This is a genomic window from Vibrio neptunius, from assembly GCF_000967495.1.
In the GTDB taxonomy this organism is placed as follows: domain Bacteria; phylum Pseudomonadota; class Gammaproteobacteria; order Enterobacterales; family Vibrionaceae; genus Vibrio; species Vibrio neptunius.
Map to the genome: position 1 here is coordinate 1 of NZ_JXXU01000088.1, position 57,671 is coordinate 57,671.

Consider the following 57,671-nt stretch of genomic DNA (forward strand, 5'->3'; position numbering starts at 1 on the left):
ATTTTAGGACGAGACAGTTACGGTCATCCTCAAGAGTGAGGTACGAGCGAGTTGGGGATCTATTTGAGCTAGGAGGGAACTTTTAGAGATTCCCTACTCCTTCCTTCGTCAGTCTAGGGAATGACAGATAACTGGATAACTAACGTTGATCCATTTTTCTTATGGGATCAAATCTAGCTTTCCCGCAGCAAAGCGAACCATAGAGCGCAGCTCGTTCCCGAAGGACGAAGTCCGTTCCTATTTCTAAGGGCGTAACCCTTTTCTAAACCTACCCCAATCAAACACCAACCCCGGATCGGTTTTCCGCAGTGGCGCAATGTACTGGTGGCCAGTAATGCGCGGTAAGGTGATTTTCGGGTAGCTGACTTGAATCTGCTTGGTGAGCTCCGTTAAAGCTTGGTATTGCTCATCTGTGTAGGTAATAAAGTCACTGCCCTCTAACTCAATGCCGATCGAATAGTCATTGCACTTTTCTCGCCCCGCAAAACTTGAAGCGCCAGCATGCCATGCCCTCGCTGTGAATGGTACAAACTGCACCACTTCACCATCACGCCTTATCAGACAGTGCGCAGAAACGCCCATCTCATGAATCACTTTAAAAAACGGATGCTCTTCAGCGTTGAGTTGCCCAGTAAAGAACTGCTCGATGTATGGTCCGCCAAATTGGCCCGGTGGCAAGCTGATATTATGCACCACCAGCAAGGAGATGTCTGTTGCATCAGTTCGCTGATCGAAAAAGGGAGACGGGACATGTCTGGCACCTTGATACCAACCACTTTTATCAATCATATTTGTCTCCTTTTGCTTACTAAGCTCTTGATTTTAGACTTTCAACAGTGAAATACCAGAATAATGGCTGAATTTCCTTCACAGTCATCGTATCATGCGCACCTTATGTTCAACTGCCTATTAGATTTGCAATGAAAGAAACCCACAATAGCCAAGAACGTCTTGAATATTTGAAACAGCATTTGCCTCTGGAAATCTCTCGCTCCGTGACCGAAACCATAAAAGAAGATCTCGGTGGTACCTTAGATCCAAGCGCTGATATTACCGCAAGTCTAATCCCTGCTGATGCCCACAACGAAGCCACCATCATTACCCGTGAGCATGGCGTATTTTGTGGTCAAGCATGGGCTGATGAAGTCTTCAAGCAACTGGGTGGTGAAGTAAAGATTACATGGCATGTCCAAGATGGTGATGTCGTTGAGCCTAATCAGATACTTTGTCACCTATCAGGCCCTTCACGCGCGCTGTTGACCGGTGAACGTAATGCGATGAACTTTATCCAAACACTATCAGGTTGCGCCACGATGACTGCCGAGTACGCAAAGCATCTCGAAGGCACAGATTGTAGACTGTTAGATACCCGTAAAACCATCCCTGGCCTACGCAGCGCGCTAAAATATGCCGTAGCGTGTGGCGGTGGTTTTAATCACCGTATCGGTGTTTTCGATGCCTATCTAATTAAAGAGAATCACATTATTGCCAACGGCGGCATCGCTCAAACGATTCAGAATGCTAAACAGTTGAATCCGGGTAAACCTGTTGAAGTTGAAACAGAGAGCTTAGAAGAACTGACTGAGGCGATAGAAGCTGGTGCTGACATCATCATGCTTGATAACTTCACAACCGAGATGATGCGTCAAGCCGTGAAGATTAACGCTGGCCGAGCTGCGCTAGAAAACTCAGGTAATGTCACTCTCGAAACCCTACGCGAGTACGCGGAAACGGGTGTCGACTACATTTCTGTTGGCGCTCTAACCAAGCACGTCAAAGCCATGGATTTGTCAATGCGCTTTAAATAAACCCAACCGATATACAGATACAGAAAGGGGGCACTGCCTCTCTTTCTGCATTTTAAATGCCCCACCATACCACACAATAAATACCAATTCATACAGCACAGATGTGTAATTCTAATGTCTGATTTGGATTAAGCGAATCTATTCCTCTCGAGTATATTATCCTGTCTGATAGCCAGACCAGCACTCGCTAACCTAACCTTCAGCAAAATCCCTTAAACAGGCTGGAGAATCAGCACCATGATGATGTCGTACACCAATACATCACGAGGCTTTACACTGATAGAGCTGATGATCGTCGTGGCGATCATTGGTATTTTGTCTGCCTTCGCCATTCCTGCTTATCAAAACTACACTCAACGTGCTCACGCCAGCGATCTACTTAGCGCAACATCAGCAATGAAAACAGCAGTAAGCCTTTGCCTTACAAATCATAGCTCAGCAGCTAGCTGTACCTCTGGTAACAATGGCGTGCCACTACAGCAGAACTTCAACGGCTTTTACGTTAAAGCGCAAACCAGTGGAGCCGCGAGTGTGATTGTCGCAGCCCTATCAGGAGTGAAAGGCTCCTTGCCGAGCAATGCCAGTGTGACTCTAACGTCAGACTTTTCGACCAGCGGAATTTCATGGGCAATCAGTTGTAGCGGTACCGAGAGCCAAAATTGGTGTCCAAGTCGCTAATGACGAGTCAGTTACCCCTGCTGCTGCAAAAAGCAAATAAAATAAACCAAGAGCAAGCTTTGCATGTACTTAAGACGATGAGCGAGCGTAAAACTGATGCTTACACAGCTCTCCTCTCACTTGAACAACTATCACCCAAAAAGCTGACGACGATACTAAGCGAGTTATTTAACCTTCCCATTATCAAATTGGACTCATACGATTACTTTCTGTGCTGCCAACATCTTGGGCTTGGTGACCTAGTGCGTCGTCATTCAGCGTTGCCTATTACTATCGACAACGAACAGTTGACTTTGGCAGTTATCGACCCATCCATTGCAGAACCAGAGCAAGACTTTCGCTTCGCCACAGGTATGAAAATCAATCTTGTTCTGTGTGATGCACGTACTATCACCCATGCAATACACAACTTGTACGGAGATACAGAATCGGAAAAATGGAACGACTTTAAAGAGCTCACTCCCCAACAACTGGAACAACTGGTCGAGCTCCCAGCAGAAGAAACCGTCGATCATGAAGCTCTTTATCAAGATACTTCGCCAATCAGTCGCTACATACATCAAGTGCTGTTAGATGCCGTACGAAAGCGCGCTTCAGATATTCACTTTGAACCTTATAAAGGCTGGTTCCGCATTCGGTTCAGATGCGATGGTTTACTGATTGAGATTCAGCAGCCTCCTAATCATCTGTCTCATCGTTTAATTGCCAGACTGAAAATACTCGCCAAACTCGATGTTTCAGAGCGTCGCCTTCCACAAGATGGGCGTATCACATTAGCAGTATCACCATCAAAAAATATCGATATACGAGTCTCAACCTTACCAACAATTTGGGGTGAGAAAGCTGTGCTACGATTACTCGACAAACGAATCACTAGCTTACAGTTGGACCACTTAGGCTACAACCCATCCCAAAGTGCATGTTATCGTCATGCACTAGCCAAACCTCAGGGGATGATCCTCATCACAGGCCCCACGGGTTGTGGTAAGACGCTTTCTTTGTACAGTGGTCTCAATATCCTCAATCAAGAGGATATCAATATTGCCACAGCAGAGGACCCCGTCGAAATACACTTATCTGGAATCAATCAAGTTCAGATCCAACCCAAAATTGGATTTGGTTTCGCTCAGGCTCTACGCGCTTTTCTCCGCCAGGACCCTGATGTGGTTATGGTCGGTGAGATACGCGATTCTGAAACAGCCGACATCGCTACTAAAGCTTCACAGACAGGGCATTTAGTGCTTTCCACTCTCCACACTAACTCAGCATCAGAAGCCGTTCTTCGCATGCAGAACATGGGCGTAAAGCCTTTCAATATCGCGGCTGCTCTGAGCCTTGTCATTGCTCAAAGATTGGTTAGGCGCCTTTGTCCTAAATGCAAACGAGCATCTTTGACTTCAATTGCTTCACAAGATCAGGTGTTTGAAGCTAATCCTGAAGGCTGCCACTACTGTAATCAAGGCTACGCTGGACGAATAGGTGTGTTTGAAATACTCCCCGTCACACCCCAAATGGCAGAAATGATAGCGGCGGGTGCTACACCCCATCAAATTGAGAAACTAGCAACGAAGCAAGGGATGCAGACTCTACAACAGTCTGGGTTAGAAAAACTGACACAGGGGCTGACTAGTCAAGCTGAGCTACAACGGGTGCTACCAGAGCTTTCACTATGAGCAAAGAATCCCCCCGTACTTTTTCCAAACTGGAGTCGTACTACTGGCAAGGTGTAAACCAAAAAGGTTGGCGGTTAAAAGGAACAATATTAGCGGTCAGCGACATACAAGTGATGGAACAACTCAACGAGCGCAATATTGATGTACGCTTTATTCGTCGGAAGCCACTCGCCTGCGATTGGCGGTTCAAACACAGCATTAGCAGCAAAGATCTCACCCATATCACACGCCAGTGGGCGACAATGCTCACTGCTGGCTTACCGATTACCACCTCACTTAAAATCATCATGCAAAACCAAAAACGCCCTGAGATAAGAGCAACATTATGGATGACAAGACATCAACTCCAAGCAGGTCACTCGGTCACAGATGCTCTCAGGCAATCATCCCGATGTTTTGACTCACTATATCTCGATCTTATAAATGTGGGCGAAAAAACTGGGGGTTTAGCGGCTTCATTGGAGCGCATAGCTGAACATAGAGAGAGAACTGAACAGCTAACGCATCGAATTCAATGTGCTGCTATCTATCCCAGTCTGGTACTGTTCACAGCCTTAGCAGTAACTGTTTTGATGTTAACCAAAGTTATTCCAGAGTTTGAAGCCCTATTTAGCGGATACCAATCTGAACTTCCATGGTTCACACAACAAGTTCTCTGGCTATCACATACTGTGCAGCGGTATAGCTTAAGCATTGTTGCTTTCACTATTCTGATACCAATCGCCATTACATTTTTATATAGAGGTTCGGCTCAATTCCAACACGGGGTTAGTCGCGCTAAGTTACGCCTGCCTGTAATAGGAAGTTTGTTCATCAAAAGTTGTCTGGCGCGTTTCAGCCATACACTGTCGACATGCATAGCATCGGGTTTACCCATCCTTATCAGCTTGGAAACAGCGGCACGAACAACGAGAAATACTCACTATAAAAAAGCGATTGAACACATTGTCCAACAAGCTAGTTCAGGCGTCTCGTTGCACTCCGCTATGCGTCAATCAGGGCATTTTCCTGAACTCATGGTGCAAATGATTATGATAGGAGAAGAGTCTGGGCAACTTGATAAAATGCTGGAAAGAGTCGTGACGCAGTTAGAAGACGAAATTAACACTACTATTGAAAGCCTTGAAAAAATACTCGAGCCGATTTTAATTTTAGTGCTAGGCGGTTTGGTAGGAAGTTTGGTAATTGCTATGTATCTACCTATCTTTAACTTAATGAACATAATGGGATAGTATATCTGCCTCGACTCAAGACGACATAAGCACTAACTGAATTTTTATGGAACTCTTTAACTATTATCCGTGGTTGTTTCCAACTCTAGCGACTCTTTTTGGCCTTATCATAGGCAGCTTTCTCAACGTCGTCATTCATCGCTTACCTAAAATGATGGAAAGAGAGTGGCGCCAAGAGTGTTCTGAAAGCTTCCCTGAGTATGGCATTCAACCGCCACAAGGCACTTATAACCTCAGCATCCCCAGATCAACGTGCCCAAACTGCGACACTCAAATACGCAATATTGACAACATACCGTTACTGAGTTGGTTGGCTTTACGAGGGAAATGTCGTTTTTGCCAACATGTTATCAACCCACGCTATCCTATCGTTGAACTGGTTTCAGGGTTAATGAGTTTTGCGATCGCTTACCAATTCGAACTCAGCGTATTTACTGTCGCTCTGTTATTCTTTACCTTCGCTTTAATCGCTGCAACATTTATCGACCTCGACACCATGCTATTGCCTGACCAATTAACTTTACCACTGATTTGGTCTGGAATAGCCCTGTCATTGTTGGGCTTTAGCCCAGTCTCTTTACAAGACTCAGTGATTGGAGCAATGGTAGGCTACTTATGCCTGTGGTCCGTATACTGGGGGTTCAAACTTCTTACGGGTAAAGAGGGGATGGGTTATGGTGATTTCAAGCTGCTTGCTGCTCTCGGCGCGTGGTTAGGTTGGCAGTATTTACCTGTTATTGTTCTTCTCTCTTCATTAGTTGGCCTAATGTTCGGTCTCATTCAATTGCGACTCAGAAACCAAGGCATCGACAAAGCGTTCCCATTTGGTCCTTATCTTGCTATTGCGGGGTGGATCAGTGTGATGTGGGGAGAAAACATCGTACATTGGTACTTCACACAAGTTTTGGGGATCTGATATGCCTTTTGTTATCGGCCTAACAGGCGGTATTGCTAGCGGGAAAACGACTGTAGCCAACCTTTTTCATGATCTTTATGGTATTGAAATCGTCGATGCAGATATCGTTGCTCGAGAAGTGGTGGAGCCAGGTGGTGAGGGACTGAAAGCTATCGAAGAACGATACGGTTCTAACATTTTACTGGCAGACGGGACTCTAAACCGAGCTAAACTTAGAGAATACATTTTTACCAGTGATGAGGAAAAAACATGGCTCAACCAGCTGCTGCATCCCATGATTCGTCGAAAAATGCGTGCTGATATTACCAAAGTCTCGTCTCCTTACGCTTTACTGGTTATCCCGTTAATGGTCGAAAATAACCTGCAAAGCCTAACAAATCGAGTGTTAGTTGTTGATGTAGATGAGCAAACGCAGCGCCAAAGAACAATGGATAGAGATCAGGTTCCTGTTGAACAGGTTGACTCAATCTTAGCGGCTCAAGCCAGCCGTTCGCAACGACTGGCTATCGCAGACGATGTGATTAAAAATAACGCAACAAACGAAGAACTTTTGCCTCAAATCACAGAATTGCACCAAAAGTACCTAGAAATGTGTAGTGAAAATCGGTGAGAATAAAGAAAGAAGAACCTAAGGCCGCATGTAATGACAACGCACTTTTTTGAACATCCGTTAAATGAGAAAACTCGCATATATTTACGCGTTGAAGCGTTATTGAATCAGTTAAGCGTTTCTTCTCAATTTAACGATGACATGCAGCATCTCTTGTTTTTCCGTTCTTTGTTTGATCTTCTGGAGATATTCGAACAGATACAACTTAAAAGTGAGCTTGCTAAAGACATAGAGAAGCAGCGCCTAACTTACCGCTCTTGGTTGGATGTTGACGGTGTAGACCAACAAATGCTCAGCGGTGTTCTTAACGAAGTTGACCATGTTCACAGTGCCTTGATGACGGCTGAACGTTTTGGTCAAAGTCTTAAAGAAGATCGCTTTCTCAGTGCTATTCGCCAACGATTCAACTTGCCTGGTGGATCATGCTGCTTTGACTTACCAGCTCTTCACCACTGGCTGCACTTACCGGTAGAGCAAAAAACCAAAGACACCAATCTATGGCTAGATACACTTCAACCTCTAACAGACGCACTCAAGCTTTGGTTGCGCTTAACCCGTGAAACTGGCCACTTCCAACCACAAGAAGCTACGGCAGGCTTTTACCAAAGTGATGCAGAAGATGCCAATATTCTGCGCCTCGAAATCCCAATGCAATACGGTGTTTTCCCAATGATTTCCGGCCATAAAAACCGTTTTGCAATTAAGTTTATCAACTTTACTTCGGGACAAGCTTCCGTCGATAATATTCACTTCCGTCTGGCAGTTTGTAGCTAGCTTAAATGGCACTATACTCGCTCAACGTTCAACATTTTCAGAGATAATCCCATGTCTAAAATTACCACCGTTCCCTGCCCAAAATGCAGTACAGACGTCGAGTGGGGAGAGCAAAGCCCTTTTCGTCCATTCTGTAGCAAACAATGCCAAATGATCGACTTTGGTGAATGGGCTGATGAAGAGAACAGCATACCAGGTGCACCGGATATGTCCGACTCTGACGGTTGGTCTGAAGAGCAGTACTGAAAGTAAGGAACGCTTCGCTCGAGAGTCGAGAACGCTGCGCTACGGGATTATAGAAAAGCTGATGTGATTAGAACATCGCCTTTTTTGTTTTTTGGATAACTGGATAAGTGGATAAGTGGATAAGTGGATAAGTGGATAAGTGGATAAGTGGATAACTATTAGAGGGTTGGCACTTAGTATCAATCCTTTTATTTCAATAATTTACCACGCCATCCTCAAGAGTGAGGTACGAACGAGTTGGGGATCTCTTCAAGCTAGTCGCTGACTTATTGAGATTCCCTACTCCTTCCTGCGTCAGTCTAGGGAATGACGGAATACAACTGCGACCTTCCCCTCGCAGGGCGAAGCCCGATCCCGCTTTCCAAAAGCGAAGCGCTCCCGCTCTCCATAGGACGTAGTCCGTTCCAGCTTTCCGAAGCCAAGCGCAGAAAAAGCGGAGACCGATTGGTCTCCGCTAATACTATGAGAACGCTAGTTATAGCATTACTTCTTAGCAAGTTTCTCTTTAATACGAGCTGACTTACCAGAACGCTCACGTAGGTAGTACAGTTTGGCACGACGTACTGCACCGCGGCGTTTAACTTCAATGCTATCAACCATTGGAGAGTGAGTTTGGAACGTACGCTCTACGCCTTCACCGTTAGAAATCTTACGTACAGTGAATGCAGAGTGTAGACCTCGGTTACGAATACCGATTACAACGCCTTCAAAAGCCTGTAGACGCTCACGATCACCTTCTTTTACCTTAACTTGAACAACAACTGTGTCACCAGGTGCAAAGTTAGGCAGGTCTTTTTTCATTTGCTCTTCTTCAAGAGCCTTGATGATGTTACTCATTTTCAATATTCCTAGAATAAACTGATACTAAATTTAATAGGTTACTTCGCTTTACATTCTTTAATGAACTCAGCGAGTAATAGTTCCTGTTCGTCAGTCAGAGCTAGGTTTTCCAGGAGCTCTGGTCTTCTTATCCAGGTGCGGCCTAACGACTGCTTGAGCCGCCAACGACGAATGTCCTTGTGGTTACCGGATTTGAGCACCGCTGGTACTTCTTCTCCGTCTAACACTTCGGGACGCGTATAATGTGGACAATCCAATAAGCCATTGGCAAAAGAATCTTCTTCTGCTGACGCGAAATCACCCAGCACCCCAGGAATAAACCGAGATACCGAGTCGATTAGCGTCATGGCTGGAATCTCTCCACCCGTCATCACGAAATCTCCGATTGACCATTCTTCGTCAACCTCTGATTGGATGATACGCTCATCTACCCCTTCATAGCGGCCGCAAATCAGAAGTAGATTCTCATTTGTTGCCAGCTCTTCCACCCCTTTCTGGTCGAGTTTACGACCTTGAGGTGATAGGTAAATAACTTTCGTCTTACCCGGTGAGGCTTGCTTAGCGGTATGGATAGCATCGCGCAAAGGCTGAACCATCATGAGCATACCTGGGCCACCACCATAAGGCCTATCATCGACAGTTCGATGCTTGTCGTAAGTGAAATCACGAGGATTCCAAGTCTTAATCGACAAGAGACCTTTCTTAACCGCTTGACCTGTTACTCCAAAATCAGTAACAGAACGGAACATTTCAGGAAATAGGCTAATTACGCCAACCCACATGTCTATCTCGCTCTGGTAATTTGGAGTTTAGAATCCAGGATCCCAGTCAACTTCGATCCGTTGAGCTTCACGATCAATCAACTTGATCACTTGCTCTTCAAGGAACGGAATTAATCGTTCCTTTTGCCCAAAAGCATCTTTCAAATTTGCTTTAACAACCAAAACATCGTTGGAACCAGTTTCAAGCATGTCAGAGACCGTGCCCAAGTCATAACCGTTATCAGTTACAACCTGCATTCCAATCAAATCACGCCAGTAGAACTCATCTTCTGGCAATTCTGGCAGTACCGCAGGGTCAATTGCGATTTCAAAGTTAGTCAGTAATTGCGCTTCTTCGCGCACATCCAAACCTTCCAGCTTTACCACCAAACCTTTGTTATGGCGCTTCCAGCTTTCTACTTTTCGCTCAACCCACTCACCTTTCTGGTTGATAAACCAAGGTGCGTAATCAAATATGCTTTCAGTATTGTCTGTGTAGGAAAAAACTTTAAGCCAGCCACGAATGCCGTAAGTAGCACCAAACTTACCTACAACAATCTTCTCGCTGCTCATTGTTTCATTACCTTTCATCGACATAAGCTAATTACTACTTCTTAAATTAAGAATTAAGCCGCTTTTTGAGCGTCTTTAACTAGCTTAGCTACGCGGTCAGATAGAGATGCGCCTTGACCAACCCAGTGGTTAACGCGATCTAGGTCTAGACGTAGACCTTCTTCTTGACCTTTAGCCGTTGGGTTGAAGAAACCAACTTTCTCGATGAAACGGCCAGTTGCAGCATTGCGGCTGTCCGCTACTACGATTTGATAAAATGGACGCTTCTTAGCGCCGTGACGTGCCAAACGAATGGTTACCATGTCGTCCTCTTTGCTTTCTCAAAAATAAAATTAACCCCAGGAACTGCTCAATGAAAAACAGTTTGGGGTCTCGTGCCAAAATAAAGCTCCGGAATTTTACTCTTATTCCGGAGCAATGCAAGGCATTTAGCTACTTTTTCACCACCATAAAATGAGATTAGAGTTTGTGACTCAGCTAACACCTTGAATTTTTTCGTTGCCGGATGAAATTAGCGTCCGAAGGGATTGAAGCCACCGCCTCCACCCATGCCACCCATCATGCCTTGCATGTTGCGCATCATGCCTTTCATTCCACCCTTCTGCATTTTCTTCATCATTTTCTGCATCTGAGTGAATTGCTTGAGTAATCGGTTAACATCCTGAACCTGAGTACCAGAGCCCGCGGCAATACGTTTCTTACGTGAGCCTTTAATCAACTCAGGGCGTTGACGCTCTTTCATGGTCATGGAATTGATAATGGCTTCCATTTGCTTAAACATCTTGTCATCAACTTTATCTTTGACGTTGTCTGGCAAATTGCTCATACCTGGCAGCTTGTCCATCATACCCATCATGCCACCCATATTCTGCATCTGGCCAAGTTGTTCACGAAAGTCTTCAAGGTCGAAACCTTTCTTCTCTTTGAACTTCTTGGCTAGTTTCTCTGCTTTCTCAGTATCCACATTGCGTTGTAGGTCTTCGATAAGCGACAGGACGTCACCCATGCCAAGAATACGTGAAGCAACACGATCTGGGTGGAATGGTTCTAGCGCATCGGTTTTTTCACCAACACCTAAGAACTTAATTGGTTTACCTGTGATATGACGAACCGAAAGTGCAGCACCGCCGCGCGCATCACCATCTACTTTGGTTAAGATAACACCTGTCAGTGGTAACGCGTCGCCAAAGGCTTTAGCCGTGTTTGCGGCATCCTGACCTGTCATCGCATCGACAACAAACAAGGTTTCAACAGGATCAATCGTAGAGTGAAGCTCTTGGATCTCACCCATCATCTGCTCATCGATCGCTAGGCGACCCGCAGTATCGACGAGGAGAACGTCATAAAATTTCTTCTTCGCATGGTCTATCGCCGCGTTGGCAATATCAATCGGCTTTTGATCGGGCGAAGATGGGAAGAAATCGACACCAATGTCTGAAGCAAGCGTTTCTAACTGTTTGATCGCCGCTGGGCGATAAACGTCCGCAGAAACAACCAAGACTTTCTTCTTGTCTCTCTCTTTAAGCAGCTTAGAAAGCTTACCAACCGAGGTAGTTTTACCCGCACCTTGCAAACCTGCCATTAAAATCACAGCTGGCGGCTGTGCTGCAAGATTCAGAGCTTCATTGGACTCCCCCATAACAGCTTCAAGTTCAGATTGAACAATCTTAATGAACTCTTGGCCAGGCGTAAGAGACTTAGAAACCTCTACGCCCACAGCACCTTCTTTTACGCGCTTAACAAAATCACGTACAACCGGAAGAGCGACATCCGCCTCAAGCAATGCCATGCGCACTTCACGTAAAGTGTCTTTAATATTGTCTTCGGTCAAACGACCTTTGCCGCTGATGTTCTTCAGCGTTTTGGATAATCGATCCGTTAAATTATCAAACATCTTAGTCTCTTTACCTGAGCGACCTACAGTGCAGTCGCCCTAAAACGACGACAAATTACTGTGAGTATACCTTAGCCAGTCCCTCCTTTGCACGACTGCAATAACATTTGATCTCTCACTCAACACAAAATCAGGGAGATAAGTCATAGCTCAAGCTGTTGATGCAGGGTATAATTTGCTAAAAATTCACCAGATCTTTAGAGAAGAATGGACAACTTAATTGCCGTTGCTGCTGCCGTGCTTTATTTTTTAGCAATAGCAACCATAGTACCAGGCCTTGTGCACCAAACAGGGATCCGAACCAAAACGGTTTTGATCAGTGCTTTTTTAGCGCTCGTTTTTCATGCCTGGTTATTGAGCGATCTTATTATCGAAGGTTCGGGACAAAATCTTAGCATCCTCAACGTCGCCTCGCTGATTAGCTTTATTATTTCTCTGGTCTTAAGCATAGCAATGCTTAAAACACGTCTTTGGTTCTTACTGCCCGTGGTATATAGTTTTGCGGCAATCAACCTTTCTGCAGCCTCTTTTTTACCCAGTACCTTTATTACGCATCTTGAACAAGATCCTAAACTGCTTATCCACATTTCGTTGGCACTATTCTCATACTCAACATTAACCATAGGTGCCTTGTATGCCCTGCAGCTAGCGTGGTTAGATCATAAGCTTAAGACGAAAAAAGCCTTAGTGATCAACCCCAATTTGCCACCACTTTTAATGGTTGAACGACAGCTGTTTAAAATTATCTTAGTCGGAAACATGCTTCTTACAGGCACACTGATTACTGGTTTTATCTTTGTTCAAGATATGTTTGCCCAAGGTAAAGCGCACAAAGGTATTTTATCTTTCATTGCCTGGGTAGTGTATTCAGTTCTTCTATGGGGCCACTATCAGAAAGGATGGCGTGGCCGCAAAGTTACATGGTTTGCCGTTGCTGGAGCAACTTTATTAACGCTTGCCTACTTCGGTAGTCGCTTTGTTCGCGAGATCATTCTTAACTAATTGATATTCACAGGTGCATATAATGCACCTTTCTTTTACAATACCCTGCCCACTACCTGAGATTGACTTGGCGCTTTAGTTAGGTCATAAATTAATCAAACATCAAAAGGAAAAGATAAGTTTTGGACGACATATCAACGGGTATCTTGTTTGCGCTACTCGCGTGTCTGATTGTTATTTCAGGATATTTCTCAGGTTCAGAGACTGGCATGATGGCTCTGAATCGGTATCGCCTTAAGCACCTTGCGAACAATGGACACAAAGGAGCAAAACGGGTTGAGAAGCTTCTAGATCGCCCTGATCGTTTGATTGGCTTGATTCTGATCGGCAATAACCTAGTCAACATTCTCGCCTCTGCTATCGCAACAATTCTCGGTATGCGTTTATACGGGGACATCGGTGTCGCTATTGCCACTGGTGCGTTAACCATGGTTATTCTTGTCTTTGCCGAAGTCACACCTAAAACACTGGCGGCGCTCTACCCAGAACGGGTATCTTACGCTAGTAGCATTCTTCTCAGTATCCTGATGAAACTCCTGTCACCACTAGTTATGCTAGTTAACTTCATCACCAATGGTTTTATTCGATTACTTGGAATACGAGCGAGTCACGGTGGCGATGACCACCTCAGTTCAGAAGAATTACGCACCGTTGTTAATGAAGCAGGTAGTCTGATCCCAAGGCGACACCAGGATATGCTGATCTCAATCCTTGATCTTGAACATGTGACAGTGAACGACATCATGGTGCCAAGAAATGAGGTTACTGGTATCGATATCAATGACGATTGGAAATCGATTGTTCGCCAGCTGACCCACTCCCCTCACGGCCGAGTTGTTCTCTACCGTGATCAAATTGATGAAGTCGTCGGCATGCTTCGCTTGCGAGAGTCCTATCGTTTGATGCTGGAAAAGAATGAGTTCAATAAAGAAACACTCCTTCGAGCAGCAGATGAAGTTTACTTTATTCCAGAAAGCACACCACTCAATATTCAGTTACTGAAGTTCCAACGCAATAAGGAGCGAATTGGCCTAATCGTTAACGAGTACGGTGATATCATAGGTTTAATTACTCTCGAGGACATTCTGGAAGAAATCGTTGGTGAGTTTACTACCTCTATTGCACCAAGTTTGTCTGAAGAAATCACCCCACAAGGTGATGGCAGCTTCTTAATTGAAGGCAGTGCCAATATTCGCGATATCAACAAAGGTTTAATGTGGAAGCTACCGACTGACGGCCCTCGTACATTGAATGGTTTGATCCTTGAGCATTTAGAGGATATTCCTGAAAGCCACTTGAGTGTTCAAGTGTCAGGGCATCCAATGGAAATCGTCGAGTTAGAAGAGAACCGTATTAAACTCGTCAAAGTATTCCCAAGTAACGCTAATCAAGGAAATTGACAAGTTAGCTTTCGGAACACATGTAAGAGTACACCACGGTACAAATAATAAAGCCTTGGCAATGCCAAGGCTTTGTCATTTATCTGAGGGTGATTTACTCTTCGTTAATACTGAAAAGGTTTTCCATGTTCAGCCCCTGTTTGATCAGTATCTCTCTTAGGCGGCGTAAGCCTTCGACCTGAATTTGACGCACACGCTCACGAGTCAAATTGATTTCGCGGCCTACTTCTTCCAGTGTCGACGGTTCATACCCTAGTAGTCCGAATCAGCGAGCAAGCACTTCTTTTTGCTTCGGATTAAGTTCATCCAACCAATCGATCAATGAGGACTTGATATCATCATCTTGTGTGGATACCTCTGGGTCTGAGTTATTTACATCGGGAATAATGTCTAATAGGGCTTTCTCACCATCCCCACCAATTGGTGTATCGACTGAACTAATACGTTCATTAAGGCGTAGCATCTTACTGACATCATCAACTGGCTTATCAAGCTGTGTTGCAATCTCTTCTGCCGTCGGTTCATGGTCAAGTTTTTGTGATAACTCACGAGCAGTGCGGAGATAAATGTTCAGCTCTTTGACGACATGGATTGGAAGACGAATAGTTCGGGTCTGGTTCATAAGAGCTCGCTCAATGGTTTGACGAATCCACCACGTTGCGTAGGTTGAGAATCTAAAACCTCTTTCAGGATCAAATTTCTCAACAGCTCGTATCAGTCCAAGATTGCCCTCTTCGATCAAATCAAGCAGAGCAAGACCACGGTTACTGTATCGACGGGATATTTTCACCACCAAGCGAAGATTACTCTCAATCATACGTTTGCGCGCGGCTTCATCGCCTCTCAAGGCGCGTCGGGCGTACAAGACTTCTTCTTCTGCAGTGAGTAGTGGAGAAAAACCAATTTCTCCTAAATAAAGTTGAGTGGCATCCAAACTTTTAGTGGAAACATCGAACTCCTCTTTGTTTTCCTCGGCTTGGGTACGGTTGGTGGTAGTCAGTTCAACTGCCTGAACAGATTCCATTGTAGGTTCAAGCTCAAACTCTTCGACTTTCGTTGCTGTATTGCTGATACTCATAGCGCCTCCCCCTGGCGAGCTAGCAAGACATTACTACTTCTAATGTCGCTATATACCTATTAAGTATTATGGTAAGTAGCGTTTTGGATTCACCGACTTACCTTGGTAGCGAATTTCAAAGTGTAGACGAACACTGTTGGTTCCAGAACTGCCCATCGTTGCGATTTTCTGGCCTGCTTTTACACTTTGTCCTTCGTGTACGAGCAACCGTTCATTATGCGCATAAGCACTGAGGTAATTATCGTTATGTTTGATAATCACAAGATTACCATACCCACGCAGCGCGTTACCCGAATAAACGACGGTGCCACTAGCTGTAGACGATATCGACTGACCTCGCTGTCCTGCAATGTCGATGCCTTTATTACCTTGGTCTCCAGCTGAGAAGTTTTTGATTATCCTCCCTTTTGTTGGCCACAACCACTTTGAGATTTTATCATTCTTTGGTTTTGAGCTACTGACTGGTTTGTTAACTTTTTGTTTACTTTTAGAACCAACATACTCCTTTGACTTTGATTGATCAACCTTCTTAACTGGATCTTTTTTAACCACTTTTTGTTTACTTTGTGTACTATCAGCGTTAAGTGATTGATTCGAGTTTTTACTCGAATTTATACTAGGTGCAGAGGCTACAGCGACAACAACAGGGGTAGATACCGCACCTATGCCTGTACTACCGTACGCTGGAGGGGTATAGGCAGGCTGCCAAAGTTTCAGTTTTTGCCCAGGAAAAATGGTGTAAGGAGCTGTTAAGCCATTGTAACGAATGATGTCTTTTACATCTTTATCTGTGACGTACGCAATAAAGTAAAGAGTGTCACCTTTATTGACCTGATAGTAGCTACCTCGGTAGCTACCGCGAGAAATTGAACTGTAGTCTTTGTTGAGACCTGAAACTGGCGCAGGGGAGTGAGCAGCACATCCAATCAGTATGCTACTTAAGGCCACAACAGGAATAAACTTAGACCAACATTTCATAGTTAAGCAAGTTCACCAGCAATCAGGGGAACAAAACGTACATCTTCAATAATTTGGGACAAGAACGCTTCACCTTGGCGAGTGATCTTGAGTAACTGCTGAACATCTTCACCGACAGGAATCACTAGAACCCCTCCTTCAGTCAGTTGCTCAAGCAATACAGGAGGAACAGAAGCGGCTGCCGCAGTGACAATAATAGCGTCAAAAGGTCCTTTTGTTGCCCATCCTTGCCAACCATCCCCGTGCTTGGTCGACACGTTATAAATATCTAACTGTTTGAGCCGACGCTTAGCCTCCCATTGGAGGGATTTTATACGCTCTATGGAATAAACGTGTCCTACCAACTGAGCCAAAACAGCTGTCTGGTAACCGGACCCCGTCCCCACTTCCAGAACTTTACTGTTTTGACTAAGCTCAAGCGCTTCTGTCATCTTGGCTACAATGTAAGGCTGAGAAATGGTTTGTCCCTGACCAATAGGTAACGCATTATTATCATACGCTTGATGTACCATAGCCTGAGAAACAAACCGTTCTCTCGGCAAAGCGTAAATTGCCTCAAGCACTTTTTGATCCTGAATGCCACTGGCGACCAGAAAATCGATCAATCTGCCGGCATGTGGATTCGTCATGATTATTTGTCCTTCAACCAATTGCCCATACTTAACAACGACTCGTGAGCCGTGAGATCCACTTGTAGCGGGGTCAGAGATACATAGCCTTGCTCAATGGCATAAAAATCAGTTCCTTCACCGGCATCTTGCTCTTTGCCTGGAGGCCCTAGCCAATAAATATCATGACCTCGAGGATCTTGCTGCTTGATCATCGCTTCTGCGTGATGACGCGCACCTAAACGAGTAACTCTGATTTCTTTTAAGTCTTCAAGTGGCACGTCCGGAATATTGACGTTCAAAAGTCGATTGGTTGGGATCGGTGACGCTAGGTGCTGTTCGACAAGATGACGAGCAATGTGAGCGGCCGTCGTAAAATGTGTATTCCCAACCAATGAGAAAGCAATCGACTGCACTCCTAGAAAGTGACCTTCCATAGCCGCTGCTACTGTCCCTGAATACAACACATCATCACCTAGGTTGGCACCATGGTTAATACCAGACAGTACTAAATCTGGTAGGTCATCTTTCATTAGTTCGTTTAACGCAAAGTGCACACAATCGGTTGGAGTTCCCTGCACAGAATAGTTACCTGCTGATAACTCATTGACGCGCAGAGGTTGTTCCAACGTCAGTGAGTTTGATGCTCCAGAGCGATTTCGGTCAGGTGCAACAATGGTAATATCGGCAAGATCGCTCAATGCTTCAGCCAAAACACGGATCCCCTCAGCATGTACACCATCATCATTGCTCAAAAGAATTTTAATCGCTTTCTCACTCATTAGTAGCTGCGCTCCACTTCCTGTTCCTGAATAAGCTCACGAATGATTGCGGTGGCGAAGCAGCCAGCATCCAAAGAGAATCGCAATGTTATTGTGTCCTGCTCAACACTCCAGGAAAGATCCTGAGGTTTTAGCGCTACAGGACGACGATCATGACGCATGCGATTTCCGCGAATCAGAGCCATCAAGTCAGGCTCCGCATCCAGATGAGGCTGTTCCAATACTAGAGCCTTCTCTGTAGTGGGCAAAGCATTGTCACCCGCCATCGCTGCCGTGATCTGAGCATCGCCTTGCTTAATGGCCTCGTTAAGTTCTGCCATTGCTTCTGATTCAGCACTAACAATTCCCTCAGATGTCTGAATGCAATCACCTTCTACAGCCAGATTAAACACGTCTTGTTCAATTCGCTGTGACACTATGTTGTTGAAGATCCACGAGCGTGCTGCCGAAAGATACAAACTTCTTTTGTTTTGATTTCGAGTGCGTACATTATCACGTCCCCAACGTCTTGCTTCATTGAGATTATTACCATTGTTCCCGAAACGCTGACTACCAAAATAGTTTGGCACACCGTGTTGACGGATTGAGTCAAGTCGCACAATTACATCTTCGACATCACTTACCTCAGTCAACGTGATGATAAAATCGTTACCGATTAAGTCACCCGGACGTAATTTTTTGTTGTGGCGGCTGGTTTCGACAATCTCAATACTTGGATGTTGACTAAGAAACGCTGTGAAATCAGGAGTATCCCCTTTAGGCAGATGTACACTTAACCACTGCTCAGTCACAGCATGACGATCTTTTAAACCAGCCCAGCTGACATCTTTCGATTTCACGCCACAGGCTTTAGCCAGTTCATTTGCAACGAAGCTGGTGTTCTCTCCCGTCTTACGGATACGCACCATCAGATGCTCTCCTTCACCCGTAAAGGCAAAACCAAGATCCTCGTTAACCTGAAAATGCTGCGGCTGGGCTTTCAACTTCCCCGTTGCTTGAGGTTTTCCATTCAAATAGGCAAGTGAAGATAAAATGTCAGTCATAATGCTACCGTTACCCCTTTCAGCGATAGTCGCTAGGCGTAGTTTTTATTGTTGTTTTATTAGTAATACGACCGCTTCGGTCGCGATACCTTCTTTGCGGCCAGTGAAACCAAGGCGCTCAGTTGTTGTCGCTTTGACATTCACATTGCCAATATCCGTTTCCAGATCTTGCGCAATCACTTCACACATCGCCGTGATATGCGGGGCCATTTTGGGCGCTTGAGCCATAATGGTGACGTCCGCATTACCCAGTATATACCCTTGTTGTTTAACTCTACGGTACACGTCGCGCAGCAAATCTCGGCTGTCAGCCCCTTTCCATTCATCATCAGTGTCAGGAAAGTGGCGACCAATATCACCCGCTGCAATAGCTCCGAGTAACGCATCACATAGTGCATGTAGAGCAACATCACCATCTGAGTGCGCGATCAGCCCCTGTTCATATGGTACAGAAACACCACCTATAATTACCGGGCCTTCACCACCAAACTTGTGAACGTCGAAGCCGTGACCAATACGAATCATGATTCATCCTTTGTTACGATTAAGATAAAACTCTGCGAGCGCTAAATCTTCGGGCTGAGTAATTTTTATATTATCTGCCGCTCCCTGTACTAGGGCTGGAGATTGCCCAGACCACTCCATCGCGGACGCTTCGTCAGTAATCGTAATACCTTTCAAAAGCGCCTCACTCAAAGCCGTGGTCAATTGCTCAGTTTTAAACATTTGTGGAGTCAGTGCGTGCCACAGTGCTTCTCTATCTACAGTATGATCAATATTTTGACCTCTGTTTGCTCTTTTCATTGTGTCTCTGACGGGCGAAGCAAGAATGCCTCCAACCTCATGCTTTAATGACACCTCAATAAGCTTATCTAAATCTTGCTGTTTTACACATGGCCTAGCGGCATCATGCACCATCACCCAATCGGCAAGCTGATGGTCACAAACAAACTTAAGCCCAGACAAGACGGAATCTGCTCGCTCCCGTCCTCCATCCACTTTTACTACTTGCGGGTGTTGGGCAATAGACAGCAGCGGGAAATATGGATCACCTTTGGTAATCGATACGATGACTTTGTCTATCTTTGGGTGTTGCAGTAGTTTCTCGACGGTATGCTCAAGGACGGCTTTATCGTTAATAGAAAGGTACTGCTTTGGGCGGTCTGCCTGCATGCGGCTGCCAACACCAGCCGCAGGGACTATCGCTACAATGGAAGGGGTCACTTGCGTCATGCTCAGTTGTCATCTCCGACAATGCGGTAAAACGTCTCACCTTCTTTTACCATTCCCAGTTCGTGACGAGCGCGCTCTTCGATTGCGTCTAGTCCTTGGCGAAGGTCATCAATTTCAGCGAACATTTCATCGTTTCGGTTCTGCAGGTTGCCATTGACCTGATGCTGAACTTCAATTTCAGCTTTGACCGACTGAAACTCAGAGATGCCATTTTTGCCCAACCACAAGGTGTACTGCAGCCAGCCTAATAACAAGAGTAAAGTTAGGGCAAAAATTCGCATAAAATATTCTAAGAATGAGAGATATAGAAAGACCACATATATATCATAATGTCTCTTTTCAAGCGAGATTGAAGAATGTGGTCTTTACAAAGTTATTGATGACTGTGCCTACTGCATGAGTAAAAATGCAAACAAACCGAAGCCGAGGATCAATCGGTAAATCACGAAAGGTGTCATTCCCATTCTAGAGATCAATTTCAGGAAGAAATGAATACATACGTAGGCGCTGATAAACGAGGTTACGATCCCGGTCAGCAACACACCCAAATGAATAGGGTCGCCACTGCTTACTAGTTTCAGACCTAAATAACCACCAGCCAATAGAATGATAGGAATAGACATTAAGAAGGAAAATCTTGCCGCCGCTTCTCGGGTAAAACCTAGGTACAAGGCTGCCGTGATCGTCGCACCAGAACGCGAAGTGCCAGGAATCATGGCTAGTGCCTGAGCAACACCAATAAACAAGGCTTTTTTCCAATCCGCCTGATATTCATCATCCTCGAGACTCGAATATTTATCGACATACCATAGCAATAAACCAAACACGATCGTGGTGGTCGCTATCACCCAAGCACTGCGCAGATACAATTCTATAAAGTCTTTCATTAGCAAACCAAACACACACGCAGGAATAGTTGCTAGAATGATCATCCACGCCAGTTTTGCTTCTTTACTGCGATCACCTTTAAAAATAGACGCAAAAAAGGCCGACAGTAACGACACAACTTCACTACGAAAATAGATCATGACGGCTGCTAATGTACCAACATGTACGGCCACATCGAACGCTAAACCTTGATCTTCCCAGCCTAACACCGCTGAAGGCAAGATTAAGTGCGCCGAGCTGGAAATAGGCAAGAACTCGGTAAGACCTTGTATTAAGGCCAGAATAAACGCTTCAAAATAACTCATTAGATACTCAATTATGTTTGGTAATCAAACCAGAGGTCGACTTTATTTAAGGTTTCCGGATAAGACGATTCGAGCCAGATTTGGCGTATGGTTCGACCATCACCTGGCACACAAAGTTCAGCACAAAGCTCATTAAGTGGCTCAATCACAAAACCGTATTTGTAGATATCGCTCCGGGGAAGCTCCGGCGAACGCTCAGAGATACTCTGATCAAATAAAATGATATCGAGATCGATAGTCCGCGGCTGAAACTTTTGGGCATCTTCTTCCCTACCCCATTTGAGCTCAATATGACGCAGTTGTCGTGAAAATTCCGTTAAACTTAACGGCGTTTTCATTTCTACGACAAGGTTATAGAAGGTATCCCCTTCAAACCCAACCGCTTCACACTCATAAATCGTGGACAGTCTAAGATTCTGACCCAAAGCAGACAACTCATCAATTGCGGCTTTAATGTGTTTACGCCTTTCTACATTGGATCCTACTCCAATGTATGTGGTGTTCATGCCACGCCTCGTTCAATGATAACTCCAACACCGGAAGCTTGTGGTACAGCACCAGGTTTGGTTAGGCGAATCTTGACCCATGGCACACTGAATTGCGTCATGATCAGTTGCGCCACTTCTTCAGCCACACGCTCAACAAGTAAAAAACGGCCAGATTCAATATGAGATAACACCGCAGAACTGACTTGCGCATAATCCAGCGCATCAGCCACATCATCACTTTTACCTGCTGGTTGATTGTCATGAACCATTTCAATATCCAAAACCAGCTTTTGTTTGATTTCCTGTTCCCAATCGTAAACGCCGATAGTGGTGATCACTTCTAACTGCTCGATAAATACTTTATCCATGCGCTTTGCTTCCTTTAGAGGTCGGATACCCAAATCAGGTAAAAAGTCGTACTATTTTTATCTCAAACGCCACGCAGTTGGTAGTTTGAGTATTCTAAGCGCGATATGATATCAATTACTTGCCTAGCTAACATCTCTTTATAACGAGTAACTTTACTATGACGCCACTAGCACTTGTCATGATCATCCTTGCCTATCTACTGGGCTCGATCTCAAGTGCTGTTTTGATCTGTCGCATACTCAGGTTTCCTGACCCTCGAGGAGTAGGCTCTCACAACCCAGGTGCGACCAACGTGTTAAGAATTGGAGGTAAAAAGGCAGCAGCGGCAGTGCTGCTGTTCGATATGCTCAAAGGGACTATTCCCGTTTGGGGTGGTTACTTCCTGAATATTGATCCAATCATTCTTGGTGTAATTGCCATCGCAGCCTGTTTAGGCCATATGTATCCGATCTTCTTTCATTTTAAAGGTGGTAAAGGTGTTGCGACTGCCTTAGGCGCCATAGCCCCAATAGGACTCGACTTGACAGCAATGATCATTGCAACATGGCTGTTAGTAGTACTGATTTTCCGTTACTCATCTCTGGCTGCCATCGTCACGGTACTATTAGCACCTTTATATACGTGGATGATCAAACCTCAATACACATTACCCGTCGCCATGCTATGTTGTCTGATTGTATTCAGGCACCACCAAAATATCAGACGCTTGTTTGAGGGAACAGAACCTAAAGTCGGCGAGAAAAAGAAAGGAATCAACAAGGCCTCCTGATGAGGCCTTGTTATTGCTAGCTGTATACCTTGGAAAGGAAGTTCTGCAGCATTGCGGTCACAAATTCCGGCTGCTCTAGGTTGGCAATGTGACCAGCTTTTGGTACCTGAATCAGCTCAGAACCGGTAATACAATCGTTCATCAAATACGATTCCAGTACCGGACGAGGAATATCTTCTTGCCCCACAGCGATCAGCACAGGTAACGTGAACTTCTCAATATCTTCGATTTGATCTCGACGACCAAACACCATTCGCCCCATACGTGCGACTTCGGCAGCTTGCTGACCTTTCAGATTAGATAACTTCTCTCGAAACCCAGCTACTAAATAAGGTGAATCTTGCTCTGCATTTCGCGCAAAAAACATCGGGGTCACAATATCAATGATAGGCTCTGGAACCATTTGTGCGGCCGAAATCGTCTCCAACATAGTAAAGTATTTCTTGTGGGTCACTTCCGGCTCTAAACCAACGAACGTATCCATCATAACTAGAGATTTGACACGCTCAGACGCCAGATTTACCACTTCACTGCCCCACATACCACCCACAGAAAGCCCGATAATCGAAAACTGCTCAACTTCTAGATGGTCCATTAACGCTATAATTTGCTGAGCATAATCCACCAGTGAGTGAGTTGAATCTGGGGCAAACTCAGACTGACCATGCGCCCAAAAATCCGGCACTATGCAGCGATAATTTTGACTTAAGACTTCAATTTGAGGCGCCCACATTTTGCTGTCCCACAAATAGCTGTGACCAAAAATGATAACTGGGCCTTGGCCAACATCCTGATACGCCATTTGATGGCCATCTACAGCAAATTTATTCACAGTTTTTTCCATTGATATTATTTATAAAACTTAAGAGTATCATTAATAACAAAATTAACACCTCGGATGTTTTCAGTTTTACGCCAGAAGAAAGAAAAAAGGCCGACTCTCAAGAGCGGCCTTATTGCAGCAGGTCATTTATACGATGGGTTCAAGCTGATCGATAGGCCAACGTGGCGTTGCCTGAACGGATAGATCAGCCAGCTCACCGTTCTTCAAGCGTTGCATACCTGCGTAAGCGATCATCGCACCATTATCAGTACAAAACTCGGTACGAGGGTAATAAACCTCACCACCCACTTTCTTTGCTAGCTGCTCCAAGTCTGAGCGTAAGCGGCGATTAGCACTCACACCACCCGCAATAACAATACGCTTAAAGCCCGTTTGCTCTAGCGCTCGCTTACATTTTATCGTTAATGTAGCACACACCGCTTCTTCAAACGCCAGAGCAATATCAGCACGAGTTTGCTCATCGTCACCATTCGCAGCAATGGTGTTAGCCGTGAATGTTTTCAGCCCAGAAAAACTCATATCTAAGCCCGGTCTATCCGTCATTGGACGAGGAAATTTAAAGCGCCCTAGCGTACCTTTTTCGGCCAACTTAGAAAGCAGTGGGCCGCCTGGGTAATCCAAACCCATCAGCTTAGCTGTTTTATCAAATGCTTCACCAGCGGCATCATCAATCGACTCACCAAGAATCTTATATTCACCAATGCCGTTTACTTCAACCATCATGGAATGCCCACCAGACACCAATACCGCAACGAATGGAAAAGGAGGAGGATTATCTTCCAACATAGGGGCAAGGAGGTGACCTTCCATATGATGGACAGGCACAGCAGGCACACCCCACGCATACGCCAAGCTACGACCGATAGTTGCTCCTACAAGTAACGCCCCAACCAAGCCTGGACCTGCAGTATAAGCAACCCCATCAATATCTTTTGGCGTCAGGTTCGCTTCAGCCATTGCAGCTTTGATTAATGGGATCGTTTTCTTTACATGATCTCGTGAAGCAAGCTCAGGAACCACACCACCATAATCGGCATGGAGCTTAACCTGACTGTATAGCTTATGAGAAAGAAGGCCCTTCTCATCGTCATAAATCGCGATGCCTGTTTCATCACATGAGGTTTCAATACCAATAATGCGCATGGTTTAACCTAGGTGTCTTAATCTCAGATTCAAAATTGACGCAATCTTACCTCGGCTTGGCTTCGCAAACAAATTTTGTATACTGAATAGACGGAAAAGGGCTTTACAAAGCCTATGCGATCGGATTAAAATTCCGCACCATTTTTGATCAAGCTGATTGTAGACCCAGCATTTGAGCTCGGTACTGTGAAGTCAGCATTAACGAATAACCCCTGAGGTGAAAGGCATATGCCAGTAGTTAAAGTACGTGAAAACGAACCGTTCGACGTTGCTCTACGTCGTTTCAAACGCTCTTGCGAAAAAGCAGGTATCCTTTCTGAAGTGCGTCGTCGTGAGCACTACGAAAAGCCAACTACAGTTCGCAAACGCGCTAAAGCAGCGGCTCAAAAGCGTCACGCTAAGAAGCTAGCTCGCGAAAACGCTCGTCGCGTTCGCCTGTACTAATAACTAAGTCCAAAAGGATTATAGTTATGGCTCTGATTGATACTCTCAAAGAAGAGCAAAAATTAGCGATGAAAGCCAAGAACAAGTTGCGTCTTGGTACTATTCGTTTAGCTCTTTCCGCCATTAAACAACGTGAAGTTGACGAACAGATAACTCTGGGCGACGACGATATTCTCGCTGTACTGACGAAAATGGTTAAACAACGTCGTGACTCTGTCGCTCAATTCGAATCAGCAGGTCGTCAAGACCTTGCTGACGCTGAGCAAGCTGAGATTGCTGTACTTGAGGACTTCATGCCCCAACCGCTAACAGATGAAGAAGTGGCTGCACTTGTTGAAAGTGCTATTTCTGATTCAGGTGCTGCGGGCATGCAAGACATGGGTAAAGTAATGGGCGTGCTTAAGCCTCAAATTCAAGGGCGTACAGATATGGGTAAAGTAAGTGGTTTAGTTCGCGCTAAACTTGGTTAATTACCCAACCCAAATTGCAACAAGCCGTGCTATCCTCTGGAACGCACGGCTTGTTTGTATCTAGATTAGTCTTTTCTTTCTTTGTTAGGTTTTATGGCAGGACACATCCCCCGCAGTTTCATTGATGACCTACTAGCTCGACTGGATATCGTCGATATCATTGACGCTCGGGTAAAACTTAAGAAAAAAGGCAAAAACTACGGCGCATGCTGCCCTTTCCACAACGAAAAAACGCCTTCCTTTAGTGTTAGCCAAGAAAAGCAGTTTTATCACTGTTTCGGCTGTGGGGCACACGGCAATGCCATCGACTTCATGATGGAGTACGAACGCCTTGAGTTTCCTGAAGCCATTGAAGAACTCGCTTCCTCTGTTGGTCTTGATGTTCCGAGAGAACAACGTCAAGGTGGACGTTTTCCAGCCAATCAACCTCAAGCAAACACCGAGCAAAAACGTAATCTCTACGATTTAATGGCTGGGATCGCGCAATTCTATCAAAAACAACTCAAACTTTCCGCCAGTAAGGTCGCGATCGATTATCTCAAAGGTCGTGGTTTGTCGGGTGAAATTGTTCAGAAGTTTGGTATTGGCTATGTTGCAGATGAATGGGACCTCATCCGTAAAAACTTTGGCCAGCAGAAACAAGCTCAAGATATGCTTGTTTCAGGTGGTATGCTGATTGAGAATGACAAAGGGAACCGCTATGACCGTTTTCGTGGCCGGGTGATGTTCCCGATCCGCGACCGGCGAGGCCGAGTGATTGGTTTTGGGGGACGAGTCCTCGGGGATGGAACACCAAAATACCTTAACTCACCAGAAACACCGATATTTCATAAGGGTAAAGAGTTATATGGCTTATATGAAGTCATGCAGGCTTACCGTGAACCTCCACAGATATTGGTTGTTGAAGGCTATATGGACGTCGTTGCGCTTGCTCAATATGGTGTTGACTATTCAGTGGCTTCACTGGGTACATCCACCACAGGTGACCATATTCAACTTTTGTTCCGTCAAACCAATACTGTTGTTTGTTGCTACGACGGTGACCGAGCAGGTAAAGAAGCGGCATGGCGAGCACTCGAGAATGCGCTACAATTCCTAAAAACAGGTAACACTCTGAAGTTTTTGTTTCTTCCTGACGGTGAAGATCCCGATAGTTATATTCGAAAGCATGGTAAAGATGCTTTCGAGCAACAAATGAAGCAAGCGATCCCTCTATCACGCTACCTGTTTGAGAACTTGATCGAAATTCATCAGCTCAACTTAGGCAGCAATGAAGGAAAGTCCGCACTGCGTGCACATGCCAGTAACCTGATCAATAAAATCCCAGACCCCTATTTCCAAGAGTTGCTGGAAAAACTTCTTGATGAACGCACTGGGTTTGACAACAGGTTGCGTCAACCACGTAAGAAAGTCAGTGAAACTAAGCCTCAACCGCATAAAGAACTCAAGCGAACTCCCATGCGTGAGGTTATCGCTTTGCTTATTCAGAATCCGAGCTATGCTCAAATGGTACCTGATTTGGCAAGTGTGAGAGACTTACCAGTCCCAGGGATAAGTTTATTCATCGAGGTGCTTGAATATTGTCATCAGCACCCCAATGTAAACACAGGCCAGTTAACTGAACACTGGAGAGATACGAGCCATGAAGCTCTAATGTCTCGTTTAGCCGGATGGGAAATCCCACTCGACGAAGATAATGAACAAGATATATTTTTAGACTCACTGGACAAAATACTTGCTCAGTGTGTCGAAAAACAAATTGAAAATCTGCAGGCCAAAGAAAGAAGTGTCGGTTTATCAACCGAAGAAAGAAGGGAGCTGCTAGCACTAATGCTAGATTTAAAAGCGTAACCCTGTTCGAATAGTCAGCAACAAATTAATTTGTTAATATGTGTGGTTTGCACTCGCATACTAATTCCTTCACCAGATACTAAGTTGGATACCGTCTATGGATCAAAATCCGCAGTCACAGCTAAAACAACTTGTCATTAAAGGCAAGGAACAAGGCTATCTGACCTACGCAGAAGTAAATGACCACCTGCCAGCAGAAATCGTAGATTCCGAGCAGGTCGAAGATATCATTCAGATGATTAACGACATGGGTATTAGAGTAGTAGAAACTGCTCCGGATGCTGATGATCTTGCACTGAACGATGACGATACAATCACCGATGAAGACGCAGCTGAAGCAGCTGCTGCTGCGCTTTCAAGCGTAGAAAATGAAATCGGCCGCACCACTGACCCTGTGCGTATGTACATGCGCGAAATGGGTACCGTAGAACTGCTGACTCGCGAAGGTGAGATCGATATTGCAAAGCGTATTGAAGATGGTATCAACCAAGTTCAAAACGCTGTTGCTGAGTATCCAGGAACTATCCCTTATATTCTTGAGCAGTTTGATAAGGTACAGGCGGAAGAACTTCGCCTAACCGACCTTATCACGGGCTTCGTCGATCCGGACGCAGATGAAACAACGGCACCAACGGCTACGCATATCGGTTCTGAACTTGCAGAAGCAGACCTTGAAGACGAAGATGCCGAGGAAGAAGACGCAGAAGAGTCAGAAGACGATGAAGAAGAGGAAGATACAGGGATCGATCCTGAGCTTGCTCTAGAGAAGTTCACAGCTTTACGTAACACTTTCCAAAACTACCAGCTTGCTTGTAACGAATATGGAAACGAGAGCCCGAAAGCGACACTTGCTCATGAAATGGTCATCGACGTCTTCAAAGAATTCCGTCTAACGCCTAAGCAGTTTGACTACCTTGTTGAAGAGCTGCGCACCTCAATGGAGCGTGTACGTACTCAAGAACGCCTGATCATGAAGGCATCTGTTGAGTATGGCAAGATGCCGAAGAAGTCTTTCATTACTCTTTTCACAGGCAACGAATCAAGCGAAGCGTGGCTGGATGAAATTTTATCTTCCGATAAGCCATATGCAGAAAAGATCCGTCGCAGTGAAGAAGATATTCGTCGTTCGATCTCAAAATTAAAGATCATCGAAGAAGAAACATCACTCACAGTTCAAAACATCAAGGACATCAGCCGTCGTATGTCTATCGGTGAAGCAAAAGCTCGCCGTGCGAAGAAAGAGATGGTTGAAGCAAACTTGCGTCTGGTTATTTCTATCGCGAAGAAATACACCAACCGTGGTCTACAGTTCTTGGACCTGATCCAAGAGGGTAACATCGGCCTAATGAAAGCCGTTGATAAATTTGAGTACAGACGTGGTTACAAGTTCTCGACTTACGCAACTTGGTGGATCCGTCAGGCAATTACTCGTTCGATTGCAGACCAAGCTCGTACTATCCGTATACCAGTGCACATGATCGAGACGATCAACAAGCTCAACCGTATCTCTCGTCAAATGCTTCAGGAGATGGGTCGCGAGCCGTTGCCGGAAGAACTTGCAGAACGCATGCAAATGCCGGAAGACAAAATCCGTAAAGTTCTGAAGATTGCTAAAGAGCCAATCTCAATGGAAACACCAATCGGTGATGACGAAGATTCGCACTTAGGTGATTTCATCGAAGATACAACTCTTGAGCTACCACTAGACTCTGCAACGTCAGGAAGTCTTAAAGTCGCTACTAAAGATGTTCTTGCAGGTTTAACACCTCGTGAAGCGAAAGTACTGCGTATGCGCTTTGGTATCGACATGAACACCGACCACACTCTTGAAGAGGTAGGTAAGCAGTTCGACGTTACTCGCGAGCGTATTCGTCAAATTGAAGCGAAGGCATTGCGTAAGCTACGCCATCCAAGCCGTTCAGAGACTCTACGCAGTTTCTTGGATGAATAACCCATCAATTTGATTAAAAGGCGAGCAAGTGCTCGCCTTTTTTATATCTAAATGATTTAAGTGGATAAAAACTAAGCGCATTTACCCTATTAAGTGTCTAGACAGCCTAATCGGCTTCCCCTATAATTCTTGTCCTAACGGCCCCTTAGCTCAGTGGTTAGAGCAGTCGACTCATAATCGATTGGTCCGCAGTTCAAGTCTGCGAGGGGCCACCACTTTCGTTCGGTAAAGAACAAGAAAGGCCTGAGAGCGATTTCGCTTCTCAGGCCTTTTGCTTTTCTCACGACCGTATAGCAAAACCAAAACAGGTTTATGCTACTAGAATCAAGATTCCTATTTTGAACAACCTAACTTTAACCCAGTAACAGTTAACGCGTTCTAGTGGAGAGGCTGGTTAAAGAGGTAAATGGATCCCTCTTCGTTCAGTGCGCGCCTGTCTACTCTGATAAGCGTCATAGTGTGTGATCTCCATTTGGCTACAAAAACCATAAAAACATCACATGACGATGAGCGTCCCCTTCAGCATGATATTGTTTTCGTTGAGTGGCTGGGCGTTAAACAAACGCCTAGATACTCAGTTTTATGTTCCCTCGGATACCAAATACCCAAGCACTATCTACCTGAGAGTTGAAAGGAAGGCGACTAAGATATTGAGCATTGGGGGCTATCGATACAGGGCCAAAATTCATTTGATAATAAAGTTCAGAGTTGAACGTATCATCAAACGGAGCATTAGGTTGTGCCCAACCGACCGACAAACCAAGTGTTCCGGGGCCTAGCCCGAGATAGCCAGTTCCAGCAACAACAGAGGACTTATAGAGGGCTTCTGGCCCTTTTGCGACTCCGGCTCTAAAGAAAGGCACCCAACTGCCCATTTTGTAAATGGTCGACCAATTAGCCCCATAGTTCTCACTGGACTGCTCCTTAGGCCCGTCACTATGCCAAATCGTCAAGTGAGAGTTCTGCATATAAAATGCATCTTTACTAGGCACCCACCCAATTTCCAGCGACTTAAAATATTGGTTGTCGCGAAAAAAGTTTTCAACCCCATCAAACGGCTCGGTAGAGTCTGCTTTCGCATCAGAGAAGCTTAAATAGCCATAAAAGTTTTCAGACATCATGTGCCGAACAGAAACCCCGAATGTCGATTCATCAGGAATAGCAATAGAACCTGACCCCGTACTAAACTGGATGTTAGAAAAACCGGAATAGGGATTGCCAAGCGCGTAAGTGTCAATGTAGTCCGTACTGTCTAAAAAGCCGGCCATCATTTCTGTATCTTGTGCATTAAATTCATGCTTCCAATATAGATTAGTTAGCCTTGAACCAATATCACTAAAAGCAGGCTGTATTAAACCAAAACCACCGATATTCCCCATAACAAACTGAGACGGAGCATCTTCGGTATAATCATGTTTATGGTCGACCCTCAACCTTAATGAACCTGTATCTAGGTCAGTTTCATCTTGATAAGCCAACCAATCAATGGTTACCCTAGCGATACCAGCGGCCGCAGTACCCTCTTTTCCTGAAAGAGTTTCACTGGAAGTTAACCCAAATGCGTAATAGTCACCCGTCACACTCACTGTTTGTTGTTCAGAAGAATATACTTCACTGGCAGTCATTAATGCAGTTGCGGCTACAAGGGTCATCAGAAACTGCGATTTTGATAATAAATGTTCACTCATTTCAATAGCTTCCTATGCTAGCTACTGAGTTGTACGACTTAGCTCAACCGTATTGTTTGAATAAAAAGGAGGACCGTTTTGCATGTGTGCAAAAGGAGAGAACATTACAATCTCGAGACGCGCATAAGTCCCTTAATTAATACTTATTAATCATTCAGATTCATTAAAGTTTAATCGTGTCCGTGATACGAGCAGGCCAGTGTCCTATAAGAATTTACGAGAGCATATAGTCGATGAAGGCCTCAGGCAGGTCCAATTGTCACATCACTGTTGATTGAACTATAGGAAGTAAAAAAGCCTGATGATAAAACACATCAGGCTATTTATTTGCTCGTCTTAACTAGTTTTAGAAACCTTTGGTTTTTTTGATCAGGTCATAGGCACTTTGGATTTCTTGTGCCTTCTCTTTGGCTACATTCATCATTTCTGGCGGAAGACCTTTAGCCATCAGTTTATCTGGATGATGTTCATTCATCAGTTTACGGTATGCACGTTTAAGTGTTTTCGTATCGGCATTGCTGTCAACACCTAAAAGCTTGTACGCATCACTAAGCTGATCGGCAGTAGTGGCTTGCTGCCCTCGTCCGTATTGATGAGAGTGACCATTATTTGAATGTCCTCCAAAACCGCCTTGCTGAAAGCGGAATGCCGCTTCCTGCATGCGTAAGCGCTGCTCAAGTTGATCGGAAGAGAAACCCAACCCTTTCGCTACTTTATGTAGAACGCTGCGTTCACTAGGGTGAATATCTCCATCTGCGAACGCTGCCGATATCTGCAATTCTAAGAAGAACTGCATCAGATCAAATCGCTCCCCAGCTGAAATTCGAACTCTCTCTAACACAGTTTCCAACGGAAAGTCGGCTTCTTTACCCTCACGAAATGCATTTTGTGCTGCTCGTCGCAGCTCACCATGCAAATTCATCCGTTCCATCATGGTGGTCGCTAACTGAATTTCTTCACGGGTAACTTGCCCTTTAGCTTTCGCTACATGCCCCATCACGGCGAAACCAGCTTTAAAAAATTCTTCTTGACGTTCAGTTTGGCTGGGGCCACCACCGAAGCCAGGGTTGAAACCAGCTTGGCGCAATCTGCGTGCTTTATCGAACTGATGACCTAAAAAAAGGCCGAATATCGCACCAAACGGTCCTCCCATTAGGAAACCAAAAAAAGTGCCAAGTATTTTGCCGAAAATATGCATTATGTGTTCTCAATCTCTGAATTTTTTCTTCATAAAGCGGTCTGATAGTGCCGTAAGCTATAAATTCCTTTATTATAGGGACCGTTTTATTTTACATTCGGTCACCTACTTCACCGGATATATCAAGTTAAACAGGATAGTAAAACTCGATGTCACGTTTTCCTCGCACCTTGTTAGCCACTTCAATTAGTGCCGCTTTTCTTATGCCTCAGGCTCAGGCTGAAGACATCCCTCTGGACACGTCACAAGAAATGCCGTTCATTGGCGAATGCCAAACATTAGACCTTATTGATCAATGCTTGGTCAATGAAGAGGAGCCTGAAAACGCAAAACAACTGCCAATTAACGTTGAAGCCGACAGCTTAGAAGCGATCAATGGTGATAAATCGACCTACAGTGGTAACGTAACCGTTGTACAAGGCAAAAAACGCATGAAAGCGGACAATGTCACTCTTCATCAACAAGATAATATTGTCGTCGCTGAGGGTAACGTGACATTCAGCGATGGCGAGTTAAAAACGATCTCAGACAAAGCCGTAAATCATCTGAATACTGAACAAGTGACATTAGAGAATACCAACTATAAATTCTTGTGTGAGCCTGGTCGCGGTGAAGCTGTCTATGTATCCAAAACAGGCAAAGCTGTCTATGAGATAGAGGATGGCACGATCACTTCTTGTCCAGAAGGTGACAAATCTTGGCGAATGAAGGCTTCGAGCATCGATATCGATCAAAACGAAGAGGAAGCCACCTTCTATAACCCTCGGTTTGAAATACTAAACGTCCCTGTTTTTTACCTACCATTTCTGACCGTCCCCATTGGTGATACGCGTAAAACTGGTTTCTTATATCCAACCGTTTCCTACGGTTCTAGTGATGGCTTTGAAATGCAGGTGCCGATTTACTGGAACTTGGCACCAAACTACGACTTAGAGACCACTCTAAAGTATATGCAGGAGCGAGGCACCCAGCTCAACAGCGAATTTAGATACCTCTCAGACCTCGGCTATAGTACGCTCAAATCTGAGTATTTACCTGATGATCAAAAGTACCCAGAGCAAGGTGACCGTTGGGGATTTCAGTGGCAACACAGCGGTATTTTCCAAGAGAATTGGAAATTTGAAATTGATTACTCGAAAGTCAGTGATATTAGCTATTTTTCCAATATTGACTCAAGCCTAGGCAATCAATCCGATGGTCAGCTTCTACAAGAAGCCAGAGCTACTTATCGTTCTTTAACATGGGATGCCGCCGTTTTAACTAGAGATTTTCAAGTATTAACCACCAGCAGTAACACGCCATACCGACTGTTACCTCAAGTCGAGTTTAACTATTATTCTCCGGAGTTAATGCGCTATCTCGATTTCGATGTGATCAGCCATGTGTCTCAATTTGATACTGATGACCCCGCTAAACCGTCTGCAACGCGAGTGCATGTTGAGCCTGGTATAAAAATACCTGTTGGCACTACTTGGGGAACTTGGACCACAGAAGCTCGAGTTTTAGGGACCTACTATCAGCAAGATTTAGGGGGACTCAACCTGAGTGATTTTAGTAGCCAAGGCTACAACTTAAAAGAGTCAACCTCACGAGTCATTCCAGAGTTTCGGACCCATGCAGGTGTCGTTTTAGAGAGAGATACCGTTCTGTTCGATAGCTACACTCAAACATTGGAACCTCAGATCCAATATTTGTATGTGCCTGAAGAAGATCAAAGTGAAATTTATCTCTATGATACGACGCTCCTTCAAACCGATTACTATGGTTTGTTCCGCAGCCGTAAGTACAGTGGCGTAGACAGAATTGCCGCAGCTAACCAGTTTAGTTATGGCGCTTCCACTCGCTTTTTTGATGAACAATATAAAGAACGCCTGAATATCTCATTCGGACAAATCTTCTACTTGGACAAAGATACTAAAAATTCCAATATCTCCAATCAAGATAACAAATCCGATTACTCTGCATGGGCGGTCGAAATGGACTTCAACTATGACGACTACCTCTTCTATCATGGTGGTATCCAATATGATATCGACACCAGTGAAGTTCAGCTCGGTAATAGCACACTTGAGTATCGATTCTCCGGAGGATTCATTCAAGGTAACTATCGCTACGTTACACGTAGTTATCTTGACAGTACCGTAGGAGACAGCCTGCCTCTAGATAGCCTAACCAAAGATGGCATTTCTCAGGCAGGCTTAATTGCGGGTTACCAGCTAACCAGAAAGTGGTATGCAAGTGCCCAATATTTCTACGACCTAACAACCGAAGAAGATTTGGAATGGCTAACCAACCTAAGTTACAGATCAGATTGCTGGTATATTGGCTTCTCGTACAGTAATCAACTGCGCAGTGGTTTACTGTCTGATCCCGTACAGCCTATATATGAAAACAACTTCAGCTTTAATTTCGGTATTATTGGATTCGGCACTTCTATCGGCTCTGACTCCGGCGTGACAGGATCTGATACGGCTAATAGCTCTTTAGGTTACGGTCGCCCGTTCTTCTTAAACAACTAATTTGAAAGCCTGTGGTCTAAATTCGCAGGCTCATTCTTTTAACAGGAAATTTATGAAACTTTGGAAGCAAACCATATTTGGGCTAATTGCAGCCAGCCAGTTTTCTTTTGTACAAGCAGAGCCTGTCGAACTGGACAAAGTCGCGGTGATTGTAAATGGCGGCGTAGTATTGCAAAGTGATATAGAGACTTCTCTCAAAACTATTCGCGCGAATGCTAAACAAAACCAACAATCGCTACCTGCTGACGCGACTCTGCGTGAACAAGTCACAGAAAAGCTAATAGTAGATACCATCCAGCAGCAGGAAGCGCAACGTATTGGCGTTCTTATCGATGACAACCGCCTAAATGAAGCGATCGAAGAAATTGCAGAGAACAACAATCAGACGCTTGAGCAACTCACTAATTCTATAGCAAAAGAAGGATTGAGCTACGCGCAGTTCCGTGAACAGGTGCGCAAAGAAATTGCTGCTAGTGAAGCTCGAAACGCATTAGTTCGCCGTCGAATTAACATTTTGCCAGCTGAAGTTGATAACCTAGCAAACATGTTGGCTAAAGAAACCAACGCAACAGTGCAATACAAAATTGGCCATATCCAACTTCGTGTGAATGATGGTGATGATAAGGCAGCAATTGAAGAGAAAGCCAATCAAATCGTCAAGGAGCTTAATCAAGGTGCTGATTTCAGCACTTTGGCATATACCTATTCAAAAGGTCCAAAAGCACTACAAGGTGGTGATTGGGGCTGGATGCGCAAAGAAGAAATGCCTACTATCTTTGCAGACCAAATCAACCTAGAGAACAAAGGCAGTGTTATCGGTCCATTTCGCAGCGGTGTCGGTTTCCACATTCTAAAAATCGAGGATGTGAAAGGCCTAGAAACCGTTGCTGTAACAGAGATCAATGCACGACATATTCTGATTAAACCTACAGTAATCCTCAGCGATGAAGGGGTGCAAAAAGAGTTACGCGATATCACGCGCCGTATTCAGTTGGGCGAAGCAACTTTTGGTGAAATGGCTCAGCAATATAGCCAAGACCCGGGCTCAGCAGCACAACAAGGTGAATTGGGTTTCCAAACTTCAGACCTCTACGTTCCTGAATTCAAACATCAAATTGACACTCTTCCCGTTGGCCAAATAAGCGAACCATTTAAAACCGTGCATGGTTGGCATATTGTCGAAGTGATGGAACGCCGTGAGGTTGACCGCACAGATTCAGCGCTCAAGAATAAAGCCTATCGCATTATCTTTAATCGTAAATTTAATGAAGAAGCTAGTGCTTGGCTGCAAGAAATCAGGGCAAGTGCTTTCGTAGAAGTCGTCAAGGAAGGACAAGATGACAATTAAGCGTATTGTGGTCACCGCAGGGGAGCCCGCAGGAATCGGACCTGATTTAGTTTTAGCCCTTTCGAAACAAAGCTGGCCGCATCAAATAGTGGTCAGTGCCGATAAGGATTTGCTTGAGCAACGCGCTAAACAACTCGATATCAACGTACAACTTATTGATTATGATGCTGAGGCGCTTCCTATCCCTCAGCAAGCAGGCTCGTTGATTATCGATCATATTGCGCTTAATGTTCCTGCGATTTCGGGTCAGCTCGATGAGAAAAATGGCCACTATGTATTAGAAACACTAGAAAGAGCCGCTTTGGGCTGTATGAATGGTGAGTTTGATGCTATTGTCACTGGTCCTGTACACAAAGGCGTAATTAATCGAGCTGGCGTCGCGTTTAGTGGCCATACTGAGTTCTTTGCTGATAAATCAAACACACCACTGGTGGTGATGATGCTGGCCACAGAGGGACTCAGAGTTGCCTTGGTGACAACTCATATTCCATTGGCTTACGTTTCTAAAGCGGTAACCGAAGATAGACTGAAGAAAATAGTACGTATTCTCCATCAGGATTTGGTTGAGAAGTTTGCTATTTCATCACCTAAAATATACGTCTGTGGATTGAATCCACATGCAGGAGAGGATGGCTGTCTGGGTAGAGAAGAGATTGACACCATCACACCAACGTTGAACAAGCTGCGCCAGGAAGACGGTATTGACCTTGTCGGTCCATTACCTGCTGATACGATTTTTAACGAAAAGTATCTGAACGAGGCGGATGCCGTACTAGGCATGTACCACGATCAGGTTCTTCCGGTGCTAAAATACAAAGGTTTCGGACGTTCAGTGAACATTACTCTGGGCCTCCCATTTATCAGGACATCCGTGGATCACGGTACGGCATTAGACCTTGCAGGGACAGGTGATGCAGACACAGGAAGTTTTACAACGGCACTCGCTCATGCTATTGAGCTTGTCGACAAGAAAACCAGTTAACTTGAGAACACTATGAGAAATGATGTCCATTTAGGACACAAAGCACGTAAGCGCTTTGGTCAAAACTTCTTGAACGACCCATACATTATTGATGGGATTGTCTCTGCCATCAATCCTAAGCCAGGTCAAAACTTGGTTGAGATCGGTCCTGGTCTAGGCGCGATTACTGAGCCTGTAGGTCGAGAAGTCGATAAGTTTACTGTCATTGAACTTGACCGAGATCTCGCGGAACGTTTAAGGACTCATCCTGAACTTTCAGATAAACTGACCATTCATGAAGGCGACGCCATGCGTTTTGACTTCACACAATTGGTTAAGCCTAACAATAGATTACGCATCTTTGGCAATCTACCATACAACATCTCTACACCTTTGATGTTTCACCTCTTTGAATACCATAAAGATATTCAAGACATGCACTTTATGCTGCAAAAAGAGGTGGTGAATCGTTTAGCCGCAGGTCCTGGCACTAAGGCTTACGGCCGTCTAACGGTAATGGCGCAATACTACTGTAAAGTGGTTCCGGTGCTAGAAGTGCCCCCAACAGCATTCGTTCCACCACCAAAAGTTGATTCAGCCGTTGTTCGCCTCGTCCCATATGAGACTCTGCCATACCCAGCGACCAGCCTGAATTGGTTAGATCGCGTTTGTCGTGAAGGCTTCAACCAAAGACGCAAAACCGTTCGCAACTGTTTTAAGTCTCTGGTCGATGCTGAAACGCTGGAGCAGTTGGGTATTAACCCTGGTATGCGTCCTGAGAATCTGACTTTGGAACAGTTCGTTGATTTAGCTAACTGGTTAGACGCAAATCACAAATAATCTTCATATAATTAGAGTTGTAACCTGTTGGTCTACAACTCTAATTTTTTGACTTGCACGCAGGAGTCTACATGGAAGCTAACCCTTGTATTAAAGTTCAAGTTCATACCAAATACATTTCGGAACAATCTCAACCCGATTCCAAGCGCTACGTCTTTGCCTATATCATAACTATTAAAAATTTAAGCAATCAAACCGTTAAGCTCATCAGTCGTCGATGGTTAATCACAGATGCCAATGGCAAACAAATGACAGTTGAGGGCGATGGTGTCGTAGGTCAGCAGCCTTTTATTCCAGGTAGTGATGAGTATACCTACAGCAGTGGTACCGCTCTAGAAACTCCCGTTGGCGTCATGCAAGGTCAATACATTCTTCTTGATGAGAAAGGCCGAGAGTTTATCACCGAAATTGAGCCGTTTAGACTTGCTCTACCTAATATTCTCAACTGATATCATTTAGGAATTTTTGTGTCCAATTATATTGTTGGTGATATTCAAGGCTGCTTTGATGAGCTGCAACTACTCCTTAAACAAGCTAGTTTCAAACCTCAATCTGATACACTCTGGGTTGCAGGTGATCTGGTTGCACGAGGGCCAAAATCGTTAGAAACACTTCGCTTTATCAAAGATTTAGGCCAAGCAGCTAAAGTGGTTTTAGGTAATCATGACCTGCACTTACTCGCCGTCTCAATAGGTGTACACAAAGTTAAGAGCAAGGATAAGACCGCTCCTATCTTTAATGCTGACGACAAACAAGAGCTACTCAATTGGCTTCGTCAGCAACCCCTTCTCGCGGAGCACGATGAGTTCATTATGTGCCATGCAGGCATTTCACCGCAATGGTCGCTTGATGTCGCTAGAAACAGTGCCAGAGAAGTCGAAGCCATTTTACAGAGTAAAGAATGGCATTGGCTGATCAAAAACATGTACGATAATCAGCCAGATTATTGGTATGATAAACTCAAGGGCATTGAGCGCTACCGATATATCATTAACGCCTTCACAAGAATGCGCTTCTGCTTTTCCGATGGAAGGCTAGATATGGCCTGTAAGCGGCCACCAAAAGATGTCCAAGATAGTCATTTAACGCCATGGTTTAAACTTAACAATCGTATTCCGCTGAATAAGATAGTGTTGTTCGGCCATTGGGCAGCCTTGGAAGGCTATACTGGCAAAGATGTCATTGGATTAGATACAGGTTGTGTGTGGGGTGGTAGCCTGACGATGTTGAGATGGGAAGATAAAACGTTTTTTACCCAAGATGCGCTAGAAAGCTAGAGAGCCAACAACACTCCGCGACTCCCAGCTCACAAACCGTTAGCGAATCTGCTAGCACTGTCGTTCTAAAACAACAAATCGCATATCGTACGCATTTTTTTCATCTGCTACGTAGTTTTCAGAATGGGTTTCTTCAAACATATCTTCCCAATACGGAAATTGGGTATCGCCTTCTATTTGGGCGTCTATATAAGTCACGTAGAGCTTGTCAGCTTGAGGAAGGCAGGCTTTGTAAATCGCACCACCACCGATGATCATCACTTCGTCTACATCACCAGCAGCCTCTAAAGCATGATCAATAGTGATCACTGTTGTGACGCCCTCGATTGCTAAGTTGACATCACGGCTGACCACAATGTTATGACGACCTGGAAGTGGGCGCCCAATCGACTCGTACGTCTTACGCCCCATAATAACAGGCTTGCCCATAGTACAACGTTTGAACCAAGCAAAATCTGCTGGCAGATGCCACGGCATTTGATTGTCTTTACCAATTACACGATCTTTTGCCATGGCGGCGATCATACTGATGATCATTGCTGATGCTCCTTTAAACGTATCAGACTATCGATTTCCGGCGATAGAATAGCAACCCAGGCATGGCTAAGCCAACCGCTAATCCCGCAATTATAAACATTGCTTTGAGGAAGTTTTCCGCTAACATGGCCACCAACTCATGGCTGTATCCTCTATGATTGAGCTCCACTAAGGCTATCATTGCCTTAAAAGCAAATACACCTGGGACCATAGGAATCAACGCGGCTACCGTAAACACTTTAGGATGAGCGAGAAAGCGATGAGACCAATGGATACCAATAATACTAACCAACATCGCGGCAAAAAAAGTAGCCCATTCGATAGTGATGCCAAAATGCATCATCAAGTAGCGTGAACCATGCCCAATTGCTCCGCCGATTGCACAATAAACCAAGGCTTTTTGAGGCACATTAAAAACTAAAGCAAAGCCCACAGCAGGAATAGCGGCAAACAGCATGTCGTTGAGCAAAGCAACCAATAAATCAAACCACATCACAACACCCACCCCCAGACACCAACTAAGCTCATGGCCGCGACGATACCAAGGCAGGTTGCTAAAGTGAGCAGGCTTGCCATCACAAAGCGAGCAATGCCCATATTGATATAGCCTTTGAGCATATCCGCGACAGCATTAATTAGCGGGAACCCTGGCACCAACATCAGTACCGAAGAGGCCATAACCAAAAACGGCGAATTACCTAACCCATAAATTACCGCTTGCGCTGACACAACGGTTGTAACAAACGCTGTCGCGGCAAAGTTCATCAAGGGGTTAAAGTGGCGATGGCCGATTTCCTGCCTGACTATCATCCCGATCGAAGAAGCGATAAATGTCATAGCAAAGACAACCCAATCTCCACCCGCTAGTCGGCTAAATGCAGCACAAGATAAGCCTATCATCACTACGACTAGCCAACGGTTGTAACGTTCGGGATTAATTCTTTCCAGCTTATGCTGAGCCAAGGCATGGTCTATGATGCCTCTTTCAAGCATGATACAAATCCGTTGTATCTGAGTGATGACCCTCATATTGATTCCACGATCAGGGCTGCGGCGTGCAGTGGTAATACAGTGCTCCTGATACACAGTCGTCACTACTAACGAACTGGCAGATAAAGAAACTTCCACCTCATCCATACCACTCGCAAGTCCAATACGTCGGGTAATATCCCCTACCAATGTGCTCTCTGCTCCGTGAGCAAGCAGCATTTGCCCTGCTTGAGCGATAAGGCGAGAAACACTGCGTTGTTTTGAAACCATAAATCAATCCTACTCCTTTAGAAGCCTGTTATTGTGGCGAATCACGCCGACAATTGATTTGATTTAAATACAAAAAAGCCGCAATGCTTTAAACATTGCGGCTTTCAATCAACTCAACGATTATTCGCGGACATAAACGACATGCCCATCGTCTTCTTCATCGTCCCAATCATCCCAGTCATCGTCGTCTTCAGTAATGACGTCTTTGCCTGACATTGCGTCTTTATGGTAATCATCCCACATGAAGTCAACTTTCTCTTCTTCAGAGATCTCTTCTTCTTCACGAGGTAGATTCTCCATAAAGTCAGCCAACTTGTAACAAAGCTCTTTGGTTCCTTGCTTATTCACCGCAGAGATCTTGTAGTAATCCTCTTCCCAACCTAGAGCGTCGAGAATGTTTTGGATCACTTCGTTCGCTTCTTCTTCAGGCATCAAGTCAACTTTGTTGAAGATAAGCCAACGCGGCTTATCTGCTAGCTTCTCACTGTACTGCTCAAGCTCATCAATGATGGTTAACGCATTTTGCACAGGATCACTTTGATCAATCGGCATGATGTCGATCATATGCAGTAGAACTCGACAGCGCTCTAAATGCTTCAAGAATCGAATACCAAGACCAGCACCATCAGCAGCGCCTTCAATCAATCCAGGAATATCAGCGACAACAAAGCTCTTTTCAGGTACGACACTAACTACACCTAAGCTAGGGATCAAAGTCGTAAATGGATAGTCAGCCACTTTTGGCTTAGCGGCTGACACCGAGCGAATAAATGTTGATTTACCTGCATTTGGTAAACCAAGCATACCCACATCAGCAAGCAACAATAGCTCTAAGCGAACTTCACGGATCTCGCCTTTAGTGCCCAAGGTTTTTTGACGTGGTGCGCGGTTGACCGACGACTTAAAACGCGTATTACCTAAACCGTGCCAGCCACCTTTTGCGACCATGATTTTTTTGCCATGCTCTGCGACTTCCGCCACGATTTCATTAGTGTGAACATCCACAGCACGAGTTCCGACAGGTACACGCAGCACCTTATCTTTCCCTCGTTTACCTGTACAATTACCACCGCGCCCATTTTCTCCGCGCTCCGCTTCGTAGAAGCGCTGAAAACGATAGTCAATCAGGGTATTAAGGTTTTCATCAGCTTGGATATAGACGTCGCCACCATCACCACCATCACCACCATCTGGGCCACCTTTCGCAACGAATTTCTCTCTCCAGAAACTCACTACACCGTTGCCGCCATCTCCGGCTTGAACTTTAACTACCGCTTCATCAACGAATTTCATCTCTTACTCCGCCCAATTACTACTTATCGTAGTTGCGTTGCAAATATCATCTCACTGCCCCTGTTTCAGGATGTGAATGATATAAATTCTAGCAGATCCCAATTTCAGATCGATCACCTAAAATCCCAGATCGTTCTGCCACTCAGGAACATATAATGAGGGACTTTTTACAAAGTGCCTTAGTATCGATTCCAGCTTGCTGCAAATAAAAAACCCCGCCGAATCGGCAGGGCTTTTGAATTCAGCTAGAAGCCTAAATTCTTAATCTCAGTGAGAATTACTCAGCTTCGATGCTTACGAATTTACGGTTCTTAGGACCTTTCACTTCGAACTTCACTTTACCTTCAGTAAGAGCGAATAGAGTGTGGTCTTTACCGATACCAACGTTAGTACCAGCGTGGAACTTTGTACCACGTTGACGAACAATGATGTTACCTGCAAGAACAGACTCACCACCGAAACGCTTAACACCTAGACGTTTGCTTTCTGAATCGCGGCCGTTACGAGTAGAACCACCAGCTTTTTTGTGTGCCATTGTTAAACTCTCCTAATAAATTAAGCGTTGATACCAGTGATCTTCACTTCAGTGAACCACTGACGGTGACCCTGTTGCTTACGAGAGTGCTTACGACGACGGAACTTAACGACTTTAACTTTGTCGCCACGACCGTGTTGTACAACTTCAGCAACTACTTTGCCGCCCTCTACTAGAGGAGCGCCAACTTGAACGTCTTCGCCGTTAGCAACAAGAAGAACTTTATCGAATTCTACAGTTGCACCAGTTTCTACGTCTAATTTCTCTAAACGAAGTGTTTGACCTTCGCTTACACGGTGTTGTTTACCACCAGATTGGAAAACAGCGTACATATCTTACTCCGCTTTTTCCGCACAGCCTTATGCTTGTTTATTGAGCATCATGGGTGTGCGCTAAACTAATCATCAATAGGGCGCAGATTCTACAGAAGAGATGTCCCTATGACAAGCCATATTTTGAAAAAATTGGCGAAAAGCTAATCGCCAGATAAAAGTGCCGCAATCATGCCCTTTAGCCATGTATTTATCAACGTTTTTTAGTGTATTATTCAGCAATAAAGTCAGATAAGAAGACCTTACTAGTTCTAACTTCAGCCGGATTTACAATGGATTTTAAAGCTATCCAAGCTCTAACTGCCGACGACATGGCAAAAGTGAATGAAACGATTCACGCTCAACTCAACTCTGACGTATCTTTAATCAACCAATTAGGTTTTTACATCGTTAGTGGTGGTGGTAAACGTATACGTCCTCTTTTAGCCGTATTATCTGCTCGTGCTCTGGGTTATCAGGGCCAAGCACATACGACAGCGGCTGCGTTTATTGAGTTTATTCATACTGCAACATTACTTCATGACGATGTGGTTGATGAGTCACATATGCGCAGGGGCAAAGCTACAGCCAACGCCGCTTTCGGGAATGCTGCCAGCGTTTTGGTTGGTGATTTTATTTACACACGCTCTTTTCAGATGATGACAGAGCTAGGATCAATGAAGATCCTCAAACTAATGAGTGATTCAGTCAACGTTATCGCCGAAGGCGAAGTCCAACAGCTCATGAACTGCAATGATCCAGATACGACTGAAGAAAGTTACATGCAGGTTATTTACTCAAAAACGGCTCGATTGTTTGAAGCAGCAACACAAATAGGGGCTATTCTCAATGAAGCCCCTGCTGATATGGAACTTGCCTTACAGAATTACGGCAAGTACCTAGGGACGGCTTTCCAACTGATTGATGACGTGATGGATTATACCTCTGACGGTGAAGACATGGGTAAAAATGTCGGTGATGACTTAGCTGAAGGTAAACCTACCCTACCGCTACTTTACGCAATGCTTCACGGTTCGCCAGAACAAACCAGCATGATTCGTGAAGCCATTGAGAAGTCGAACGGTATGGAGAAACTTTCAGCCATCATGGAAGCGATGGAACAAACGGGCGCTCTGAAATATACCCGCGAAAAAGCTTATCAAGAAGCGGACAAGGCTATAGCAGAACTGAAGTTACTGCCAGAGTCTCAGTATAAAGAAGCGCTCGTCGCATTAGCCCACATGGCAGTTCACCGGACTAAATAATCGTTTAAAACAAGTTAACGGGAACCCTTGGTTCCCGTTTATTCCAGTGCAGCAAGTCGAAGGTCTATTGGCTCTACTATTACTAACGTTGAGCGAAGTCTTGTGCCGCGCTTTATCAGCAATAAGCCTTTACATACCTATTTCAACCTAGCAGTAGATCACCAACACGGGCAAACATTACCTATGTTTTGCGACCAATCGTTTGATTCGTTCGAGTAAGCTTCCACTGTTACACCTGAAATTAGTAGTTAGCTACCATTTACTCTTTGATCATGAAAGCGTCATAGCTCATTCATAAATCTCTCATTCTTCTGACCTCAAATTGCAATCAAACCGACCTAACCTCGGTTTGCCAATCGTAGAACCGAGGACAGTATGGAAGTTTCGAGCCCTTTTCGTTTACCACGTAAAACACCTTTTGGTTTAGGAGAAAACTTAGCCGAGTGGGCCACTGGTCTGCAAAAGCTTGATCGGTATTACGCACTGCGGCCAACTGACTGTGACAGCAAAGCTTTTCTGCGATTTACTCTAGAGATACTTGGTATTGATTATCAGGTAATTAAAGGCTCTTTGACGCATATTCCTACCCAAGGAGCAACAGTGGTCGTGGCCAATCATCCTCTTGGCTGCGTAGAAGGGGTGATCCTGGCAGAGCTGCTGCTGCATGTCAGAGACGATGTACAGATATTGGCAAACCAGTATTTAAAAACTGTCCCTGAACTCGATAAGCTGTTTATCGGTGTCGACGTATTTGAAGGCCAAAACGCCCACAAAGCGAACCTCAAAGCGCTTCGACAGGCTCACCAACATTTAGATCAAGGTGGGCTATTACTCCTTTTCCCCGCAGGAGAAGTCTCTCAACTGGTTGATCGGAAGACTCAACGTATTGAAGATAAAGAATGGAGCCGCTCGGTGAGCAGCTTAGTACGTAAGGCCAGAGCGAGTACCATACCAATGTTTATCGATGGTCAAAACTCCAAGCGCTTCTATATGGCTGGTAAAGTCCACCCACTACTTAGAACCTTAATGCTTGGCCGCGAACTACTCAATAAAAACCAGCGGCCAATCAATATATCCATCGGTTCGGCAATCAAATTTAAAGAAGTGAACGGCCTAACAGACGCGCAAATTGTCAACTACCTTCGCCTTAATACCTACTTATTACAAAACAAAACCTTAAGTGCTGAAAACACTGAAGAGTTGGAGTCCAACCCTTTACCTATCGCACATGCTTTACCCGTTCAAGATCTTAAAATGGACCTTACCAAGCTGCCTGCTGAGCATCACTTATTGACCAGTGGTGAGTTTGATGTCTATTGCACCGACGCCGAACATATTCCTTCATTACTGCATGAAATAGGCAGGCTGAGAGAGAATAACTTTCGCAAAGTAGGTGAAGGCACAGGCCTCGCTTTAGATATCGACGACTTTGATCGTTACTACAAGCATTTGTTTATCTGGGACAGGGATAATCAATGCCTAGTTGGCGCCTATCGCCTTGGATTAGTCGATGAGCTTATGCAGCACAAGGGACTGTCCGGGCTCTATTCGAGAACTCTTTTCCATTATGGCGAAGACTTTCTCAACACCATGGGCAAATCGATTGAAATGGGTCGATCGGTGATTGATGAACGGTATCAAAAAAGTATGGGCGCTCTGCTCTTGCTCTGGAAAGGGATCGCCACTTTCGTCCACCGCAACCCAAGCTATACGCATTTGTTTGGCCCTGTCAGTATCAGTAACGACTACAGTGAGCAAGCGAGGCAACTGCTTGCGGATACCATGACTCTCCATCATTACGACTCAGAGAAAGCCGAATACGTGACACCATCGAACCCTCTGCCAGTTCAACCTAAAAACTGGAATACTAGCATGCTGACCGCGTTGGGCGATCTCCAGCTGCTGTCGCGAGTAATTGCACGCATTGATGACGGAAAAGGGGTTCCCGTATTGTTGCGTCAATACTTAGGTCTTAATGGTAAGTTAGTGTCATTCAATATCGATCCATCTTTTAACAATGCATTGGATGGATTGATCATGGTTGATCTTCAACAAGTGCCCGTCAAAACATTAGCCCGCTATATGGGTACCTCTCAAGCCCAACAGTACCTAGCGCATCACACCCCTTAACTTGATTGAACAACAACGAAAATGCTGCGTGACTTACGCAGCACTTTTGCTATCCAGAGAATTCACTTGATTTAAAATAAATCTCAAAGCGATCTTTCACACCATAACTCAGTAACAAAGCAACAATCTTTCATAGCTGCTGAAAAGCCGACTTTTATATCGATTGACCAAAATTATGCCAATCAAAAATCCATTGACGGAACTATCATCTAACTGAAATCTAGGGATAACGATAATCACAATAACAAGGAAGTAACCTCCATCATGATGCCATCTCATAAAACCATTCGTTCTACAGTTACTGGCGCCATCGCGTTGCTATTAGGTTTAGCGTCTGTCACCAGTTTCGCCGCAGAAAAAGTCTATCGACTCAAGTTAGCTGAAACTTGGGGACCAAATACTCCAATTCTAGGTGATGCCACCAAGAACATGGCTCAGCTAGCAGAAGAGATGTCTAACGGTCGGCTTAAGATTCGCATAGACTCTGCCAATAAACACAAAGCGCCATTGGGCATTTTCGATATGGTCAAGTCAGGTCAGTATGACCTTGGGCACTCCAGTTCGTATTATTGGAAAGGTAAAGTACCTAACACACTGTATTTCTCTTCCATGCCCTTCGGGATGATCACGACCGAGCAATACGCTTGGTTTTATCGTGGTGGTGGTATGGAGTTGATGGAAAAAGTCTATGCACCGCATAACTTACTTTCCTTCCCTGGTGGCAACTCCGATATTCAGATGGGTGGCTGGTTTAAAAAAGAGATCAATTCCGTTGAAGACCTAAAAGGTTTAAAAATTCGCATTCCTGGATTTGCCGGTGAAGTGATGGCCAAAGTTGGAGCAAAACCAACCAATATAGCGCCTGGCGAACTGTATACCTCACTTGAACGAGGCACAATTGATGCGCTTGAATGGGTAGGCCCTGCTTTCGATTTGCGTATGGGTTTTCAAAAAATCGCCCCCTACTATTACACAGCGTGGCACGAGCCTGGCTCTGAAACTCAATTCCTAGTCAACAAAAAAACGTGGGACAGACTACCTAAAGATCTTCAATCGATCTTAGAAACAGCTTTCAGGGTAGCGGCATTTGATATGTACACACAGGCACTCGATGCTAATGCCAACAGCTGGGCGAGCATGAGTGCTGAATATCCCAACATTAAAGTTCGAGATTTTCCACCGGAAGTGCTCAGCGCAATGCAAACCGCGACTCAAGAACTGTTAGAAGAGCTAGCGAACAAAGATGAACTAGCAAAGGAGATCATTACCTCTCAGAAACAGTACCTGACTAAGGTGCGTGCCTGGACCAATATTTCTTCCAAAGCCTATCTAGATAGCAATTAAGCCTTTTGTGGGTGGCAAAATGTCCTTGCCACCCATTTGAAAGCACATCAATAACCAGCCGCTTGCCTCTAGAACTAACTGTTGCTTTATTTCATTAAAGCCAAAATGATATTTTGATCACATTAACAGTGAAGCACACTCGCCTAAATAAACCAACAAAGATCACATAAATTCAGTATCAGATAATCCAACACCATAAATTAGTGACAAGAGTCACATAAAATAACTCAATGAAAAGCACTAAATAGTGACAATGATCATTTAATTATTATTGACATATCAAATACTGAAAAATTGTATAAAAATTACACGCCAATTACTTGATAGAGATCGCCATAAAAAAGCGTTGAGGGCAGGATTTTTTGCATGAGGTCACAAAAAACCCGTCGTCAGTTCCAAAATGAATTTGTGTGGTAAATTGATTGGGTACTAAGCAATCAAGCGGTTTTGGCGAACCGTACTACTACAATATTCATCAGAACATCGAACGGGGAACTGTTATGATATCACCAGACGCTAAGATCAAGATACAAAATTTTGGTCGTTTTCTGTCTAATATGGTAATGCCCAATATCGGCGCGTTTATCGCGTGGGGTTTTATTACTGCTCTATTCATTCCAACAGGCTGGCTACCAAACGAGACATTAGCGTCTATGGTCGGCCCAATGATTACCTACCTATTGCCACTGTTAATCGGTTATACCGGCGGTAAACTTGTCGGTGGCGAACGCGGTGCGGTTGTTGGTGCAATCACCACTACGGGTGTGATTGTGGGCACCGATATACCTATGTTCATGGGTGCCATGATGGTCGGTCCGCTAGGTGGCTGGGCAATCAAAAAATTCGATAACTACATCGACGGCAAAGTGAAAAGTGGCTTTGAGATGTTGGTCAACAACTTCTCAGCAGGTATTATTGGTATGCTTGGCGCAATGCTTGCGTTCATGTTCATTGGACCATTTGTTAAAGTACTTTCTGGTGGTCTCGCCGCTGGGGTTAATTTCCTAGTTTCAGCACACCTACTTCCTCTAACCTCTATTTTTGTAGAACCTGCTAAGATCCTGTTCCTAAACAATGCGATCAACCACGGTATATTTTCTCCACTCGGGATCCAACAAGCTTCAGAAATGGGTCAATCGATCTTCTTTCTTATTGAAGCAAACCCAGGGCCGGGGCTGGGCATCCTCTTAGCTTATATGGTGTTTGGTAAAGGAACTGCTCGTCAAACAGCAGGTGGGGCTTCTATCATCCACTTCTTCGGTGGCATTCATGAAATCTACTTCCCATATATTCTGATGAACCCACGCTTGATCCTTGCGGCAATCACGGGCGGCATGACAGGCGTATTTGTTCTCGTCATGTTTAACGCGGGTATTGTTTCTCCAGCATCACCAGGTTCAATTTTCGCTATCTTACTCATGACTCAAAAAGCATCTATCGTCGGAGTTCTTGCGTCTATTGCTGCCGCAACAGGTGTTTCGTTTACAGTTGCTGCTTTGTTGATGAAAACCCAATCAACGTCGGAAGAAGACGGGGATGAAGCAGCACTTGAAAAAGCAACATCACAAATGAAAGACATGAAGTCGGCCACCAAGTCAAACAGTGCAGTAAGTGCTCAAAACAAAGGCAACATAGACTTAGCGGATGTTAAAAGTATTATCGTAGCCTGTGATGCGGGGATGGGTTCCAGCGCAATGGGTGCCAGTATGCTACGTAAAAAGGTACAAGATGCAGGTTTAAGTATCAGCGTAAACAATCTTGCAATCAACAACTTAACAGAGAGTGCCGATATCGTGATTACTCATAAAGATTTAACGGATCGTGCTCGCAAGCATGCGCCCGACGCTCAGCATATTTCACTGACCAACTTCTTAGATAGCGAAATGTACAGCCAACTGGTCACTAAGCTACTTGCTGCCCAGAAAAGCCAAGCTGCGAATGACGAGCAAGCAATTAAAGTTTCTCTGATGGCGGCCAATGACGACACATTTGAACCTCAGCCAACATCCGTTTTCCAAATCGCATCAGAAAACATTCATTTAGGACTTAACGCGACGAACAAGGAAGAAGCTATTCGCTTTGCTGGCAATAAACTGGTCGAGATGGGCTACGCCGAACCTGAATATGTAGACGCAATGTTTGAACGAGAAAAACTCGTTCCGACCTACTTAGGTGAATCTATCGCAGTTCCACACGGTACCATTGAAGCCAAGGATAAAGTTAAGAAGACCGGCATCGTTATTTGTCAGTACCCATCTGGCATCCAGTTTACCGACGATCAAGACGATGTCGCCAAGCTTGTCATTGGCATTGCCGCCAAAAATGACGAACACATTCAGGTCATTACCACCATTACTAACGCACTCGATGAGCCAGAGGCCATTGATAAGCTAACGAGTACCAAAGATGTTGCGGAAATTCTCAGCATCCTTGGAAATCCGCAAGCCGCTTAATCACCTCTTTAACAACTTTGCTCCTGAGAGCAAACGAGGTCAACTGCCCCCTATACGGTTGGCCTCACCCTAGAGTCGTTAGTTTTATTCAATTGAAATTGGTAGGTAAATTATGAAGAATGCTGTTCATTTTGGCGCAGGTAATATTGGCAGAGGATTCATCGGAAAACTCTTAGCGGACGCAGAAGTAAACGTCACTTTCGCAGACGTTGATGCCCCACTTATTGATCAACTTAGCCACAAACAGGAATACAAAGTTAAAGTCGTTGGTACTCAATGTCAGATTGATACAGTTAGCCACGTCACCGCAGTAAACTCCGCCAGCGAAGATGTGATTGACCGAATTGTAAAAACAGACTTGGTCACCACAGCAGTTGGGCCCAATGTTCTCGACATTATCGCCAAGACAATAGCTACAGGTATTGCCAAAAGATTTTCAGCCGGAAACAACGCTCCTCTCAATATTATTGCTTGTGAAAATATGGTTCGTGGCACCACACACTTAAAAGGCGAAGTATATAAACATTTAGACCATTCATTGCATGCTAAAGCCGACCTACTTGTGGGTTTCGTCGATTCAGCAGTTGATCGCATTGTCCCACCAGCAGAAGCCGCCAATGATGACCCACTGGAAGTCACGGTAGAGAGCTTCAGTGAGTGGATTGTGGACCAACAACAGTTCAAAGGTGAAATCCCAGACATTAGTGGGATGGAGAAGACCGATAATTTAATGGCTTTTGTAGAACGTAAGCTGTTCACCCTAAACACGGGGCACTGCATCACAGCCTATCTGGGCTGTTTAAAAGGTCATCAAACGATTCGTCAGGCGATAGAAGATCCTGAGATACAAGCCGATGTAAGACAAGCAATGGAAGAAAGTGGAGAAGTTCTGATTCGTCGCTACGGCTTTGATCGCCAATTACACGCAGCATACATAGAAAAAATCCTCGGTCGATTTGCTAACCCTTATCTTGTCGATGAAGTCGATCGTGTTGGTCGCCAACCCATTCGCAAATTGGGAGTAAACGATAGGTTAATCAAACCATTACTCGGTACAATCGAGTATGGTACTGAAAACAGAATACTTTTAAAAGGAATTGCAGCTGCATTAAAATACCGCAGTAGTGAAGACCCTCAGGCTATCGAGCTACAAAACTCACTAATAGAGCATGGTGTGAGTAAAACCCTCGCTTGCTACACAGGTTTGAGTGAAGACAGTGAAGAAGTTGCTCAAATCGAGTCGATTTTCAACACCTTATAACAACATGTAGGGGAGCTCTTCTCCCCTTATTAAACGATATTTAGTTCAGTATATGGCAGACAAAATAAATGAAACCGACATTATAGAGCGATTAAACAACGCACCTTCGGTTCGCGGCTTTTTTATTGCTGCTGTTGATGTGTTTAATGACTCTATTGATGCGTTGATGCAGCGCATTTTCCAGAAAGATAACTTTGCAGTTCAATCTGTTGTCGGTCCACTGCTTCATGATTCAGGCCCACTGGGTGATTTATCAGTGCGTCTTAAACTCTTGTTTGGTTTAGGGGTGCTACCCAACGATGTTTATCACGACATCGATGATATCATCAAAATCAAAAACATCTTAAACAGCGATGTGACCGATTATGAGTTTACCGACCCCAATATCTTAGACCCTATAAAGAAGCTTAATCTGGTCAAAAAAATGGGCATGGTACATATGGAAGTCATGGAACCGGATGATGATATCGATCTCGAGTTTTATCAGTTACAACTGAAACGCCAGCAACAAATAATCAAGTCTGGGCTCTCTCTCGCGATCGTTGAAATATGTAATGAACTAGGTAAAGAGAGCCCATTCTAATCATTCCGTGAGCCCCCACACTATAGAAAGAACCTCATATGCTCAAAGCTATACTCTTCGATATGGATGGCCTTATTTTTGACAGTGAGTTTATTTACAAACAAAGCTGGCAATTCGCGGCTATGGAACAAGGGCTATCAATATCTGATGACTTTTATCAGCAGTTTATTGGTGTACAAGATCCGGAATGCGAACAACAGCTTATAGACTACTTTCAAAGCGCTATCGATATACATCGTTATCGAAGCATTAGAGACCAGCACTACCACAACCTAAGATCTCACGGTATTCCTCTCAAACCAGGATTTGAACCGCTCCTTAGTGCTATAAAACAACGCGATCTACTCACGGCTATCGTCACCTCTTCGCAACGTTCAGATGTCGAACATAACTTTCGGACAAGTCACTATTTAGCGCAATTTGATCTCATTATTAGCGCTGAAGATGTCACTCTCGGCAAACCTAATCCCGACTGCTATAAGATGGCTTATTGCCAGCTAGGGGTTGATGCAAAACAATGCCTAGTACTGGAAGATTCGAACAACGGAATCAAAGCTGCCTTAGCAGCAGAGTGCAACGCAGTGATGATTCCTGATCTTCTGCCACCTCTTTGTGAGTTGAAAAGCAAGATAACCGTCTTAAATCAACTGGACGAAGTGATTCCATTGCTGGATAACATGTAAACAGATTAAAACTAAAAAAACCGAGGCAATGCCTCGGTTTTCATTTGTCTAACTGAAGTTACTCTACCGTTACCGCTTTGGCTAAGTTACGTGGCTGATCCACATCCGTACCTTTGATGAGAGCAACGTAGTAAGACAATAGCTGCATCGGAATCGTATAGTAGATAGGTGCAGTGATGTCACTTACGTGAGGCATCGTGATGATCTTCATGGTTTCATCAGCTTCAAAGCCCGCCTCTGCATCAGCGAAGACATACAGCAAGCCACCACGCGCGCGCACTTCTTCAATGTTCGACTTAAGTTTTTCAAGCAGCTCATTACTCGGTGCGACGACAACCACTGGCATATCAGCATCAATCAGCGCAAGAGGACCATGCTTCAATTCACCTGCAGCATAAGCTTCTGCGTGAATGTAAGATATCTCTTTCAGCTTCAACGAAGCTTCCATAGCAATCGGGTAAAATTCACCACGGCCAAGGAACAAGGTGTGGTGCTTATCAGCAAAATCTTCCGCTAGAGCTTCAATATCTTTCTCAAACGATAGCGCAGAGTTGATCTGTTTTGGTAATGCATGCAGTGCTTCAACAATCTCTTTTTCTTTCTCTTTGCTTACACGGTTTTGCTGCTTACCAAGTGCCGTCACTAGCATTAGCAGTGCTGAAAGCTGAGTTGTGAAGGCTTTCGTAGATGCAACGCCGATTTCGACGCCAGCACGTGTCATGAAAGCAAAGTCGGACTCACGAACTAACGAAGAGCCTGCAACGTTACAAATCGTCATTGCCGCCATGTAACCTTTCTCTTTAGCAAGGCGAAGCGCTGCCAAAGTATCAGCCGTTTCACCTGATTGAGATAAAGTGATCAGCAGGCTATTTGGACGAGTCACAAATTTGCGGTATCGGAACTCTGACGCAATTTCCACATCACAACTTACGCCTGCAATGTCTTCAAACCAGTAGCGTGCAGTCATCCCCGCATTATAAGACGTGCCACATGCGACGATCTGTACATGCTCAACTTTACTCAAGATTTCTGCCGCATTAACACCAATAGCTTCAGTGACGACTGAATCCGATGTTAGGCGGCCTTCCATTGTGTTAATTAAAGCCGTTGGTTGTTCGTAGATTTCTTTTTGCATGAAGTGACGGTACTGACCTTTGTCACCCGCATCGTGCTCTGCGTTTGACTCAATGATTTCACGCTCAACACGTTCACCAGAAAGATCAAACACGTTCACGTCACGACGAGTAATTTCAGCCACATCGCCTTCTTCCAGATACATAAAGCGACGAGTCACATTTAGCAGGGCAAGCTGATCTGAAGCAAGGAAGTTTTCACCGACACCGAAACCAATAACGATCGGGCTGCCAGAACGAGCAACAACAATGCGTGAAGGATCTTTGCGATCAACAGCAACTGTACCGTAAGCGCCTTCAAGTTGCTTGGCAGTTTTCTGAACCGCCTCAAGTAGTGAGTCAGCAGTGCGTAGTTCCCACTCAACCATGTGAGCAATGACTTCAGTGTCCGTTTGGGAGTCAAATACATAGCCACGAGATTTCAGCAGCTCACGCAGCTCTTCATGATTTTCAATGATGCCATTATGCACAACAGCAATATCACCAGACATGTGCGGGTGTGCATTAGCCTCTGAAGGCTCACCGTGGGTCGCCCAACGCGTGTGAGCGATACCTGTCCCACCGACCACTTCCGCTGCGTCCACAGCGTCCGCCAGTTCCTGAACTTTACCCAGACGGCGAAGGCGAGTCAGATTAGAATCACCATCAACTACAGCAACACCTGCCGAGTCATAACCACGGTATTCAAGGCGGCGTAAGCCTTCCACCAGAATTTCAGCCACATCTCGTTGTGCTACTGCACCGACGATTCCACACATATTTGTATCTCCGTTTTTTGGTATCCCTTCCTCATCCGAGGTACGCAATCTAGACAGCAAGCAAAAAAGCCAAATTGACGGGATTAAATTGATTAATTTGTTTTAAATAGCTTTATACGCAAATAACTTTCACATCATGAGATTCAATTTGCTGTTTGAACTCAGGATTTAAGTCTTTGTTAGTAATTAAGATATCGATGGAAGTCCAAGCCAGTTCGAGGTTTGGAATCTTACGACCAATTTTTTCAGATTCGACCATCACAATGACTTCACGTGACACTTCAGCCATCACTTTACTTAGGCCGACCAATTCATTAAATGTTGTCGTACCTCGCTCTAAGTCAACGCCATCAGCACCAATAAATAGCTGGTCAAAGTCATATGAGCGTAGTACCGACTCAGCCACTTGTCCTTGAAAAGACTCAGAATGTGCATCCCAAGTCCCGCCCGTCATCAATAACGTTGGCTCACTTTCAAGCTCATTAAGCGCGTTCGCCACATTGAGTGAGTTGGTCATCACAACCAAACCACGCATACCATCCAGTTGCTTGATCAATGAAGCGGTTGTGCTGCCACTGTCGATCACAATGCGATTGTGCTCGCGGATCAGCTTGGCTGCCGCTTGGGCGAGCTCACCCTTACGAATCGAAACATTTTCGCTCAATTCATCGCTGACGACTTCTTTTGGTAATGCGATAGCACCACCATAGCGACGCAATAGTTGGCCATTTTTCTCTAAAGAGGCAAGATCCTTTCGAATTGTGACTTCAGAAGTCTCAAATTGGATCGACAAAACCTCAACACTGACCTCACCTTTTTCATTTACCAAATTAGAAATTGCGTGCCTTCTTAGTTGCGTGTTTCGTTTCGACATCTTAATTTCATTCAATAAGTTTCGTTGTGAAAGAAATTATAGTCAAATCGAAACTTTAAAGTCCATTTATTTTGAACCAAAAAATAAAAAATAGCGGCAAAACCTTGTCCTAAGACAATTCTTAAACAGTGATATTGGCGTGAATCAGTGGTAGAATTCGCCACCGAAAAGAAAAAAAATTACAGAATTGACCGTTATTTTTTTGCAACTAACCGCATATATCCTAGGTTAGTCACAGAAATGCTGAGTATTATCCAGACAGTTTGGTCATAAAATGACTAAACTTGTTGAAAGACTTTCAGTTCTGAAGTCGACGACAACATTGATGTTCTCTTGTATATAGAAGGCTCGAAATGCCAGGCGGGAACCCTCGACTTCAGCGAGATAAATGACTTTCAGATTGTAACTATTATTGACCGGAGAATATCTTCCATGAAAAAGACCAAAATCGTATGTACGATTGGCCCTAAAACTGAATCTGTAGAGAAGCTAACTGAACTCGTAAATGCAGGCATGAACGTAATGCGCCTAAACTTCTCTCACGGTGACTACCAAGAGCACGGCACTCGTATTGCGAACTTCCGTAAAGTAATGGAAGAGTCTGGTAAGCAACTGGCTATCCTTTTAGATACTAAAGGTCCAGAGATCCGTACTATCAAGCTAGAAAATGGCGATGATGTTGATCTGGTTGCTGGTCAGGAGTTCACTTTCACAACTGACACTTCAGTTGTGGGCGACAAAGACAAAGTAGCGGTAACTTACGCAGGTTTCGCAGCAGACCTTAACGTTGGTAACACTATCCTAGTGGACGACGGTCTGATCGAAATGGAAGTACTGGCAACTTCAGAAACTGAAGTGAAATGTAAGGTACTGAACAACGGTGCACTAGGCGAAAACAAAGGTGTTAACCTACCTGGCGTTTCAGTAAACCTACCTGCTCTATCTGAAAAAGATAAGAACGACCTTAAGTTTGGTTGTGAGCAAGGCGTTGACTTTGTTGCAGCCTCTTTCATCCGTAAAGCGTCTGACGTGAAAGAAATTCGCGAAGTGCTTGCGGCTAACGGCGGTGAAAACATCCACATCATCTCTAAAATCGAAAACCAAGAAGGTGTTGATAACTTCGATGAGATCCTAGAGCTGTCTGACGGTATCATGGTTGCTCGTGGTGACCTAGGTGTTGAAATCCCAGCGGAAGAAGTAATCTTCGCTCAGAAGATGATGATCGAGAAATGTAACCGTGCCCGTAAGATGGTTATCACAGCGACTCAAATGCTTGATTCTATGATCAACAACCCACGTCCTACTCGTGCAGAAGCAGGCGACGTTGCGAACGCAGTGATGGACGGTACTGATGCTGTCATGCTTTCTGGCGAAACAGCCAAAGGTAAGTACCCAGTTGAAGCGGTAACTATCATGGCTCAGATCGCAAATCGCACAGATGCAGCACTAAAAGCGGAACTAGGTTCTCGCCTTGATAGCCCTCGTCTACGTATCACAGAAGCAGTATGTAAAGGCGCTGTAGACACAGCTGAAAAACTAGCAGCTCCACTGATTGTTGTTGCAACTGAAGGTGGTAAATCAGCTCGCTCAGTACGTAAGTACTTCCCAACAGCAAACATCCTTGCACTGACTAACAATGCAAAAACAGCAGCTCAGCTTGTGCTAACAAAAGGTGTTCGCCCTGTGTTGGTTGATTCAATCGACAGCACTGACGCATTCTACGTACTAGGTAAAGAACTCGCACTTGAATCTGGTCTAGGTAACAAAGG

57 protein-coding genes, 1 tRNA gene and 1 pseudogene (1 of these 59 running past the window's edge) are annotated in these 57,671 nt (G+C 44.7%); 30 read left to right on the forward strand and 29 right to left on the reverse strand.

All coding sequences use genetic code 11. From position 1 onward, the window contains the following. Positions 1-243 precede the first annotated feature (243 nt). Positions 244-789, reverse strand: coding sequence for a 1,6-anhydro-N-acetylmuramyl-L-alanine amidase AmpD (gene ampD / locus TW84_RS22115; RefSeq protein ID WP_045977775.1), 546 nt, complete (start codon positions 787-789; stop codon positions 244-246). 131 nt (positions 790-920) lie between these two features. On the opposite strand from ampD, the gene nadC reads away from it, so the two are divergent. From nadC to yacG, 8 genes are all read left to right on the forward strand, one after another. Next, the gene (gene nadC, locus TW84_RS22120) at positions 921-1,808 is read left to right on the forward strand and encodes a carboxylating nicotinate-nucleotide diphosphorylase (protein ID WP_045977776.1); all 888 of its coding nucleotides are present in this window, start codon (positions 921-923) and stop codon (positions 1,806-1,808) included. A 240-nt stretch (positions 1,809-2,048) separates the two neighbouring features. Next, complete coding sequence (locus tag TW84_RS22125) at positions 2,049-2,486, forward strand: pilin (protein ID WP_045977833.1); 438 nt, start codon at positions 2,049-2,051, stop codon at positions 2,484-2,486. Then, positions 2,486-4,159, forward strand: coding sequence for a type IV-A pilus assembly ATPase PilB (gene pilB / locus TW84_RS22130; RefSeq protein WP_045977777.1), 1,674 nt, complete (start codon positions 2,486-2,488; stop codon positions 4,157-4,159). Before TW84_RS22125 ends, pilB begins: the two co-directional genes overlap by 1 nt. Continuing rightward, on the forward strand, positions 4,156-5,391 hold the full coding sequence (locus TW84_RS22135) for a type II secretion system F family protein (RefSeq protein ID WP_045977778.1): 1,236 nt from the start codon (positions 4,156-4,158) through the stop codon (positions 5,389-5,391). Before pilB ends, TW84_RS22135 begins: the two co-directional genes overlap by 4 nt. 46 nt (positions 5,392-5,437) lie before the next feature. Beyond that, the gene (locus TW84_RS22140) at positions 5,438-6,307 is read left to right on the forward strand and encodes a prepilin peptidase (protein WP_045977779.1); all 870 of its coding nucleotides are present in this window, start codon (positions 5,438-5,440) and stop codon (positions 6,305-6,307) included. Between the two features lies 1 nt (position 6,308). Next, on the forward strand, positions 6,309-6,917 hold the full coding sequence (gene coaE / locus TW84_RS22145; protein ID WP_045977780.1) for a dephospho-CoA kinase: 609 nt from the start codon (positions 6,309-6,311) through the stop codon (positions 6,915-6,917). Between the two features lie 33 nt (positions 6,918-6,950). Beyond that, on the forward strand, positions 6,951-7,691 hold the full coding sequence (gene zapD, locus TW84_RS22150; protein WP_045977781.1) for a cell division protein ZapD: 741 nt from the start codon (positions 6,951-6,953) through the stop codon (positions 7,689-7,691). 51 nt (positions 7,692-7,742) lie between these two features. Then, positions 7,743-7,937, forward strand: coding sequence for a DNA gyrase inhibitor YacG (gene yacG / locus TW84_RS22155; RefSeq protein ID WP_045977782.1), 195 nt, complete (start codon positions 7,743-7,745; stop codon positions 7,935-7,937). Positions 7,938-8,420: 483 nt separating this feature from the next. Here the strand turns inward: yacG and rplS are convergent, their stop codons facing one another. The 5 genes from rplS to ffh all read right to left on the reverse strand — a co-directional run bounded on the left by rplS (position 8,421) and on the right by ffh (position 12,005). Then, on the reverse strand, positions 8,421-8,774 hold the full coding sequence (gene rplS, locus TW84_RS22160) for a 50S ribosomal protein L19 (protein WP_045977783.1): 354 nt from the start codon (positions 8,772-8,774) through the stop codon (positions 8,421-8,423). A 41-nt stretch (positions 8,775-8,815) separates the two neighbouring features. Next, positions 8,816-9,559 carry a tRNA (guanosine(37)-N1)-methyltransferase TrmD gene (gene trmD, locus TW84_RS22165; protein WP_045977784.1) on the reverse strand — a complete coding sequence of 248 codons (744 nt, stop codon included), beginning with the start codon at positions 9,557-9,559 and terminating at the stop codon, positions 8,816-8,818. Between the two features lie 27 nt (positions 9,560-9,586). Next, positions 9,587-10,135, reverse strand: coding sequence for a ribosome maturation factor RimM (gene rimM / locus TW84_RS22170; protein WP_045977785.1), 549 nt, complete (start codon positions 10,133-10,135; stop codon positions 9,587-9,589). Between the two features lie 29 nt (positions 10,136-10,164). After that, the gene (rpsP, locus tag TW84_RS22175; RefSeq protein ID WP_005438039.1) at positions 10,165-10,413 is read right to left on the reverse strand and encodes a 30S ribosomal protein S16; all 249 of its coding nucleotides are present in this window, start codon (positions 10,411-10,413) and stop codon (positions 10,165-10,167) included. Positions 10,414-10,622: 209 nt separating this feature from the next. Further along, complete coding sequence (gene ffh, locus TW84_RS22180; protein ID WP_045977786.1) at positions 10,623-12,005, reverse strand: signal recognition particle protein; 1,383 nt, start codon at positions 12,003-12,005, stop codon at positions 10,623-10,625. Positions 12,006-12,212: 207 nt separating this feature from the next. On the opposite strand from ffh, the gene TW84_RS22185 reads away from it, so the two are divergent. Both TW84_RS22185 and TW84_RS22190 read left to right on the forward strand, forming a co-directional pair. After that, positions 12,213-13,007 carry a cytochrome C assembly family protein gene (locus TW84_RS22185; protein ID WP_045977787.1) on the forward strand — a complete coding sequence of 265 codons (795 nt, stop codon included), beginning with the start codon at positions 12,213-12,215 and terminating at the stop codon, positions 13,005-13,007. 122 nt (positions 13,008-13,129) lie between these two features. After that, complete coding sequence (locus TW84_RS22190; RefSeq protein ID WP_045977788.1) at positions 13,130-14,407, forward strand: HlyC/CorC family transporter; 1,278 nt, start codon at positions 13,130-13,132, stop codon at positions 14,405-14,407. Positions 14,408-14,501: 94 nt separating this feature from the next. Here TW84_RS22190 and rpoS read toward each other — a convergent pair. The 11 genes and pseudogenes from rpoS to folB all read right to left on the reverse strand — a co-directional run bounded on the left by rpoS (position 14,502) and on the right by folB (position 22,178). After that, a pseudogene (gene rpoS / locus TW84_RS22195) lies at positions 14,502-15,485 on the reverse strand (RNA polymerase sigma factor RpoS). A 66-nt stretch (positions 15,486-15,551) separates the two neighbouring features. Then, positions 15,552-16,463, reverse strand: a complete 912-nt coding sequence (gene nlpD, locus TW84_RS22200; protein ID WP_045977789.1) for a murein hydrolase activator NlpD — start codon at positions 16,461-16,463, stop codon at positions 15,552-15,554. A 2-nt stretch (positions 16,464-16,465) separates the two neighbouring features. Next, positions 16,466-17,092: a protein-L-isoaspartate(D-aspartate) O-methyltransferase gene (locus TW84_RS22205; RefSeq protein WP_045977790.1), complete on the reverse strand. Its 627-nt coding sequence runs from the start codon at positions 17,090-17,092 to the stop codon at positions 16,466-16,468. Positions 17,093-17,094: 2 nt separating this feature from the next. Continuing rightward, positions 17,095-17,838 carry a 5'/3'-nucleotidase SurE gene (surE, locus tag TW84_RS22210; RefSeq protein ID WP_205622509.1) on the reverse strand — a complete coding sequence of 248 codons (744 nt, stop codon included), beginning with the start codon at positions 17,836-17,838 and terminating at the stop codon, positions 17,095-17,097. Between the two features lie 14 nt (positions 17,839-17,852). Continuing rightward, positions 17,853-18,896, reverse strand: coding sequence for a tRNA pseudouridine(13) synthase TruD (gene truD, locus TW84_RS22215; RefSeq protein WP_045977792.1), 1,044 nt, complete (start codon positions 18,894-18,896; stop codon positions 17,853-17,855). Between the two features lie 45 nt (positions 18,897-18,941). Further along, a complete protein-coding gene (gene ispF / locus TW84_RS22220) occupies positions 18,942-19,421 on the reverse strand; it encodes a 2-C-methyl-D-erythritol 2,4-cyclodiphosphate synthase (protein ID WP_045977793.1) in 480 nt (159 codons plus the stop codon). 3 nt (positions 19,422-19,424) lie between these two features. Continuing rightward, the gene (gene ispD / locus TW84_RS22225) at positions 19,425-20,129 is read right to left on the reverse strand and encodes a 2-C-methyl-D-erythritol 4-phosphate cytidylyltransferase (RefSeq protein ID WP_045977794.1); all 705 of its coding nucleotides are present in this window, start codon (positions 20,127-20,129) and stop codon (positions 19,425-19,427) included. Between the two features lie 2 nt (positions 20,130-20,131). Continuing rightward, a complete protein-coding gene (gene ftsB, locus TW84_RS22230; protein WP_045977795.1) occupies positions 20,132-20,410 on the reverse strand; it encodes a cell division protein FtsB in 279 nt (92 codons plus the stop codon). A gap of 108 nt (positions 20,411-20,518) precedes the next feature. After that, entirely contained in the window at positions 20,519-21,322 is an 804-nt protein-coding gene (locus TW84_RS22235; RefSeq protein ID WP_045977796.1) for an undecaprenyl-diphosphate phosphatase, read from the reverse strand. Between the two features lie 11 nt (positions 21,323-21,333). Beyond that, on the reverse strand, positions 21,334-21,828 hold the full coding sequence (gene folK / locus TW84_RS22240) for a 2-amino-4-hydroxy-6-hydroxymethyldihydropteridine diphosphokinase (protein ID WP_045977797.1): 495 nt from the start codon (positions 21,826-21,828) through the stop codon (positions 21,334-21,336). Continuing rightward, a complete protein-coding gene (gene folB / locus TW84_RS22245) occupies positions 21,825-22,178 on the reverse strand; it encodes a dihydroneopterin aldolase (protein WP_045977798.1) in 354 nt (117 codons plus the stop codon). Before folB ends, folK begins: the two co-directional genes overlap by 4 nt. 158 nt (positions 22,179-22,336) lie before the next feature. On the opposite strand from folB, the gene plsY reads away from it, so the two are divergent. Beyond that, positions 22,337-22,948, forward strand: a complete 612-nt coding sequence (plsY, locus tag TW84_RS22250; RefSeq protein WP_045977799.1) for a glycerol-3-phosphate 1-O-acyltransferase PlsY — start codon at positions 22,337-22,339, stop codon at positions 22,946-22,948. 16 nt (positions 22,949-22,964) lie between these two features. Here the strand turns inward: plsY and TW84_RS22255 are convergent, their stop codons facing one another. Both TW84_RS22255 and tsaD read right to left on the reverse strand, forming a co-directional pair. After that, positions 22,965-23,780 (reverse strand): alpha/beta fold hydrolase, encoded by an 816-nt coding sequence (locus tag TW84_RS22255; protein WP_045977834.1) that lies wholly within the window; start codon positions 23,778-23,780, stop codon positions 22,965-22,967. Between the two features lie 138 nt (positions 23,781-23,918). After that, on the reverse strand, positions 23,919-24,935 hold the full coding sequence (gene tsaD / locus TW84_RS22260) for a tRNA (adenosine(37)-N6)-threonylcarbamoyltransferase complex transferase subunit TsaD (RefSeq protein ID WP_045977800.1): 1,017 nt from the start codon (positions 24,933-24,935) through the stop codon (positions 23,919-23,921). Positions 24,936-25,163: 228 nt separating this feature from the next. On the opposite strand from tsaD, the gene rpsU reads away from it, so the two are divergent. From rpsU to TW84_RS22285, 5 genes are all read left to right on the forward strand, one after another. After that, entirely contained in the window at positions 25,164-25,379 is a 216-nt protein-coding gene (gene rpsU, locus TW84_RS22265) for a 30S ribosomal protein S21 (protein ID WP_001145625.1), read from the forward strand. Positions 25,380-25,405: 26 nt separating this feature from the next. Next, positions 25,406-25,849 (forward strand): GatB/YqeY domain-containing protein, encoded by a 444-nt coding sequence (locus tag TW84_RS22270; RefSeq protein WP_045977801.1) that lies wholly within the window; start codon positions 25,406-25,408, stop codon positions 25,847-25,849. 93 nt (positions 25,850-25,942) lie between these two features. Then, positions 25,943-27,700 (forward strand): DNA primase, encoded by a 1,758-nt coding sequence (dnaG, locus tag TW84_RS22275; RefSeq protein WP_045977802.1) that lies wholly within the window; start codon positions 25,943-25,945, stop codon positions 27,698-27,700. Positions 27,701-27,797: 97 nt separating this feature from the next. Continuing rightward, positions 27,798-29,651, forward strand: coding sequence for an RNA polymerase sigma factor RpoD (gene rpoD / locus TW84_RS22280; RefSeq protein ID WP_045977803.1), 1,854 nt, complete (start codon positions 27,798-27,800; stop codon positions 29,649-29,651). 139 nt (positions 29,652-29,790) lie between these two features. Beyond that, positions 29,791-29,866 (forward strand) — tRNA-Ile (locus tag TW84_RS22285). Between the two features lie 351 nt (positions 29,867-30,217). Here TW84_RS22285 and TW84_RS22290 read toward each other — a convergent pair. Next, positions 30,218-31,339, reverse strand: coding sequence for a carbohydrate porin (locus TW84_RS22290; protein WP_045977804.1), 1,122 nt, complete (start codon positions 31,337-31,339; stop codon positions 30,218-30,220). A gap of 346 nt (positions 31,340-31,685) precedes the next feature. Then, positions 31,686-32,537: a co-chaperone DjlA gene (gene djlA, locus TW84_RS22295; RefSeq protein ID WP_045977805.1), complete on the reverse strand. Its 852-nt coding sequence runs from the start codon at positions 32,535-32,537 to the stop codon at positions 31,686-31,688. A 149-nt stretch (positions 32,538-32,686) separates the two neighbouring features. Here djlA and lptD point away from each other — a divergent pair, with 149 nt between their 5' ends. The 6 genes from lptD to apaH all read left to right on the forward strand — a co-directional run bounded on the left by lptD (position 32,687) and on the right by apaH (position 39,482). After that, entirely contained in the window at positions 32,687-35,056 is a 2,370-nt protein-coding gene (lptD, locus tag TW84_RS22300) for an LPS assembly protein LptD (protein ID WP_045977806.1), read from the forward strand. 52 nt (positions 35,057-35,108) lie between these two features. Continuing rightward, positions 35,109-36,404 carry a peptidylprolyl isomerase SurA gene (surA, locus tag TW84_RS22305; RefSeq protein ID WP_045977807.1) on the forward strand — a complete coding sequence of 432 codons (1,296 nt, stop codon included), beginning with the start codon at positions 35,109-35,111 and terminating at the stop codon, positions 36,402-36,404. Then, positions 36,394-37,386, forward strand: coding sequence for a 4-hydroxythreonine-4-phosphate dehydrogenase PdxA (gene pdxA / locus TW84_RS22310; RefSeq protein ID WP_045977808.1), 993 nt, complete (start codon positions 36,394-36,396; stop codon positions 37,384-37,386). The genes surA and pdxA overlap by 11 nt, the downstream gene beginning before the upstream one ends. Positions 37,387-37,398: 12 nt before the next feature. Continuing rightward, positions 37,399-38,205 (forward strand): 16S rRNA (adenine(1518)-N(6)/adenine(1519)-N(6))-dimethyltransferase RsmA, encoded by an 807-nt coding sequence (gene rsmA, locus TW84_RS22315; RefSeq protein WP_045977809.1) that lies wholly within the window; start codon positions 37,399-37,401, stop codon positions 38,203-38,205. 71 nt (positions 38,206-38,276) lie between these two features. Further along, entirely contained in the window at positions 38,277-38,654 is a 378-nt protein-coding gene (gene apaG / locus TW84_RS22320; protein ID WP_045977810.1) for a Co2+/Mg2+ efflux protein ApaG, read from the forward strand. Between the two features lie 18 nt (positions 38,655-38,672). Continuing rightward, positions 38,673-39,482: a bis(5'-nucleosyl)-tetraphosphatase (symmetrical) ApaH gene (gene apaH / locus TW84_RS22325; protein ID WP_045977811.1), complete on the forward strand. Its 810-nt coding sequence runs from the start codon at positions 38,673-38,675 to the stop codon at positions 39,480-39,482. 51 nt (positions 39,483-39,533) lie between these two features. On the opposite strand, the gene folA is transcribed toward apaH, so the two are convergent. The 6 genes from folA to rplU form a co-directional block, all read right to left on the reverse strand. Then, a complete protein-coding gene (gene folA, locus TW84_RS22330; protein WP_045977812.1) occupies positions 39,534-40,019 on the reverse strand; it encodes a type 3 dihydrofolate reductase in 486 nt (161 codons plus the stop codon). Between the two features lie 22 nt (positions 40,020-40,041). After that, positions 40,042-40,512 carry a threonine/serine exporter family protein gene (locus tag TW84_RS22335; protein WP_045977813.1) on the reverse strand — a complete coding sequence of 157 codons (471 nt, stop codon included), beginning with the start codon at positions 40,510-40,512 and terminating at the stop codon, positions 40,042-40,044. Beyond that, the gene (locus TW84_RS22340) at positions 40,512-41,279 is read right to left on the reverse strand and encodes a threonine/serine exporter family protein (protein ID WP_045977814.1); all 768 of its coding nucleotides are present in this window, start codon (positions 41,277-41,279) and stop codon (positions 40,512-40,514) included. The genes TW84_RS22335 and TW84_RS22340 overlap by 1 nt, the downstream gene beginning before the upstream one ends. Before the next feature lie 120 nt (positions 41,280-41,399). Next, the gene (gene cgtA / locus TW84_RS22345; RefSeq protein WP_045977815.1) at positions 41,400-42,572 is read right to left on the reverse strand and encodes an Obg family GTPase CgtA; all 1,173 of its coding nucleotides are present in this window, start codon (positions 42,570-42,572) and stop codon (positions 41,400-41,402) included. A gap of 277 nt (positions 42,573-42,849) precedes the next feature. Beyond that, the gene (rpmA, locus tag TW84_RS22350) at positions 42,850-43,107 is read right to left on the reverse strand and encodes a 50S ribosomal protein L27 (RefSeq protein ID WP_004409945.1); all 258 of its coding nucleotides are present in this window, start codon (positions 43,105-43,107) and stop codon (positions 42,850-42,852) included. Positions 43,108-43,127: 20 nt separating this feature from the next. Then, entirely contained in the window at positions 43,128-43,439 is a 312-nt protein-coding gene (rplU, locus tag TW84_RS22355; RefSeq protein ID WP_006958203.1) for a 50S ribosomal protein L21, read from the reverse strand. Between the two features lie 272 nt (positions 43,440-43,711). Here rplU and ispB point away from each other — a divergent pair, with 272 nt between their 5' ends. The 7 genes from ispB (at position 43,712) to TW84_RS22390 (ending at position 53,137) form a co-directional block, all read left to right on the forward strand. Continuing rightward, entirely contained in the window at positions 43,712-44,683 is a 972-nt protein-coding gene (gene ispB, locus TW84_RS22360) for an octaprenyl diphosphate synthase (RefSeq protein ID WP_045977816.1), read from the forward strand. A 375-nt stretch (positions 44,684-45,058) separates the two neighbouring features. Then, a complete protein-coding gene (locus tag TW84_RS22365; protein WP_045977817.1) occupies positions 45,059-46,813 on the forward strand; it encodes a lysophospholipid acyltransferase family protein in 1,755 nt (584 codons plus the stop codon). Positions 46,814-47,080: 267 nt separating this feature from the next. Further along, entirely contained in the window at positions 47,081-48,157 is a 1,077-nt protein-coding gene (locus TW84_RS22370) for a TRAP transporter substrate-binding protein (protein WP_420806559.1), read from the forward strand. Between the two features lie 500 nt (positions 48,158-48,657). Further along, entirely contained in the window at positions 48,658-50,610 is a 1,953-nt protein-coding gene (locus tag TW84_RS22375) for a PTS mannitol transporter subunit IICBA (RefSeq protein ID WP_045977819.1), read from the forward strand. 112 nt (positions 50,611-50,722) lie between these two features. Further along, complete coding sequence (locus TW84_RS22380; protein ID WP_045977820.1) at positions 50,723-51,871, forward strand: mannitol-1-phosphate 5-dehydrogenase; 1,149 nt, start codon at positions 50,723-50,725, stop codon at positions 51,869-51,871. Between the two features lie 52 nt (positions 51,872-51,923). Further along, a complete protein-coding gene (locus TW84_RS22385; protein ID WP_045977821.1) occupies positions 51,924-52,454 on the forward strand; it encodes an MltR family transcriptional regulator in 531 nt (176 codons plus the stop codon). A 38-nt stretch (positions 52,455-52,492) separates the two neighbouring features. After that, the gene (locus tag TW84_RS22390) at positions 52,493-53,137 is read left to right on the forward strand and encodes an HAD family hydrolase (RefSeq protein WP_045977822.1); all 645 of its coding nucleotides are present in this window, start codon (positions 52,493-52,495) and stop codon (positions 53,135-53,137) included. A gap of 58 nt (positions 53,138-53,195) precedes the next feature. Here the strand turns inward: TW84_RS22390 and glmS are convergent, their stop codons facing one another. Further along, on the reverse strand, positions 53,196-55,028 hold the full coding sequence (gene glmS / locus TW84_RS22395) for a glutamine--fructose-6-phosphate transaminase (isomerizing) (protein ID WP_045977823.1): 1,833 nt from the start codon (positions 55,026-55,028) through the stop codon (positions 53,196-53,198). Positions 55,029-55,140: 112 nt separating this feature from the next. Further along, a complete protein-coding gene (locus TW84_RS22400) occupies positions 55,141-55,902 on the reverse strand; it encodes a DeoR/GlpR family DNA-binding transcription regulator (protein WP_045977824.1) in 762 nt (253 codons plus the stop codon). A gap of 432 nt (positions 55,903-56,334) precedes the next feature. Between TW84_RS22400 and pykF the strand changes: the two genes are divergently transcribed. After that, a protein-coding gene (gene pykF / locus TW84_RS22405) for a pyruvate kinase PykF (RefSeq protein ID WP_006958219.1) crosses the window boundary here: on the forward strand, positions 56,335-57,671 show its 5' portion. It continues 76 nt past the right edge of the window; the window shows 1,337 of its 1,413 coding nt (coding positions 1-1,337); it begins with the start codon at positions 56,335-56,337; the stop codon falls past the right edge of the window.

Bases quoted from the DNA above. Each gene is read 5' to 3' on its own strand.
- ampD (WP_045977775.1), bottom strand. From the start codon at position 789: ATGATTGATAAAAGTGGTTGGTATCAAGGTGCCAGACATGTCCCGTCT.
- nadC (WP_045977776.1), top strand. From the start codon at position 921: ATGAAAGAAACCCACAATAGCCAAGAACGTCTTGAATATTTGAAACAG.
- TW84_RS22125 (WP_045977833.1), top strand. From the start codon at position 2,049: ATGATGTCGTACACCAATACATCACGAGGCTTTACACTGATAGAGCTG.
- pilB (WP_045977777.1), top strand. From the start codon at position 2,486: ATGACGAGTCAGTTACCCCTGCTGCTGCAAAAAGCAAATAAAATAAAC.
- TW84_RS22135 (WP_045977778.1), top strand. From the start codon at position 4,156: ATGAGCAAAGAATCCCCCCGTACTTTTTCCAAACTGGAGTCGTACTAC.
- TW84_RS22140 (WP_045977779.1), top strand. From the start codon at position 5,438: ATGGAACTCTTTAACTATTATCCGTGGTTGTTTCCAACTCTAGCGACT.
- coaE (WP_045977780.1), top strand. From the start codon at position 6,309: ATGCCTTTTGTTATCGGCCTAACAGGCGGTATTGCTAGCGGGAAAACG.
- zapD (WP_045977781.1), top strand. From the start codon at position 6,951: ATGACAACGCACTTTTTTGAACATCCGTTAAATGAGAAAACTCGCATA.
- yacG (WP_045977782.1), top strand. From the start codon at position 7,743: ATGTCTAAAATTACCACCGTTCCCTGCCCAAAATGCAGTACAGACGTC.
- rplS (WP_045977783.1), bottom strand. From the start codon at position 8,774: ATGAGTAACATCATCAAGGCTCTTGAAGAAGAGCAAATGAAAAAAGAC.
- trmD (WP_045977784.1), bottom strand. From the start codon at position 9,559: ATGTGGGTTGGCGTAATTAGCCTATTTCCTGAAATGTTCCGTTCTGTT.
- rimM (WP_045977785.1), bottom strand. From the start codon at position 10,135: ATGTCGATGAAAGGTAATGAAACAATGAGCAGCGAGAAGATTGTTGTA.
- rpsP (WP_005438039.1), bottom strand. From the start codon at position 10,413: ATGGTAACCATTCGTTTGGCACGTCACGGCGCTAAGAAGCGTCCATTT.
- ffh (WP_045977786.1), bottom strand. From the start codon at position 12,005: ATGTTTGATAATTTAACGGATCGATTATCCAAAACGCTGAAGAACATC.
- TW84_RS22185 (WP_045977787.1), top strand. From the start codon at position 12,213: ATGGACAACTTAATTGCCGTTGCTGCTGCCGTGCTTTATTTTTTAGCA.
- nlpD (WP_045977789.1), bottom strand. From the start codon at position 16,463: ATGAAATGTTGGTCTAAGTTTATTCCTGTTGTGGCCTTAAGTAGCATA.
- TW84_RS22205 (WP_045977790.1), bottom strand. From the start codon at position 17,092: ATGACGAATCCACATGCCGGCAGATTGATCGATTTTCTGGTCGCCAGT.
- truD (WP_045977792.1), bottom strand. From the start codon at position 18,896: ATGACTGACATTTTATCTTCACTTGCCTATTTGAATGGAAAACCTCAA.
- ispF (WP_045977793.1), bottom strand. From the start codon at position 19,421: ATGATTCGTATTGGTCACGGCTTCGACGTTCACAAGTTTGGTGGTGAA.
- ispD (WP_045977794.1), bottom strand. From the start codon at position 20,129: ATGACGCAAGTGACCCCTTCCATTGTAGCGATAGTCCCTGCGGCTGGT.
- ftsB (WP_045977795.1), bottom strand. From the start codon at position 20,410: ATGCGAATTTTTGCCCTAACTTTACTCTTGTTATTAGGCTGGCTGCAG.
- TW84_RS22235 (WP_045977796.1), bottom strand. From the start codon at position 21,322: ATGAGTTATTTTGAAGCGTTTATTCTGGCCTTAATACAAGGTCTTACC.
- folK (WP_045977797.1), bottom strand. From the start codon at position 21,828: ATGAACACCACATACATTGGAGTAGGATCCAATGTAGAAAGGCGTAAA.
- folB (WP_045977798.1), bottom strand. From the start codon at position 22,178: ATGGATAAAGTATTTATCGAGCAGTTAGAAGTGATCACCACTATCGGC.
- plsY (WP_045977799.1), top strand. From the start codon at position 22,337: ATGACGCCACTAGCACTTGTCATGATCATCCTTGCCTATCTACTGGGC.
- tsaD (WP_045977800.1), bottom strand. From the start codon at position 24,935: ATGCGCATTATTGGTATTGAAACCTCATGTGATGAAACAGGCATCGCG.
- rpsU (WP_001145625.1), top strand. From the start codon at position 25,164: ATGCCAGTAGTTAAAGTACGTGAAAACGAACCGTTCGACGTTGCTCTA.
- TW84_RS22270 (WP_045977801.1), top strand. From the start codon at position 25,406: ATGGCTCTGATTGATACTCTCAAAGAAGAGCAAAAATTAGCGATGAAA.
- dnaG (WP_045977802.1), top strand. From the start codon at position 25,943: ATGGCAGGACACATCCCCCGCAGTTTCATTGATGACCTACTAGCTCGA.
- rpoD (WP_045977803.1), top strand. From the start codon at position 27,798: ATGGATCAAAATCCGCAGTCACAGCTAAAACAACTTGTCATTAAAGGC.
- TW84_RS22290 (WP_045977804.1), bottom strand. From the start codon at position 31,339: ATGAGTGAACATTTATTATCAAAATCGCAGTTTCTGATGACCCTTGTA.
- djlA (WP_045977805.1), bottom strand. From the start codon at position 32,537: ATGCATATTTTCGGCAAAATACTTGGCACTTTTTTTGGTTTCCTAATG.
- lptD (WP_045977806.1), top strand. From the start codon at position 32,687: ATGTCACGTTTTCCTCGCACCTTGTTAGCCACTTCAATTAGTGCCGCT.
- surA (WP_045977807.1), top strand. From the start codon at position 35,109: ATGAAACTTTGGAAGCAAACCATATTTGGGCTAATTGCAGCCAGCCAG.
- pdxA (WP_045977808.1), top strand. From the start codon at position 36,394: ATGACAATTAAGCGTATTGTGGTCACCGCAGGGGAGCCCGCAGGAATC.
- rsmA (WP_045977809.1), top strand. From the start codon at position 37,399: ATGAGAAATGATGTCCATTTAGGACACAAAGCACGTAAGCGCTTTGGT.
- apaG (WP_045977810.1), top strand. From the start codon at position 38,277: ATGGAAGCTAACCCTTGTATTAAAGTTCAAGTTCATACCAAATACATT.
- folA (WP_045977812.1), bottom strand. From the start codon at position 40,019: ATGATCATCAGTATGATCGCCGCCATGGCAAAAGATCGTGTAATTGGT.
- TW84_RS22335 (WP_045977813.1), bottom strand. From the start codon at position 40,512: ATGTGGTTTGATTTATTGGTTGCTTTGCTCAACGACATGCTGTTTGCC.
- TW84_RS22340 (WP_045977814.1), bottom strand. From the start codon at position 41,279: ATGGTTTCAAAACAACGCAGTGTTTCTCGCCTTATCGCTCAAGCAGGG.
- cgtA (WP_045977815.1), bottom strand. From the start codon at position 42,572: ATGAAATTCGTTGATGAAGCGGTAGTTAAAGTTCAAGCCGGAGATGGC.
- rpmA (WP_004409945.1), bottom strand. From the start codon at position 43,107: ATGGCACACAAAAAAGCTGGTGGTTCTACTCGTAACGGCCGCGATTCA.
- rplU (WP_006958203.1), bottom strand. From the start codon at position 43,439: ATGTACGCTGTTTTCCAATCTGGTGGTAAACAACACCGTGTAAGCGAA.
- ispB (WP_045977816.1), top strand. From the start codon at position 43,712: ATGGATTTTAAAGCTATCCAAGCTCTAACTGCCGACGACATGGCAAAA.
- TW84_RS22365 (WP_045977817.1), top strand. From the start codon at position 45,059: ATGGAAGTTTCGAGCCCTTTTCGTTTACCACGTAAAACACCTTTTGGT.
- TW84_RS22370 (WP_420806559.1), top strand. From the start codon at position 47,081: ATGCCATCTCATAAAACCATTCGTTCTACAGTTACTGGCGCCATCGCG.
- TW84_RS22375 (WP_045977819.1), top strand. From the start codon at position 48,658: ATGATATCACCAGACGCTAAGATCAAGATACAAAATTTTGGTCGTTTT.
- TW84_RS22380 (WP_045977820.1), top strand. From the start codon at position 50,723: ATGAAGAATGCTGTTCATTTTGGCGCAGGTAATATTGGCAGAGGATTC.
- TW84_RS22385 (WP_045977821.1), top strand. From the start codon at position 51,924: ATGGCAGACAAAATAAATGAAACCGACATTATAGAGCGATTAAACAAC.
- TW84_RS22390 (WP_045977822.1), top strand. From the start codon at position 52,493: ATGCTCAAAGCTATACTCTTCGATATGGATGGCCTTATTTTTGACAGT.
- glmS (WP_045977823.1), bottom strand. From the start codon at position 55,028: ATGTGTGGAATCGTCGGTGCAGTAGCACAACGAGATGTGGCTGAAATT.
- TW84_RS22400 (WP_045977824.1), bottom strand. From the start codon at position 55,902: ATGTCGAAACGAAACACGCAACTAAGAAGGCACGCAATTTCTAATTTG.